The 56250-nt window shown below is 72.4% G+C and carries 55 protein-coding genes (1 of these 55 cut by a window edge); 38 read left to right on the top strand and 17 right to left on the bottom strand.

Translation table 11 applies throughout. The annotated features are described in order from the left end of the window. Positions 1–170: 170 nt before the first annotated feature. The gene (locus ACFVQ0_RS22030; RefSeq protein WP_390090439.1) at positions 171–350 is read right to left on the bottom strand and encodes a hypothetical protein; all 180 of its coding nucleotides are present in this window, start codon (positions 348–350) and stop codon (positions 171–173) included. Between the two features lie 229 nt (positions 351–579). Here ACFVQ0_RS22030 and ACFVQ0_RS22035 point away from each other — a divergent pair, with 229 nt between their 5' ends. The 4 genes from ACFVQ0_RS22035 to ACFVQ0_RS22050 all read left to right on the top strand — a co-directional run bounded on the left by ACFVQ0_RS22035 (position 580) and on the right by ACFVQ0_RS22050 (position 4773). Beyond that, entirely contained in the window at positions 580–1905 is a 1326-nt protein-coding gene (locus tag ACFVQ0_RS22035; protein ID WP_390090441.1) for an NYN domain-containing protein, read from the top strand. 154 nt (positions 1906–2059) lie between these two features. Continuing rightward, the gene (locus ACFVQ0_RS22040; RefSeq protein WP_390090763.1) at positions 2060–3034 is read left to right on the top strand and encodes an ABC transporter ATP-binding protein; all 975 of its coding nucleotides are present in this window, start codon (positions 2060–2062) and stop codon (positions 3032–3034) included. Positions 3035–3119: 85 nt separating this feature from the next. Beyond that, positions 3120–3989: an ABC transporter permease gene (locus tag ACFVQ0_RS22045; protein ID WP_390090443.1), complete on the top strand. Its 870-nt coding sequence runs from the start codon at positions 3120–3122 to the stop codon at positions 3987–3989. A gap of 34 nt (positions 3990–4023) precedes the next feature. Next, complete coding sequence (locus ACFVQ0_RS22050; RefSeq protein ID WP_390090445.1) at positions 4024–4773, top strand: ABC transporter permease; 750 nt, start codon at positions 4024–4026, stop codon at positions 4771–4773. A gap of 7 nt (positions 4774–4780) precedes the next feature. Here ACFVQ0_RS22050 and ybaK read toward each other — a convergent pair whose 3' ends face one another. The 4 genes from ybaK to ACFVQ0_RS22070 all read right to left on the bottom strand — a co-directional run bounded on the left by ybaK (position 4781) and on the right by ACFVQ0_RS22070 (position 8955). After that, a complete protein-coding gene (ybaK, locus tag ACFVQ0_RS22055; RefSeq protein WP_390090447.1) occupies positions 4781–5290 on the bottom strand; it encodes a Cys-tRNA(Pro) deacylase in 510 nt (169 codons plus the stop codon). A gap of 22 nt (positions 5291–5312) precedes the next feature. Beyond that, positions 5313–6056, bottom strand: coding sequence for an LON peptidase substrate-binding domain-containing protein (locus tag ACFVQ0_RS22060; protein WP_390090449.1), 744 nt, complete (start codon positions 6054–6056; stop codon positions 5313–5315). Between the two features lie 5 nt (positions 6057–6061). After that, positions 6062–7099, bottom strand: a complete 1038-nt coding sequence (locus ACFVQ0_RS22065; protein WP_390090451.1) for a hypothetical protein — start codon at positions 7097–7099, stop codon at positions 6062–6064. 254 nt (positions 7100–7353) lie between these two features. Next, the gene (locus tag ACFVQ0_RS22070; protein ID WP_390090453.1) at positions 7354–8955 is read right to left on the bottom strand and encodes an oxidoreductase; all 1602 of its coding nucleotides are present in this window, start codon (positions 8953–8955) and stop codon (positions 7354–7356) included. 177 nt (positions 8956–9132) lie between these two features. Between ACFVQ0_RS22070 and hisD the strand changes: the two genes are divergently transcribed. The 10 genes from hisD (at position 9133) to ACFVQ0_RS22120 (ending at position 16903) form a co-directional block, all read left to right on the top strand. Beyond that, a complete protein-coding gene (hisD, locus tag ACFVQ0_RS22075) occupies positions 9133–10455 on the top strand; it encodes a histidinol dehydrogenase (protein ID WP_390090455.1) in 1323 nt (440 codons plus the stop codon). Then, positions 10452–11579 (top strand): histidinol-phosphate transaminase, encoded by a 1128-nt coding sequence (locus ACFVQ0_RS22080; RefSeq protein WP_390090457.1) that lies wholly within the window; start codon positions 10452–10454, stop codon positions 11577–11579. The genes hisD and ACFVQ0_RS22080 overlap by 4 nt, the downstream gene beginning before the upstream one ends. Continuing rightward, the gene (hisB, locus tag ACFVQ0_RS22085; protein ID WP_311306228.1) at positions 11576–12178 is read left to right on the top strand and encodes an imidazoleglycerol-phosphate dehydratase HisB; all 603 of its coding nucleotides are present in this window, start codon (positions 11576–11578) and stop codon (positions 12176–12178) included. Before ACFVQ0_RS22080 ends, hisB begins: the two co-directional genes overlap by 4 nt. After that, the gene (locus tag ACFVQ0_RS22090; protein WP_199884395.1) at positions 12175–12342 is read left to right on the top strand and encodes a hypothetical protein; all 168 of its coding nucleotides are present in this window, start codon (positions 12175–12177) and stop codon (positions 12340–12342) included. Before hisB ends, ACFVQ0_RS22090 begins: the two co-directional genes overlap by 4 nt. A gap of 27 nt (positions 12343–12369) precedes the next feature. Continuing rightward, positions 12370–13011: an imidazole glycerol phosphate synthase subunit HisH gene (gene hisH / locus ACFVQ0_RS22095; protein ID WP_390090765.1), complete on the top strand. Its 642-nt coding sequence runs from the start codon at positions 12370–12372 to the stop codon at positions 13009–13011. Continuing rightward, entirely contained in the window at positions 13011–13736 is a 726-nt protein-coding gene (priA, locus tag ACFVQ0_RS22100) for a bifunctional 1-(5-phosphoribosyl)-5-((5-phosphoribosylamino)methylideneamino)imidazole-4-carboxamide isomerase/phosphoribosylanthranilate isomerase PriA (RefSeq protein WP_123526613.1), read from the top strand. The genes hisH and priA overlap by 1 nt, the downstream gene beginning before the upstream one ends. Further along, entirely contained in the window at positions 13733–14131 is a 399-nt protein-coding gene (locus tag ACFVQ0_RS22105) for a RidA family protein (protein WP_390090460.1), read from the top strand. Before priA ends, ACFVQ0_RS22105 begins: the two co-directional genes overlap by 4 nt. Continuing rightward, positions 14128–14883, top strand: coding sequence for an imidazole glycerol phosphate synthase subunit HisF (gene hisF / locus ACFVQ0_RS22110; protein WP_390090462.1), 756 nt, complete (start codon positions 14128–14130; stop codon positions 14881–14883). Before ACFVQ0_RS22105 ends, hisF begins: the two co-directional genes overlap by 4 nt. Before the next feature lie 154 nt (positions 14884–15037). Beyond that, a complete protein-coding gene (locus tag ACFVQ0_RS22115; protein ID WP_390090464.1) occupies positions 15038–15625 on the top strand; it encodes an ArsR/SmtB family transcription factor in 588 nt (195 codons plus the stop codon). A 27-nt stretch (positions 15626–15652) separates the two neighbouring features. Next, positions 15653–16903: an MFS transporter gene (locus tag ACFVQ0_RS22120; RefSeq protein ID WP_390090466.1), complete on the top strand. Its 1251-nt coding sequence runs from the start codon at positions 15653–15655 to the stop codon at positions 16901–16903. Positions 16904–16927: 24 nt separating this feature from the next. Here the strand turns inward: ACFVQ0_RS22120 and ACFVQ0_RS22125 are convergent, their stop codons facing one another. Beyond that, positions 16928–17560, bottom strand: coding sequence for a TIGR03085 family metal-binding protein (locus tag ACFVQ0_RS22125; RefSeq protein ID WP_390090468.1), 633 nt, complete (start codon positions 17558–17560; stop codon positions 16928–16930). Between the two features lie 84 nt (positions 17561–17644). Here ACFVQ0_RS22125 and hisI point away from each other — a divergent pair, with 84 nt between their 5' ends. The 11 genes from hisI to lgt all read left to right on the top strand — a co-directional run bounded on the left by hisI (position 17645) and on the right by lgt (position 26722). Then, positions 17645–18028, top strand: a complete 384-nt coding sequence (gene hisI, locus ACFVQ0_RS22130) for a phosphoribosyl-AMP cyclohydrolase (RefSeq protein WP_390090469.1) — start codon at positions 17645–17647, stop codon at positions 18026–18028. Between the two features lie 11 nt (positions 18029–18039). Further along, on the top strand, positions 18040–19527 hold the full coding sequence (locus ACFVQ0_RS22135) for an anthranilate synthase component I (RefSeq protein ID WP_390090471.1): 1488 nt from the start codon (positions 18040–18042) through the stop codon (positions 19525–19527). Positions 19528–19614: 87 nt separating this feature from the next. Beyond that, positions 19615–20274, top strand: coding sequence for a TIGR02234 family membrane protein (locus ACFVQ0_RS22140; protein ID WP_390090473.1), 660 nt, complete (start codon positions 19615–19617; stop codon positions 20272–20274). Between the two features lie 137 nt (positions 20275–20411). Beyond that, the gene (locus ACFVQ0_RS22145) at positions 20412–20660 is read left to right on the top strand and encodes an HGxxPAAW family protein (RefSeq protein WP_390090475.1); all 249 of its coding nucleotides are present in this window, start codon (positions 20412–20414) and stop codon (positions 20658–20660) included. A gap of 79 nt (positions 20661–20739) precedes the next feature. Then, positions 20740–21312, top strand: coding sequence for a DUF2752 domain-containing protein (locus ACFVQ0_RS22150; protein ID WP_390090477.1), 573 nt, complete (start codon positions 20740–20742; stop codon positions 21310–21312). A 139-nt stretch (positions 21313–21451) separates the two neighbouring features. Continuing rightward, entirely contained in the window at positions 21452–22261 is an 810-nt protein-coding gene (gene trpC, locus ACFVQ0_RS22155) for an indole-3-glycerol phosphate synthase TrpC (RefSeq protein ID WP_311306239.1), read from the top strand. Between the two features lie 8 nt (positions 22262–22269). Further along, positions 22270–22485: a tryptophan biosynthesis modulator TrpM gene (gene trpM / locus ACFVQ0_RS22160; protein ID WP_390090479.1), complete on the top strand. Its 216-nt coding sequence runs from the start codon at positions 22270–22272 to the stop codon at positions 22483–22485. A gap of 147 nt (positions 22486–22632) precedes the next feature. After that, positions 22633–23919, top strand: coding sequence for a tryptophan synthase subunit beta (gene trpB, locus ACFVQ0_RS22165; RefSeq protein ID WP_390090481.1), 1287 nt, complete (start codon positions 22633–22635; stop codon positions 23917–23919). Beyond that, positions 23916–24728 (top strand): tryptophan synthase subunit alpha, encoded by an 813-nt coding sequence (gene trpA, locus ACFVQ0_RS22170; RefSeq protein WP_390090483.1) that lies wholly within the window; start codon positions 23916–23918, stop codon positions 24726–24728. The genes trpB and trpA overlap by 4 nt, the downstream gene beginning before the upstream one ends. A 75-nt stretch (positions 24729–24803) precedes the next feature. Beyond that, on the top strand, positions 24804–25631 hold the full coding sequence (locus ACFVQ0_RS22175) for a thioredoxin domain-containing protein (RefSeq protein ID WP_390090485.1): 828 nt from the start codon (positions 24804–24806) through the stop codon (positions 25629–25631). Positions 25632–25729: 98 nt separating this feature from the next. After that, positions 25730–26722 (top strand): prolipoprotein diacylglyceryl transferase, encoded by a 993-nt coding sequence (gene lgt, locus ACFVQ0_RS22180; RefSeq protein WP_390090487.1) that lies wholly within the window; start codon positions 25730–25732, stop codon positions 26720–26722. A 108-nt stretch (positions 26723–26830) separates the two neighbouring features. On the opposite strand, the gene ACFVQ0_RS22185 is transcribed toward lgt, so the two are convergent. From ACFVQ0_RS22185 to ACFVQ0_RS22215, 7 genes are read right to left on the bottom strand one after another with little or no spacing between them, the layout of a single operon-like run. Continuing rightward, positions 26831–27658 carry an HpcH/HpaI aldolase/citrate lyase family protein gene (locus ACFVQ0_RS22185; protein ID WP_390090489.1) on the bottom strand — a complete coding sequence of 276 codons (828 nt, stop codon included), beginning with the start codon at positions 27656–27658 and terminating at the stop codon, positions 26831–26833. Further along, positions 27655–28854: a CaiB/BaiF CoA transferase family protein gene (locus ACFVQ0_RS22190; RefSeq protein WP_390090491.1), complete on the bottom strand. Its 1200-nt coding sequence runs from the start codon at positions 28852–28854 to the stop codon at positions 27655–27657. The genes ACFVQ0_RS22185 and ACFVQ0_RS22190 overlap by 4 nt, the downstream gene beginning before the upstream one ends. Beyond that, positions 28851–29735, bottom strand: coding sequence for a ribokinase (gene rbsK / locus ACFVQ0_RS22195; protein ID WP_390090493.1), 885 nt, complete (start codon positions 29733–29735; stop codon positions 28851–28853). Before rbsK ends, ACFVQ0_RS22190 begins: the two co-directional genes overlap by 4 nt. Continuing rightward, complete coding sequence (locus ACFVQ0_RS22200; RefSeq protein WP_390090495.1) at positions 29732–31114, bottom strand: ADP-ribosylglycohydrolase family protein; 1383 nt, start codon at positions 31112–31114, stop codon at positions 29732–29734. Before ACFVQ0_RS22200 ends, rbsK begins: the two co-directional genes overlap by 4 nt. Further along, entirely contained in the window at positions 31111–32313 is a 1203-nt protein-coding gene (locus ACFVQ0_RS22205) for an ADP-ribosylglycohydrolase family protein (protein WP_390090497.1), read from the bottom strand. The genes ACFVQ0_RS22200 and ACFVQ0_RS22205 overlap by 4 nt, the downstream gene beginning before the upstream one ends. Then, positions 32240–33460: an ADP-ribosylglycohydrolase family protein gene (locus tag ACFVQ0_RS22210; RefSeq protein ID WP_390090499.1), complete on the bottom strand. Its 1221-nt coding sequence runs from the start codon at positions 33458–33460 to the stop codon at positions 32240–32242. Before ACFVQ0_RS22210 ends, ACFVQ0_RS22205 begins: the two co-directional genes overlap by 74 nt. Further along, positions 33457–34671: an ADP-ribosylglycohydrolase family protein gene (locus ACFVQ0_RS22215; protein ID WP_390090767.1), complete on the bottom strand. Its 1215-nt coding sequence runs from the start codon at positions 34669–34671 to the stop codon at positions 33457–33459. The genes ACFVQ0_RS22210 and ACFVQ0_RS22215 overlap by 4 nt, the downstream gene beginning before the upstream one ends. A gap of 264 nt (positions 34672–34935) precedes the next feature. Between ACFVQ0_RS22215 and ACFVQ0_RS22220 the strand changes: the two genes are divergently transcribed. The 3 genes from ACFVQ0_RS22220 to ACFVQ0_RS22230 all read left to right on the top strand — a co-directional run bounded on the left by ACFVQ0_RS22220 (position 34936) and on the right by ACFVQ0_RS22230 (position 42097). After that, a complete protein-coding gene (locus tag ACFVQ0_RS22220; RefSeq protein WP_390090501.1) occupies positions 34936–35670 on the top strand; it encodes a VIT1/CCC1 transporter family protein in 735 nt (244 codons plus the stop codon). Between the two features lie 414 nt (positions 35671–36084). Next, entirely contained in the window at positions 36085–40644 is a 4560-nt protein-coding gene (gltB, locus tag ACFVQ0_RS22225) for a glutamate synthase large subunit (protein WP_390090503.1), read from the top strand. Further along, on the top strand, positions 40637–42097 hold the full coding sequence (locus ACFVQ0_RS22230; RefSeq protein ID WP_390090505.1) for a glutamate synthase subunit beta: 1461 nt from the start codon (positions 40637–40639) through the stop codon (positions 42095–42097). The genes gltB and ACFVQ0_RS22230 overlap by 8 nt, the downstream gene beginning before the upstream one ends. A 111-nt stretch (positions 42098–42208) precedes the next feature. Here ACFVQ0_RS22230 and ACFVQ0_RS22235 read toward each other — a convergent pair whose 3' ends face one another. After that, positions 42209–43132: a rhomboid family intramembrane serine protease gene (locus ACFVQ0_RS22235; protein ID WP_390090507.1), complete on the bottom strand. Its 924-nt coding sequence runs from the start codon at positions 43130–43132 to the stop codon at positions 42209–42211. Between the two features lie 159 nt (positions 43133–43291). On the opposite strand from ACFVQ0_RS22235, the gene ACFVQ0_RS22240 reads away from it, so the two are divergent. From ACFVQ0_RS22240 to ACFVQ0_RS22260, 5 genes are all read left to right on the top strand, one after another. After that, the gene (locus tag ACFVQ0_RS22240; RefSeq protein ID WP_390090509.1) at positions 43292–43882 is read left to right on the top strand and encodes a HutD family protein; all 591 of its coding nucleotides are present in this window, start codon (positions 43292–43294) and stop codon (positions 43880–43882) included. Between the two features lie 41 nt (positions 43883–43923). Next, positions 43924–44430 (top strand): pyridoxamine 5'-phosphate oxidase family protein, encoded by a 507-nt coding sequence (locus tag ACFVQ0_RS22245; protein WP_390090511.1) that lies wholly within the window; start codon positions 43924–43926, stop codon positions 44428–44430. 61 nt (positions 44431–44491) lie between these two features. Next, positions 44492–45103, top strand: coding sequence for a TetR/AcrR family transcriptional regulator (locus ACFVQ0_RS22250; protein ID WP_073735469.1), 612 nt, complete (start codon positions 44492–44494; stop codon positions 45101–45103). A 303-nt stretch (positions 45104–45406) separates the two neighbouring features. Beyond that, entirely contained in the window at positions 45407–45610 is a 204-nt protein-coding gene (locus ACFVQ0_RS22255) for a cold-shock protein (protein ID WP_015607926.1), read from the top strand. A gap of 243 nt (positions 45611–45853) precedes the next feature. After that, the gene (locus tag ACFVQ0_RS22260) at positions 45854–47431 is read left to right on the top strand and encodes a DEAD/DEAH box helicase (RefSeq protein ID WP_390090513.1); all 1578 of its coding nucleotides are present in this window, start codon (positions 45854–45856) and stop codon (positions 47429–47431) included. Between the two features lie 67 nt (positions 47432–47498). On the opposite strand, the gene ACFVQ0_RS22265 is transcribed toward ACFVQ0_RS22260, so the two are convergent. Genes ACFVQ0_RS22265 through ACFVQ0_RS22275 form a run of 3 tightly spaced genes read right to left on the bottom strand, consistent with a single transcriptional unit; the run spans position 47499 to position 51338 of the window. After that, positions 47499–48515 (bottom strand): ankyrin repeat domain-containing protein, encoded by a 1017-nt coding sequence (locus tag ACFVQ0_RS22265; RefSeq protein ID WP_390090515.1) that lies wholly within the window; start codon positions 48513–48515, stop codon positions 47499–47501. 51 nt (positions 48516–48566) lie between these two features. Beyond that, the gene (locus ACFVQ0_RS22270) at positions 48567–49475 is read right to left on the bottom strand and encodes a hypothetical protein (protein ID WP_390090517.1); all 909 of its coding nucleotides are present in this window, start codon (positions 49473–49475) and stop codon (positions 48567–48569) included. A 51-nt stretch (positions 49476–49526) separates the two neighbouring features. Beyond that, positions 49527–51338 (bottom strand): beta-galactosidase, encoded by a 1812-nt coding sequence (locus ACFVQ0_RS22275; protein WP_390090519.1) that lies wholly within the window; start codon positions 51336–51338, stop codon positions 49527–49529. Positions 51339–51529: 191 nt separating this feature from the next. Here ACFVQ0_RS22275 and ACFVQ0_RS22280 point away from each other — a divergent pair, with 191 nt between their 5' ends. From ACFVQ0_RS22280 to ACFVQ0_RS22300, 5 genes are all read left to right on the top strand, one after another. Next, entirely contained in the window at positions 51530–52408 is an 879-nt protein-coding gene (locus tag ACFVQ0_RS22280; protein WP_390090521.1) for a helix-turn-helix domain-containing protein, read from the top strand. A 35-nt stretch (positions 52409–52443) separates the two neighbouring features. Continuing rightward, the gene (locus tag ACFVQ0_RS22285; protein ID WP_390090523.1) at positions 52444–52821 is read left to right on the top strand and encodes a chorismate mutase; all 378 of its coding nucleotides are present in this window, start codon (positions 52444–52446) and stop codon (positions 52819–52821) included. 101 nt (positions 52822–52922) lie between these two features. Next, positions 52923–55427, top strand: a complete 2505-nt coding sequence (gene pepN, locus ACFVQ0_RS22290) for an aminopeptidase N (protein ID WP_390090525.1) — start codon at positions 52923–52925, stop codon at positions 55425–55427. Between the two features lie 165 nt (positions 55428–55592). After that, positions 55593–56249 carry an RNA polymerase sigma factor gene (locus tag ACFVQ0_RS22295; RefSeq protein ID WP_390090527.1) on the top strand — a complete coding sequence of 219 codons (657 nt, stop codon included), beginning with the start codon at positions 55593–55595 and terminating at the stop codon, positions 56247–56249. After that, positions 56246–56250 carry the 5' end (the start) of a CU044_5270 family protein gene (locus ACFVQ0_RS22300; RefSeq protein ID WP_390090529.1) on the top strand. It continues 1033 nt past the right edge of the window, so only the first 5 of its 1038 coding nucleotides appear in the window; the start codon lies at positions 56246–56248; its stop codon lies off the right edge, out of view. The genes ACFVQ0_RS22295 and ACFVQ0_RS22300 overlap by 4 nt, the downstream gene beginning before the upstream one ends.

Raw genomic sequence — 56250 nt, forward strand, 5'->3', positions numbered from 1 at the left:
CGTCGGGGGGGGGGGCGGCGCCCGGCCGCCGCGGGGGGGGGGGGGGGGGCGGCCGGGGGGGGGGGGGGGGGCCGCCCCCCCCCCCCCCCCCCGGGGGGGGGGCCCCCCCCCCCCCCCGCGGCCCCCCCCTCTCGGCTCTACCGGCCGGTGGCCGTACCGGAGGAGTCCGGTCAGTTGTGGCCGAAGCGCCGCTGATGCTTACGCGCAACATCGGCAGGGCTGCCCTGGGACTGGGTCTGAGACTGGTTCTGCGACTCGAAAGCCGTGGACCGTGCCTCCTGCGCACCGCGCTCCGACTCGGTAGCGCGGTCCTGCTGGCTGCCCTGCTTGCGGTTCTTGTTCTTGGCCATGGTGTTCCTCCTTGGGGGACTCTCGGGGCCAGGACCACAATCAAATTCACATAATCGGATAAACATCGCATGTTGGATCATTACCGTGCGTAGTGAGGGGGTATGATGCGCCGTTTTCCGGATCCGCCACGCCGATGATCGAGTTCCACCCGTTAACCCCCGCGTGGTCGGGCAGACTCGAAGAAAACCCCTGACCCGAGTGGACCCGTTCCCGAATTCCTGGAAGAGGGTGGAACGCGTGGACCGTTGCGTCGTCCTGGTGGACGCCGGTTACCTGCTGGGCGCGGCCGCCAGCCTGCTGGCCGGAGAGCCCGCCCGTTCCCGGATCACCGTCGACCACGCGGCGCTGATCCAGGGGCTCAGGGAGCGGGCGGAGGCCGACACGGAACAGCCGCTGCTGCGGATCTACTGGTTCGACGGCGCCCCCGACCGGGTACCGCAGCCCGAGCATCGCAGGCTGCGCGTCATGCCACGGGTGACGGTGCGACTGGGCGCCCTCACCCGCAGTGACGGACGCTGGGCACAGAAGGGCGTCGACGCGGCGATGCACGCCGAGCTCACCGAACTCGCGCGCAACCGCGCCTGCTCCGACGTGGTCCTGGTGACCGGCGACGGCGATCTGCTGCCCGGCCTGATGTCCGCCAAGGAACACGGCGTGGCCGTCCACCTCTGGGCGGTCCAGGCCGCCGACGGCGACTACAACCAGTCAGAGGACCTCGTCGCGGAGGCCGACGAGCGGCGCGTGCTCGACCGGACCTGGATCACCCGCGCCGTACGCGCCAAGGAGACCGGCGGCCCGTGCGCGCCGCCGCCCGCCGCGCGGAACTCCGAGATCGCCGCGATCCTCTCCGCCCCGCTGCCGGAGGCCGCCCTCGCGGCCTCGGCGGAGCGGGCCACGGAGGCCCAGGCGGAGGCCGCCCGAGCCGGTGCGCCGGAACCGTCGGAGGAGCCCGCTCCGCACACCCCGCACAGCCACCCGGGCCGGGGCGTCCCCACCCCGAAGGACCTCGCCGGCACCCTGCGCGGCCCCGGCGCCCAGCCCGCCCAGCAAGCCGCCCCGCCGCCCGCCAACGCCACCCTGCGCTGGTCCTCCGACCGGGGCTGGGTGGAGCGCGGCGGCCCCCTCGGTGAGCCCCCGGAGACCGCGTCCCTCCCGACGCTGGCCCAGATCACCAGCGCGGAGCAGCGCTGGGCGGACCGCGAGGAGGACATCACCACGGTCGGCGGCGACCCCTTCGAGGTGGGGCAGGTCTTCGCCCGGCGCTGGATGGAACGGCTGCCGGAGACGCTCCACCTCCAGAAGCTGTCCACCATGTACCCCCGCGTCCCGCACCGCATCGACGGCGAACTGCTCAGGTACGCCGCCCGGTTCGGGCTGCTCGCGCACAAGGACGACCAGATCGACGAGCACGACCGGTACGCGATCCGGGCCGGGTTCTGGCGCGAGATCGACGTACGGGCGGCCACGGAGCACGTGCCGCCGCCGCCCGAGAAGCACGCCCCGCCGGTGGCCCGCGCGGAGAAATCGGAGAAAGCGGCACCTGCCGGGGACTGAGACCGCATCGATGGCCGGGGCGCTCAACCCTTCCGCGGATCGCCGCGTTGATGGCCCGCCGTCGCGGCCCCGGGCGTCATCGGGGCGCCCGGACCCCGTACTCTCGTACCTCGTGAGTACGGGCACAGCACAGGCGCAGACGGCGAGCGGCACCGTGTGCGCGGTGCGTGATCTGGTCAAGACCTACCCGGCGGCCCGGGGCAGGCGCGGCAGGCCCGCCACCCCAGAGGTACGCGCCACCGACGGCATCAGCCTCGACGTCCGGCGCGGTGAGATCTTCGGACTGCTCGGGCCCAACGGCGCCGGCAAGTCCACCCTCGTACGGCAGCTCACCGGGCTGATGCGGCCCGACTCCGGCAGTGTCGACATGCTCGGCCACGACCTCGTGCGCCATCCCGAGCGGGCCGCCAGGCTGCTCGGCTACCTCGGCCAGGAGTCGACCGCGCTGGACGAGCTGACGGTGGCGCTCGCCGCGGAGACCACCGGACGGCTGCGCGGACTGCCGGTACGGGACGCCCGTGCCGAACGCGACGCCGTACTCGACGAACTCGGCCTCACCGAACTCGCAGGCCGGCCCCTGAAGAAGCTCTCCGGCGGGCAGCGGCGACTCGCGTGCGTCGCGGCCGCGCTGGTCGGGGAGCGGCCGGTGCTCATCCTCGACGAGCCGACGACCGGCATGGACCCGGTCGCCCGGCGTGCCGTCTGGGCGGCCGTCGACCGGCGGCGGGCCGAGCGCGGCGCGACGGTGCTGCTGGTCACCCACAACGTCATCGAGGCGGAGACCGTCCTGGACCGGGTCGCCGTCATCGACCGGGGCAGGGTCATCGCCTGCGACACCCCGGCCGGGCTCAAGGAGCAGGTCGCCGGTGAGGTCAGGGTGGAGCTGGTGTGGCGCGAACGGGCCCCGCTGGAGGTGCCGGAGGTCGCCGCGCTGCGGGCGTCCGCGCAGGAGTCCGGACGCCGCTGGGTGCTGCGGCTCGGGCCCGACGAGGCACGGGCGGCGGTCGCCGCGGTGACCGGCGGGGCGGCCTTCGCCGCGCTCGACGACTTCACCCTGGCCACGCCCAGCCTGGAGGATGTCTATCTGGCGCTCGGCGGTGGCGCGACCAAGGGACTGGTGAAGTCATGACCGCGACGCGTGCGACGAGCGGCGCGACCGGCAAGGACCGGTACGGGCGTACGGCCGGGCAGGGACCGAACAGGAGCAGCGCCAGGTGACGAGCATCGTTCGCGCGGAGGCGGTGCCCGGGCAGTCCGGGCAGCCGGCCCACTCCGGGCCGTCGGACAGGGCAGGCCGGGACGCTTCCGCCGACGGCCGGAGCACGCAGGCCGCCGAGCTCGCCCCGAGGGCCGGGCTCTTCCCCTCACTCGCGGCGGTCTACCGGGCCCAGCTCTCCCGGGCCAGGGTCGCCCGCATCCCGCTGCTCTTCGTGGCGACCTTCCAGTCCGTCGGGATCATGGTCCTGATGCGCGGGGTCGTCGACGGCGGCTCGGAGGCGCGGGCCGTCGTGGCCGGGTCCAGCGTCCTGGTCGTCGCCTTCGTCGCGCTCAACCTGCTCGCCCAGTACTTCGGGCAGCTCCGGGCCGGCGGAGGGCTCGACCACTACGCGACGCTGCCCGTGCCGCCCGCCGCCGTGGTGCTCGGGGCGGCCGGGGCGTACGCCTCCTTCACCGTGCCCGGCACCATCGTCACGGCGGTGGCCGGCAGCGTGCTCTTCGGGCTGCCGATGGCCCACCTGTGGGTGCTCGTCGCCGTCATCCCGCTCTCCGGCGCGGCCCTCTCCGGACTCGGCGCCGCGCTCGGGCTGCTCGCGCCCCGGCAGGAGCTGGCCACGCTGCTGGGGCAGCTGGGCATGTCCGCCGCCCTGCTGCTGGGCGTGCTCCCGGCGAACCGGCTGCCGGAGCCGATCGGCTGGGCCCGCGATCTGCTGCCCTCCACCTACGGGGTCGAGGCGCTCGCCCGCTCCTTCGACGCCCACCCCGACTGGGCCGTCGTCACCCTCGACCTGGCCGTCTGCGCCGTCGTGGGCGTCCTCTCGCTGGCCGTGGCGGCCTGGGCGTACCGCAGGGCGGCGGTCCGGTGAGGCGCGGCACAGGGACGCCTGGCACGATGGCACGGTGACAGCACCTCTGACGCCGCCGAGCCAGCCCTCGCCCCACGAGCCGTGGCAGACGCCGCAGAAGGGGGGCGGTCCCGGCGGTTCCCATCTCAGGAACCTGCTGGAGTCGCAGGAGGAACGGGATCTCCGTACGGATCTGCGCCGGGCCGGGATCGTCTGCGCGGCCGTGACGGTCGCCGGGGTCGCGCTCGGACTGCTGTGGCTGTGGCTGGCGCCCAGGGTGCCGCTGATCTCCGACAACACCGCCGTCTTCCTGAGCGACAGCGAGGGTGAGGAGGCGATCGGGGCCGACGGAACGTTCGCGCTGCTCGCGCTGGCGTTCGGCGCGGTCTCCGCGGGGCTGGCCTTCCTCTTCCACCGGCGGGGCGGGGTCGTACTCGTCGTGGGCCTCGCGGTGGGCGGCATGCTCGGCTCCGTGCTGGCGTGGCAGCTGGGGACCAGGCTCGGGCCGACCGATGACGTGGTCGCCCACGCACGCGAGGTCGGCAAGGGCGTGATCTTCGACGCGCCGCTGGAGCTGCACGCGAAGGGAGCGCTGCTGGCGTGGTCGCTGGCGGCGATGGCCGTGCACCTGGGGCTGACGGCGATGTTCGGGCCGCGGGACCCGGAACCGGATTGGGGGGTCTACCACGGGCCGGGCGGGGCGCCGGTGTACGGGGCCGCGCCGTCGTCGGGGGCCGGGCCCGAGACCGGGCCCAAGACCGGGCCGTCGAGGCCCGAGCCGCCTGTGCCGCCCACGGGCTCGTAGCGGAGGCTCAGGCCTGACCCCGGCCGATGGGCGCGAACACCGCGCCCGTCAGGGCCGCCAGATCTTCCGGGGACAGTTCGACCTCCAGGCCGCGCCGCCCCGCGGAGACGCAGACCGTGGAGTGGGCCCGTGCCGACGCGTCCAGCACCGTGGGCAGCCGCTTGCGCTGGCCCAGCGGGGAGATGCCGCCCAGGACGTAGCCCGTGGTCCGCTCCGCCGCCGCCGGGTCCGCCATGGCCGCCCGCTTCCCGCCGACGGCCGTGGCCAGGGCCTTCAGGTCCAGCGAACCGGCGACCGGGACGACCGCGACCGTCAGCCGGCCGTCCACATCGGCCACCAGGGTCTTGAACACCCGGTCGGGGGAGACGCCGAGTGCCTCTGCCGCCTCCTCGCCGTAGGAGGCGGCCGCCGGGTCGTGCTCGTAGGCGTGCACCGTGAAGGGTGTGCCGGCCGCGGTCAGCGCGACCGTGGCGGGCGTGGAGCCGGACTGGGGCTGCTTCTTCGGCTTCTTCGCCACGGGGGAGTGGCCCTCCGGTCGCTCAGTTGGGGTGGGTCGGGGCCCGGGTCAGCTCGACCGCGGGCAGCGACGGCAGGTGCCGGATGACGGCCGTCTCGGAACGCAGCAGCGTCAGCTCCTCGCGGAGCCGGGTCGCGGTGTCCGGGGCCTGGAGCAGGCGCTGCTTGGCGGGGATGTCCAGTACGGCCGCCGCGGCGACCAGGTACGAGATGACGGCCGGGTCGTCGGGCAGGTCCGCACCGGTGGTGAGGGAGCGTTCGCTCGCGCCCGCCAGCCGCTTCTGGTAGCTCCGGAAGGCCCGCAGGACGCCCTCGGCGAGCGCGCCCGCGTCCTCGCCCGGATCCTCGTCCAGCTCTTCGAGCTCGGCCGTCAGATACGGGCCGCCGGTGTCCACCGAGAGCAGCCGGACCCGGGTGGTGCCGGTCGCCAGGACCTCGAAGCTGCCGTCCGAGCGCTCCCGGATCTTCGCCGCGTCGGCGATACAGCCCACCCGGTGGAACGTCTGGACGGGATCGGGGCCGAAGCCGTCCGCCGGACCGCGCTCGGCCGGAACGCGGCCGGGGTCGGGCATTCCGGTGGCCGTCGGAGCGGTCTCGCGGCCGTCGCGGATGGCGACCACGGCGAAGCGGCGCGGTTCGTCCTCATCGGTCTTCAGCAGCTCGCGCATCATGGCGCGATAACGCTCCTCGAAGACGTTCAGCGGCAGCACGAGGCCGGGGAACAGCACCGCGTTCAGCGGGAACAGAGGCAGGCGAGCGGTGGTCACAACGGTCAAGCGTAATGGCCGCGGGCCCGTCCTCGGTCGGCCCGGTGTCGCAAGGGCGTCACAGACGCCACCTGGAGCCTGGTGCCGTCGCGTGCGTCGAGGAACCGGCCGAGCGGATCGTCGGACACGGAGGACCACGGGAACGACGCCGCGTGGGGTCCGATCTGCCGGAACTGTTCCAGCGCCTCGTCCCACCGCCCCCGTGCGACCAGCACGTACGCGAGCAGGTTGCGGACCTCGGCCGGCCACGGATCGCCCGGAGCGAACGCGGCGGAGAGCGTGATCGCCAGATCCGCGGCCCGGTCGATCCGCTCGATCTGCACCGAGGTGGTCCGCACGTCCGGTCCCTCGGTCAGCACGGCGAAGGCCGCCCGCAGCGGCAGCGCCTGCACCAGGGAGCTGGACAGCGAGTCCTCCGCTGCCCGCTCCGCGAAGTCGAAGCACTCGCGGTGCGAGCCGTACCAGGCGGCGGAGAGGTACTGGAGGGCGGCGACATGGCAGCCGTAGTGGTGCGTGGAGCGCTGTATGGCCTGCTCCCACAGTGCCTCGAACGTGGTGTGCGTGGCCCGGGTGCCGCGGGCGTGGTCGAGCGCGAGGCGCCAGGGCACCGGATCGCGCGGGTCGCACTCCGCGGCGGCCGTGATCATCGGACCCACCTGGCGCAGCTGTTCCGCGCGGGCGGGCGACTCCCAGCCGCGCAACAGGGCGAGCTGAGCCTTGACGAGCAGCGCGTCGGGGTCGTGCGGGGCGGCGGCCAGCCAGTCGCCCAGCCAGCCGTCCCGGTTGCGGGCGAACGCCACGAGCCGCTTCAGGTAGCGGTCCCGGCTCTCCCACTCGCCCGCGTCCCTGGTGGTGGCGAGCAGCTTCGCGGCCGGTTCGTACTCCCCGAGCGCGGCGGCGACCAGTGCGGGCGACAGTCTGTCGTCGGGGGCGTCGAGCATCACCGCATGGTCCGCGGGCAACCCGGTCGACAGTTCCGGGGTGTGCCGGACCATGCGCGCGGTACGGAGCAGAGCGCGGAGGAAAGGCATGGTGCAGACCATTGAAAAGCGCTGGTGGGAGCGGCGCCAGAGGGGTGCTGTGAAACTTTGGTGGCGAGTGAAAGGGTTGCCCGGCAGATGGCCAAGAAAGAGTAAAGGAAAATGCGGAATCTGGCCGATTATTGCCGTTCGGGGAGTAACCGGAAGACCGTCCGCCAGGCGTGGGCGCGGCTGCGGGGGCGCGTCCCGTTGCCCCTCCGTCCGCTCGTGGAGCGGGTGGAGGGGCAACGGCCGGGCGCGGCGGGGCCGCTCCCCGGTCAGCTGCGGCTCAGCAGCCGTGAGGCCCCTGCCGCGACGGTGGTGGCCAGTATCCAACCCAGCATGATGAGCGCGGCCGCCACCCACTGCCAGCCGCCCTCCATCAGCCAGTAGCCGTCCTGGCCGAGGTTGATCACCGGCACCAGCAGATCCAGCGCGTACAGGGCCGGGTTCCACTCCGGATGCTCGTTCCCCTTGATCGACGCCGGCTGGTAGCGCGAGAAGGCCACCGCTCCCGCCGCCCACAGCACCGCCATCCACACCGCGGCCCGCCCCGGCCGGTAGCCGTACGCCACCGTCCAGTCCTGGAGGTAGCCCCAGAGCTTCGCGGCGGGCGGCAGGGTCTCCCGGCGCCGCCGCTGCTTGGCGAGCAGCACCTCGCGGGCGTCCGCGTCCTCGCCGCTGTTGCGGAGCACCGTGGCCAGCCGCTCGTACGGCTCCGGCACGTACTCCGGGGTCGCCGCCGCCACCCACTCCAGCCGCCGGGAGAGCGGGAAGTGCCCGTACGGGACGAGGTTCTCGTACACGAACCCGCCCATCGCCAGACCGCCCGGACCCGGCCAGCTGGTCGACACGTCGATCAGCGTGACGATCTTCGCCCCGTTCAGCACCACCCGGCCCTGGGCCGGGCGCTCCGGGTTGAACCTCAGCTCCGGAGCGACTATCCGGCGCAGCGACAGCTCCTCGTGGCCGATCAGGACGAAGACGGCCTTGTGCAGATCGACGGCGTCCCCGAACCGCCCGTCGTCCAGCCGCACCCCGCCGCGGCACCGGAAGACCTGTGCACGGGTGCCGTGCGCGGGCGTCGGGGACAGGGTGATGCCGTACGGGGGAGTGTTGCCCTGGTTCCCGGTGTCCACGCTGACCCAGGCCTCGCTCATGTACAGCGTCCGCTCCACACTGAGCTGCGGGGCGTTCAGCGCGCGGAGCCCCTGGGTGGCCCGGAGCCGGCTGCCGCGCAGACTCAGCGAACCGCCCACCTTCGCCCCGCGCAGGCTCAGCTCGCCGAGCGTCTCGATCATCTCCGCCTGGAGGTCCTGGGCGACGGTGAGCCCGTCACCGATGAACGCCCGGCCCTGCCGGTCGGGCCCGATGCCGATCTGGTTGAGCAGCAGATCCGTGCCGATCTGCGCGTCCGTGAGCCGGATGCCGCGTTCCACCCGGCAGCGCGGCAGATGGAGATCGCCCTCGGTGCGCAGCCGGGCCGCGTCCAGCCGGGGCATCGCGCACCCGACCATCCGCAAGGTCGTGAAGTGGCACTCGGGGAGCACCACTTCCTGCTCGAATCGGCAGTCGGTCAGCTCCACGTACGGCTCCACCCGGCCGCCCGCGAGATCCAGCTTTCCGGTGATCCGTACGCCCCGGAGCTTCAGCGCGGCCACCCGGCCGGGCCTGGCCTTGGGGCCGCTCAGCAGCAGCCGGGCGACTACCCGGGCGTCCACACTGCGTTCCAGGCCCCAGGCGAGCGGGGCGAACGGATCGTTGAGGGCCGCGTCACGGGCGCGCAGATCGTAGGTGGTCCCGTTCCTGAACGACTGCCACATGCCCAGCTCGGCCGCGCTGAGGTCGTCCGGAAAATCCCCGTCGTGCGGTTCGGTCACCGACGCCCCTTTCACTCGGAGCCTTGGGCCGACCAGCACATCGGGGGTCGGTCCGTAGTCCCGTTATTCCCTCTGAGTGACCGAATGAACGCTAATAGTCAGCCGTGACAGCGAGGGCATGTATCAGCCAGTGATACGGGCGTCCGGGGCTCTGGAGCGGTCTGAGAGAATTGGGAGGTGATCTCTCGAATCGATCTGCGCGGCGATGCCCTCCCCGAGGGCGGCGCCCTGCGCGACCTGCTGCCCCGTGCCGAGTTCGACGTGGAAGCCGCCCTGGAAACGGTGCGGCCCATCTGCGAGGACGTACGCCATCGTGGCTCCGCGGCAGTGATCGACTGGGGGGCGAAATTCGACGGGGTGCGGATCGGCTCGATCCGGGTCCCGGCCGAGGCGATCGACGAGGCGCTGGAGCAGCTCGACCCCGCCGTGCGCGCCGCCCTGGAGGAGTCGATCCGCCGCGCCCGCCTCGTCCACCGCGAGCAGCGCCGCACCACGCACACCACCCAGGTCGTCCCTGGCGGCACCGTCACCGAGAAGTGGGTGCCGGTCGAGCGCGTCGGGCTGTACGTGCCGGGCGGGCGTTCGGTCTACCCGTCCTCCGTCGTGATGAACGTGGTCCCGGCCCAGGAGGCGGGCGTCGAGGGCATCGCCGTCGCGTCCCCGCCGCAGAAGGAGTTCGGCGGACTGCCGCACCCCACGATCCTGGCCGCCTGCGCCCTGCTCGGCGTGGACGAGGTCTACGCGGCCGGCGGCGCCCAGGCCGTCGCGATGTTCGCCTACGGCACCGAGGACTGCCTGCCCGTCGACCTCGTCACGGGCCCCGGCAACATCTACGTCGCCGCCGCCAAGCGCCTCCTCAAGGGCCGCATCGGCATCGACGCGGAGGCAGGCCCCACCGAGATCGCGATCCTCGCTGACTCCACCGCGGACCCGGTGCACGTCGCCGCCGACCTGATCAGCCAGGCCGAGCACGACCCGATGGCCGCCGCGGTGCTGGTGACCGACTCGGAGGAGCTCGCCGCCGCCACGGAGGCCGAGCTCAAGCCGCAGGTCGCCGCGACCAAGCACGTCACGGACCGGATCGAACCCGCGCTGGCCGGCCGCCAGTCCGCGATCGTCCTGGTCAACGACCTGGAGGACGGTCTCAAGGTCGTCGACGCGTACGCCGCGGAGCACCTGGAGATCCAGACCGCCGACGCCTCGGCCGTCGCGGACCGGGTCCGCAACGCCGGAGCGGTCTTCGTCGGCCCCTGGTCCCCGGTCTCCCTCGGCGACTACTGCGCCGGCTCCAACCACGTACTGCCCACCGGCGGCTGCGCCTGCCACTCCTCCGGGCTGTCCGTGCAGTCGTTCCTGCGCGGCATCCACATCGTCGACTACACCCGCGACGCGCTGGCCGAGGTCACCCACCACGTCGTGACCCTCGCGGAGGCGGAGGACCTCCCCGCCCACGGCGCCGCGCTGAAGGCCCGGTTCGGCTGGAAGGTTCCGCAGCAGTGACGAACAGCGATTCCCCCCGCAACGCCTGGGACGACCTCCCCATCCGGGACGAACTGCGCGGCCAGTCCCCGTACGGCGCGCCCCAGCTCGACGTACCGGTCCGGCTGAACACCAACGAGAATCCGTACCCGCTCCCGGAGGCGCTGGTCGACCGGATCGCGGAGCGGGTCCGCGAGGCCGCCCGTGACCTGAACCGCTACCCCGACCGGGAAGCCGTCGAGCTCCGCACCGAGCTGGCCCGCTACCTCAGCCGCACCGCCGGGCACCAGGTCGGCCGCGCCAACGTCTGGGCGGCCAACGGCTCCAACGAGGTGCTCCAGCAGCTGCTGCAGACCTTCGGCGGCCCCGGCCGTACCGCGATCGGCTTCGAGCCCTCGTACTCCATGCACGCCCTCATCGCCCGAGGCACCGGAACCGGCTGGATCTCGGGGCCGCGCAACGAGGACTTCACCATCGACGTGGACGCGGCCCGCGAGGTCATCGCCCGCGAGCGGCCCGACGTCGTCTTCATCACCTCGCCCAACAACCCCACCGGCACCGCGGTCGACGCCGAGACCGTCCTCGCGCTGTACGACGCCGCGCAGGCCGCGAAGCCGTCGATGGTCGTGGTCGACGAGGCGTACGGCGAGTTCAGCCACCACCCCTCGCTGCTCCCGCTGATCGAGGGCCGCCCCCGCATGGTGCTCTCGCGCACCATGTCGAAGGCGTTCGGCGCCGCCGGACTGCGGCTCGGCTACCTCGCCGCGGACCCCGCCGTCGTGGACGCTGTCCAGCTGGTCCGGCTCCCGTACCACCTGTCCTCCGTCACCCAGGCCACCGCGCTCGCCGCCCTGGAGCACACCGATACGCTCCTCGGGTACGTGGCCCAGCTCAAGAGCGAACGCGACCGGATCGTCACCGGGCTGCGCGCCCAGGGCTTCGACGTCACCGACTCGGACGCCAACTTCGTCCAGTTCGGCCGCTTCGCCGACAGCCACACCGCCTGGCAGCACATTCTCGACCGGGGCGTCCTGGTCCGGGACAACGGCGTACCGGGATGGCTGCGGGTCTCCGCAGGGACCCCGGCAGAGAACGACGCGTTCCTCGATGCGGTACGCGAACTGAAGAAGGAGCACGACGCATGACTCGCGAGGCCCGCGTAGGAAGAGTGGAGCGGACCACCAAGGAAACCTCCGTGCTCGTCGAGATCAACCTCGACGGCACCGGCAAGGTCGATGTCGCGACCGGGGTCGGCTTCTACGACCACATGCTCGACCAGCTCGGCCGCCACGGGCTGTTCGACCTCACGGTCAAGACCGACGGCGACCTGCACATCGACTCGCACCACACCATCGAGGACACCGCCCTCGCGCTCGGCGCCGCCTTCAAGCAGGCCCTCGGCGACAAGGTCGGCATCTACCGCTTCGGCAACTGCACCGTCCCGCTGGACGAGTCGCTCGCCCAGGTCACCGTCGACCTCTCCGGCCGCCCGTACCTGGTGCACACAGAGCCCGAGAACATGGCGCCGATGATCGGCGAGTACGACACGACGATGACCCGGCACATCCTGGAGTCGTTCGTCGCTCAGGCGCAGATCGCCCTGCACGTCCACGTCCCGTACGGGCGCAACGCCCACCACATCGTGGAGTGCCAGTTCAAGGCGCTGGCCCGTGCCCTGCGTTACGCCAGCGAGCACGACCCGCGTGCGGCCGGAATCCTCCCCTCCACGAAGGGCGCGCTGTGACCGGCCTCAACACCATCCTGATCCTGGTCGGCCTCTTCCTGGCCGGCGGGGTCTACTCCTTCTCGAAGCAGGGCATGCCCAAGGGCGTCATCGTGCTGCTCTCCATCGGATCCCTGATGTGCCTGGTCGCGGGCGTCATGCGGATCCAGGGACTCTGGGACTAGGGGCGCCGCGTGGACAGCGAGAAGAAGGTGCACAGCAAGAAGAAGGTCGTCGTCTTCGACTACGGCTTCGGCAACATCCGCTCCGCGGAGCGCGCCCTCGCCCGGGTCGGCGCGGAGGTCGAGATCACCCGCGACTTCGACACGGCGATGAACGCCGACGGGCTGCTGGTGCCCGGCGTCGGCGCGTTCTCCGCCTGCATGGAGGGGCTGAAGAAGGCCCGCGGCGAATGGATCATCGGCCGCAGGCTGGCCGGCGGGCGCCCCGTCATGGGCATCTGCGTCGGCATGCAGATCCTCTTCGAGCGCGGCATCGAGCACGGCGTGGAGACCGAGGGGCTCGACGAGTGGCCGGGCACCGTGGGCCCGCTCAAGGCCGACGTCGTCCCGCACATGGGCTGGAACACCGTCGAGTCCCCGGCGGACTCCCGGCTGTTCGCCGGACTCGACCCCGAGGCCCGGTACTACTTCGTGCACTCGTACGCCGCGCACGACTGGTCCCTCGAAGTCACCAACGCCAACATCCGTGCCCCCAGGGTCACCTGGGCCACGCACGGCGAACGGTTCGTGGCGGCCGTGGAGAACGGCGCGCTGTGGGCCACCCAGTTCCACCCCGAGAAGTCCGGCGACGCCGGCGCCCAGCTGCTGACCAACTGGATCGAGACGCTGTAATGCCGAAGCTTGAACTGCTCCCCGCCGTAGACGTACGCGACGGCCAGGCGGTCCGCCTGGTGCACGGCGAGTCCGGCTCGGAGACCTCGTACGGCTCCCCGCTGGAGGCCGCCCTCGCCTGGCAGCGCTCCGGCGCCGAGTGGCTGCACCTCGTCGACCTGGACGCCGCCTTCGGCACCGGCGACAACCGCGCCCTCATCGCGGAGGTGGCCGGTGCCATGGACATCAAGGTCGAGCTGTCCGGCGGCATCCGCGACGACGCCACGCTCGCCGCCGCCCTCGCCACCGGCTGCCGCCGCGTCAACCTCGGCACCGCCGCCCTGGAGACCCCGGAATGGGTCGCCAAGGTCATCGCGGAGCACGGCGACAAGATCGCGGTCGGCCTCGACGTACGCGGCACCACGCTGCGCGGCCGGGGCTGGACCCGCGACGGCGGCGACCTCTACGAGACCCTCGCCCGCCTCGACGCCGAGGGCTGCGCCCGCTACGTCGTCACCGACATCGCCAAGGACGGCACGCTTCAGGGCCCCAACCTGGGCCTGCTGAGGGACGTCTGCGCCGCCACGGACCGCCCCGTCGTCGCCTCGGGCGGAGTCTCCTCCCTGGACGACCTGCGCGCGATCTCCCTGCTCGTCCCCGAGGGCGTCGAGGGCGCGATCGTCGGCAAGGCGCTCTACGCGGAGGCGTTCACGCTGGAAGAGGCCCTGAAGGCGGTCGCCGCATGACCGACTCCGTCAAGCGCGTCTCCTCCGGCGGCCCCTGGGAGGAGAAGATCGGCTACTCCCGCGCCGTCGAGCTGTCCAACGGACTGGTCCTGGTGTCCGGGTGCACCTCCGTGGTCGGCGGCCAGATCTCCGCCGGCGGCCCCTACGAGCAGGCCGTCACCTCCTTCGGGGTCGCCTTCGAGGCGCTGAAGGAACTGGGGCTCGGCCGCGAGGACGTCGTCCGTACCCGGATGTACCTCACCCACGCCCGGGACGTGGAGGAGATCGGCCGTGCGCACAAGGAGCTGTTCGACGACGTGCGGCCCGCCGCCTCCATGATCATCGTGTCCGGCTTCATCGACCCCAGCCTGGTCGTCGAGGTCGAGGTCGAGGCCTACCGGGCAGGTGCGCGATGACGCTCGCCGTACGTGTCATCCCCTGCCTCGACGTGGACAAGGGCCGCGTCGTCAAGGGCGTCAACTTCCAGAACCTGCGCGACGCCGGTGACCCCGTGGAGATGGCCAAGCTGTACGACGCCGAGGGCGCCGACGAGCTGACCTTCCTCGACATCACCGCCTCCAGCGGCGACCGCGAGACGACCTACGACGTGGTGCGCCGCACCGCAGAGCAGGTGTTCATCCCGCTCACCGTCGGCGGCGGCGTCCGCACCACCGATGACGTGGACAAGCTGCTGCGGGCCGGCGCGGACAAGGTCGGCGTCAACACCGCGGCCATCGCCCGTCCCGAGCTGATCCGGGAGATCGCGGAGCGGTTCGGCCGGCAGGTCCTGGTGCTCTCCGTGGACGCCCGGCGCACCCCCGCGGGCACCTTCGAGGTCACCACGCACGGCGGCCGCAAGGGCACCGGCATCGACGCCGTCGAATGGGCGCACCGGGCCGCCGAGCTCGGCGCGGGCGAGATCCTGCTCAACTCGATGGACGCCGACGGCACCAAGGACGGCTACGACACCGAGATGATCGCGGCCGTACGCGAGCACGTGAGCGTCCCAGTCATCGCCTCCGGCGGCGCGGGCCGCCTCGCGGACTTCGCACCGGCCGTCGGCGCGGGAGCCGACGCCGTCCTCGCCGCGTCCGTCTTCCACTTCGGTGACCTGCGGATCTCCGAGGTCAAGGGCGCCCTCAGGGAGGCCGGCCACCCGGTCCGCTGAACCCCCTTCCAGATGACGCCACCTGCCGTGAAGGCCGGTGGCGTTTTCATGTCCGCCGCCGTGACGAACCTGCTGTCGTGACGGGTCCAGGTTCCGCAACATTTATTGCGCAACAGATATTGCGCAAGTTTTCTTTCCTATCTACCGTGGGGGCATGGCAAGCAACGAATCACGCAGGATCTCCGATCTCGGGACCCTCAAGGCGTTCGGGCACCCGCTGCGGATGAAGCTCTACCGGGCGCTCTACATCGCCCGGCAGGCCACCGCCTCCCAGCTCGCGGAGCAGGTCGACGAACAGGTCTCACTCGTCAGCTACCACCTGCGCAAGCTCGCCGACCACGGCCTGATCGAAGCGGCCGAGGGGCCGGGCAGGGACGGCCGCGAGCGCTGGTGGCAGCCCGCCTCGAAGGGGCTGAGCTTCCACGACGAGGACTTCAGCGACGCCCCCGAGAAGGTCGCCACCCGCGCCGCCGTCGGCCGGCTCTCGTTCGACCAGCACATCGAGATGTACCGCCGCTTCCTCGACGCGTACCGGAGCTGGACGCCCCCGTGGCGCAAAAGCTCCTTCGCCTCCGAGTACCTGGCCCGGCTGAACCCCGAGGAGCTCGCCTCGCTCGAACGGGAGCTGCACGAGGTCATCAACCGGTACGAGGAACAGGGCAGGGTCCGCGAGGAGGCGGGCGACACGGAAGGTCGCGAGAACGTCGCGATGCACCTGTACGGATTCCCGTTCCGGACCTGACCCGGCCACCCGAGAGGACACGCCCCCGTGACCGCCACGCTCACGCCCCCAGAGGCTCCGGAACGCCCCGCCCACCGAGACGGCAACGTGCTGCGCTGGCTCGGCGCCTACACCGCGTCCACGATCGGCGACAACGTCTACTACATGGCCCTCGCCTGGGCCGCCGCCCGCACCGGCACCGCCTCCGAGACCGGTCTCGTGCTGGCCGTCGGCTCCATACCCAGGGCCCTGCTGCTGCTCGGCGGGGGAGTGCTCGCGGACCGGTTCGGGCCGCGCCGCGTCGTCGTCGTGAGCGACACCGCCCGCTGCCTCGTCATCCTCGGGCTGGCCGGGGCGCTGCTCCTCACCTCGCCCACGGTGTGGATGCTGATCGCCGTAGCCCTGGTCTTCGGCGCGGCCGACGCCCTGTTCCTGCCCGCCGTCGGGGCCCTGCCGCCGAGGATCACCGCCGCCGGACAGCTCGCCCGGGTCCAGGGGATGCGCGGCCTCGCCACCCGGACCGCGACCGTGCTGGGCGCCCCGCTCGGCGGTGTCGCCGTCGCCCTGGGCGGCCCGGTCCTCGCCTTCGCGGTGGCCGGTGCGCTCTTCGCCGTCTCGCTGCCGCTGCTGCTCGCCGTCCGGATGCGCCCGCTGCCGGTGGCGGACGCGGCCGAACCCGTACCCGCCGGCACCGCATGGCGCGAACTCGTCGACGGGGTGCGCCACATCCGCCGTCACCCGCTGCTCGGCCCGTTGATGCTCGTCGTCGCCCTCAGCGAACTGGGCTTCGTGGGACCGCTCAACCTCGGCCTGATCCTGCTCAGCGAGGAGCGTGGCTGGGGGGCCTCCGGAATGGGCTGGGTCATCGCCGCGTTCGGCATCGGCGCGGGCGCGTCCGCCCTGCTGCTGGCCGTGCGCGGCCGGGTCCCCAGGGCGGGGCTCACCATGTGCCTCACCGTACTGACCGGCGCGGTCGCCATCGCCGCCCTTGCCTACTCGCCCTCCGTACCGCTCGCGGCCGGTGTCGCGGCGATCGTCGGGCTCTTCGCCGGACTCGGCGGCGCCCTGTGCGGAGCCCTCGTCCAGACCGCCGCCGACCCGGCCTACCTGGGCCGGGTCACCTCGGTCTCGACGCTCTTCACTCACGCGCTCGCGCCGCTCAGCTACCCGGTCACCGGCGCGGCCGTCGCCCTCTGGGGCACCGGCCCGGTCTTCGTCGCCAGCGCCGCGCTGTGCGCGGCGGGGGCGGTGACCGGACTGGCCCTCGCCCCGCTGCGCCGCGCGGAACTCCCGCGCTGACCGTCGCGCTACAGCACCACAGCGCTACATCCCGAGCTTGGCGGTCGTCACCCGGGAGATCGCGTCCTGGTCGCCCTCCAGCTCCACCCGCGCCGCGTCCTGCCGCCCGAACGCGAACAGCAGCAGCTCGCCCGGCTCACCGGTCACCGTCACCACCGGGGTGCCCTTGTGCGCGACGGCGGTCTGACCGTTGAGGCGGCGCAGCACTAGGCCCACCGGTGCCTTGCGCCCCAGCATCCGCGCCGCCTTCTCGGTGCGCGACCACAGGACGTCGGCGAAGACCGGGTCCAGCTCACGCGCCGTCCAGTCGGGCTGGGCCCGGCGCACGTCCTCCGTATGGACGTAGAACTCCACGGTGTTGGCGGCCTCGTCCACCTGCTTCACGCCGAACGGGGACATCCGGGGCGGCCCCGTACGGATGAGCTGGATCAGCTCCTCGTACGGCTTTGAGGTGAACTCGTCCCTGATCCGCTCGCTGCGGCTCTTCAAGGGGCCGATCACCAGCCCGGCCGCCGCGTCGGGCCTGCGCTCCCGCACCACCACATGGGCCGCCAGATCCCGGGCCGTCCAGCCGTGGCAGAGGGTCGGGGCCTCCGGGCCCGCCCCCTCCAACAGGTCGGCAAGCAGAAGTCGTTCGCGCTTCGCATGGGTCGACATGTCCGCCAGCGTACGACCGGTGTCCAGCGTCCGCCCAGTGGACGCACGCCCGGACGGCCCTCCTGACCACGGCACAATGGGGACATGACCAGCTCGCCCACGCCCGGCACCCCACCGCCCGCCAGCGGCCTCGACCCCGCCGTCGCCGCCCGACTCAAGCGCGGCGCCGACGGACTCGTCCCGGCCATCGCCCAGCAGTACGACACCGGCGAGGTGCTGATGCTCGGCTGGATGGACGACGAGGCACTGCACCGCACCCTGACCACCGGCCGCTGCACCTACTGGTCGCGCAGCCGCCAGGAGTACTGGGTCAAGGGCGACACCTCGGGCCACATCCAGCAGGTCAAGTCCGTCGCGCTGGACTGCGACGCCGACACCGTCCTCGTCCGGGTCGACCAGACGGGTGCCGCCTGCCACACCGGCGACCGCACCTGTTTCGACGCCGACGTCCTCCCGCTCGGACAGTAGGGTCAGCCGCCATGGACTTCGACACCTTCCGGAAGCTGGCCATCGACCGGCGCGTCATCCCCGTCACCCGCCGGCTCCTCGCGGACGGTGACACGCCGGTCGGCCTCTACCGCAAGCTCGCGGGCGAGCGCACCGGCACCTTCCTGCTGGAATCCGCGGAGAACGGCCGCACCTGGTCGCGCTACTCCTTCATCGGGGTACGCAGTGCCGCCACGCTCACCGCCCGCGACGGCCGGGCCCACTGGCTGGGCACCCCGCCGGTCGGCGTCCCGGTCGACGGCGACCCGCTCCAGGCCCTGCGCGCCACCATCGAGGCCCTGCACACCCCGCACGAGCAGGAGTCCGGACTGCCGCCCTTCACCGGCGGCATGGTCGGCTACCTCGGCTACGACATCGTGCGCCGCCTGGAGAAGATCGGCGAGAGCGGGGGCGACGACCTCAAGCTCCCCGAGCTGACCATGCTGCTCACCTCCGACCTCGCCGTCCTCGACCACTGGGACGGCAGCGTCCTGCTGATCGCCAACGCGATCAACCACAACGACCTGGCCACCGGCGTCGACGAGGCCTACACCGACGCGGTGGACCGGCTCGACGCCATGGAGCGGGACCTGCGCCGCCCCGTCGAGAACGCCCCCGCCGCCCTGCCGGCCTCCGAGCTCCCGCCGTACACCGCGCTGTGGGGCGGCAAGGCCTACCAGGACGCCGTCGAGGACGTGAAGGAGCGGATCAGGGCCGGCGAGGCCTTCCAGGTCGTCCCCTCCCAGCGCTTCGAGACGCCGTGCACGGCAAGCGCGTTGGACGTCTACCGGGTGCTGCGCGCCACCAACCCCTCGCCGTACATGTACCTCTTCCGGTTCGACGGCTTCGACGTCGCGGGCTCCAGCCCCGAGGCGCTCGTCAAGGTCGAGGACGGCCGCGCGATGGTCCACCCGATCGCCGGGACCCGGCACCGGGGCGCCACCCCGCAGGAGGACCAGGCCCTCGCGGAGGAGCTGCTGGCCGACCCGAAGGAGCGCGCCGAGCACCTGATGCTCGTCGACCTCGGCCGCAACGACCTGGGACGGGTCTGCGAGCCCGGCAGCGTCGAGGTCGTCGACTTCATGTCGGTCGAGCGGTACTCGCACGTCATGCACATCGTCTCCACCGTCACCGGCCGCGTCGCCGAGGGCCACACCGCCTTCGACGTCCTCACCTCCTGCTTCCCCGCGGGCACCCTCTCCGGAGCCCCGAAACCGCGCGCCATGCAGATCATCGAGGAGCTCGAACCCACCCGCAGAGGGCTGTACGGCGGCTGCGTCGGCTACCTCGACTTCGCCGGTGACTCCGACACGGCCATCGCCATCCGCACCGCCCTGCTGCGCGACGGAACGGCGTACGTCCAGGCCGGCGCGGGCGTCGTCGCGGACTCCGACCCGGTCGCGGAGGACACCGAGTGCCGCAACAAGGCCGCGGCGGTGCTGCGCGCCGTCCACACCGCCAACCGCCTCGGCGGCGCGTGAGGGCCTGACACCGCACCCGGGGGCCCGCGCGGGCGGGCTCCATCTCACACCCCCCGTGTGCCCGTAACTCCGGGGCGGTAGGGGATAGTGGGGTACGTGAGCGCTGTCCCCGTACCCCAGCCCCGTGCCGAAGCCGCCTCCGCGCCCAACAGCGCGGGCAGCCGCCGAAGCCTGGCCGCCGGCCTGCTCCTCGGGGCAGCCGGCGCCACCGTCGTCCTCCTCGCGTCCGGGCAGACCTGGGCCAGGGGCCGGGCCTCGGTCGGCGGCGGCGCCCTGCCGCTGAGCGCCGACGGACAGGACGTCACCGGTGTCCCGGCCGCCCTCGCCATCGTCGGCCTGGCCGCCCTCGTCGCCGTCTTCGCCGTCCGCAGCGGCGGCCGGCTCCTCGTCGCGGGACTGCTCGCCCTCAGCGGACTCGGCGCCGCCCTGAGCGCCTTCCTCGGCGCCTCCGACAGCTCCGCGCTCGACGAACGGGCCGCGCGGAGCACCGGCGACAGCGCCGCCACCATCGGCGCCCTCAGCCACACCGCCTGGCCCTATGTGACCTCGGCCGGCGGGCTGCTGATCCTGCTCGCCGGGCTGCTCGCCCTGCGGTACGGCAGGCGCTGGCCCACCATGTCCGGGCGGTACGAGCGCGACGGCACCCCGCGCCCCCGCAAGGCCCCCCGCAAGACGATGGATCCCGACCGGCCCGAGGACCTGTGGAAGGCCCTGGACCGGGGCGAGGACCCGACGCGCGAGGCATGACCCCCCAGCAAACGTCCGGTCCGCGCGTACGGGACAATGGGCCGAGCTCACAGCACAGCGGCACCCACAGCGGCACCGGCACTGCGCACAGCGACACCGAGCGATACCAACAGCGCAACACCAACGAGGAGCAACTCATGGCGGGCAGCAGCCACGGACACACCCCGGCCGCCTGGACCGGTGTCATCATCTCGTTCATCGGCTTCTGCATCGCAGGCGTCTTCATGGTCGCGGCCAACCCGCTCGGCTTCTGGGCCGGTATCGCCGTCACCGTCGTCGGCGGAATCGTCGGGCTCGCGATGAAGGCCGCCGGTCTCGGCATGCCGAAGGAGTCGGCGGAGCTGGCCCAGGCCAGGGCCCGCGCCGGGCAGGCGCAGACCTCCTGACCCCTCCGCGGGACGTACGCACGTGAGGCGCAGCCCGGATCGGGCTGCGCCTTTCCGCGTCAGCGGGGACAATCACCGGGTGGACGCTTCGCCCTCTCCAGCCGCCCCGCGGACGCCGGGCCACCGCCCCGCGCCCGGCGCCTCCGCGGCCCCCGGCCCTCTGCCCGCGCCGGACGGCCCCCAGCCGCCCCCCGGCCCGCCCGCGGGGCAGCCGGGACCGTTCCCACCGGTCTTCCGGCCGGCGCCCGTCCCCGCCTCACGGCTGCGGCGGATCGCCGCCCCGGCCGGTGCCATGGCGGGCGTCCTCGGGGCCTTCGTCCTCGTCGGCTCCGTCGACCCCAACGAACCGGGCCACTACCCGGTCTGCCCGCTGCTCCGCCTCACCGGCATCTACTGCCCCGGCTGCGGCGGGCTGCGCAGCGCCTACGCGGTCGCCCACGGCGACCTCGGGACGGCGTTCGGCTCCAACGCCCCCGCTGTCATCGGCTACGGGATCTTCGCCGTGGTCTGGGTCCTCTGGATGGTCCGCGCGGCCACCGGGAAGCCCGCGCGGTTCGCGCCGCGGCCCGTCCACTGGTGGGCGGTCGGAGCCGTCCTGCTGATCTTCACCGTTGTTCGGAATCTCCCGTTCGGATCGGCGCTGGCGCCGTGAATACCCCGGCAGCGGGCCGTGCGAATGCCCAGGTAGTGGGACATTCATCGGCCGGATGCGGGCCCACCGGCCTCCTGCGGATACCATCGGCATGGCTGATCCTGTTCTCTTGTCACCGTCCCGGAAGGGGGCCGATCGCGTGAGTGTGCTCGACGAGATCATCGACGGCGTACGCGCCGACCTCGCGGAGCGGCAGGCGCGCGTCAGCCTCGACGAGCTGAAGGAGCGCGCGGCGCGCGCTCCCCAGGCGAAGGACGGAGTCGCCGCCCTGCGCGGCGAGGGCGTGACCGTCATCTGCGAGGTAAAGCGCTCCAGCCCCTCCAAGGGGGCCCTTGCCGCCATCGCCGACCCGGCCGCACTGGCCGCGGACTACGAGGCGGGTGGCGCCTCCGTCATCTCGGTCCTCACCGAGGAGCGCCGCTTCGGCGGTTCGCTCGCCGACCTGGAGGCCGTCCGCGCCAAGGTCGACATCCCGGTCCTGCGCAAGGACTTCATCGTCACCTCCTACCAGCTCTGGGAGGCGCGGGCGTACGGTGCCGACCTCGCCCTGCTGATCGTCGCCGCCCTCGACCAGGAGGCGCTGGTCTCCCTGATCGAGCGCGCCGAGTCCATCGGCCTGACGCCGCTGGTCGAGGTGCACGACGAGGAGGAGGCGGAGCGTGCGGTCGACGCCGGCGCACGGATCATCGGCGTCAACGCGCGCAACCTGAAGGACCTCAAGGTCGACCGCTCCACCTTCGAGCGGGTCGCCCCGGAGATCCCCGACCGCATCGTCAAGGTCGCGGAGTCCGGTGTCCGGGGCCCGCACGACCTCATCGCCTACGCCAACGCCGGCGCGGACGCCGTACTGGTCGGCGAGTCCCTGGTCACCGGCCGCGACCCGCGGGTCGCCGTCGCCGACCTGGTCGCCGCCGGCGCCCACCCGGCACTCCGGCACGGACGGGGCTGACCTCACCCGTGTCCACCGACCGTTCCGCGCCCCGTGTCCGGCCGGGCCTGCGCCCCGCCGGGGCCACCGGCCGGGACCCGCACGCGCCGCTGGCGCGCGGCTGCCGCCCCCGCGGCTGCCGCGCCCCCGCGCGCCGCGTGCACGGCCGGCGGGTGCGGTACGTGATCGGTGACGAACCCGGCCAGGTCAACGGCATGCGATGGCGCACGGGGTCCGCGCAGTAGAGCGAACCCCGGCCGTCGCACCCACCGCCCTCCGGCGGTACCGCACGACCCGCACCGCCCGGCCCCCGGCCGAGGCGGCGCCTCGCTCACGGCGCAACACGGTGAATCCACGCATCCACCCCATGCCATGCCGAGGAGTACGTCGAGATGTCGTCCGACTTCTTCATTCCGGACCCGGAGGGTCTGATTCCCAGCGCCGAGGGGTACTTCGGCGCGTACGGCGGAAAGTTCATCCCGGAGGCGCTCGTCGCCGCCGTGGACGAGGTCGCCGTCGAGTACGACAAGGCGAAGGCCGACCCGGCCTTCGCCGCGGAGCTCAACGAGCTCATGGTCAACTACACCGGCCGCCCCAGCGCGCTGACCGAGGTGCCGCGCTTCGCGGAACACGCGGGCGGCGCCCGGATCTTCCTCAAGCGCGAGGACCTCAACCACACCGGCTCGCACAAGATCAACAACGTGCTGGGTCAGGCGCTCCTCACCCGGCGCATGGGCAAGACCCGGGTCATCGCGGAGACCGGGGCCGGCCAGCACGGCGTCGCCACCGCGACCGCCTGCGCGCTGTTCGGCCTCGAATGCACGATCTACATGGGCGAGGTCGACACCGAGCGCCAGGCGCTGAACGTGGCGCGGATGCGGATGCTCGGCGCCGAGGTCATCGCCGTGAAGTCAGGCTCCCGCACCCTCAAGGACGCCATCAACGAGGCGTTCCGCGACTGGGTCGCCAACGTGGACCGCACGCACTACCTCTTCGGTACGGTCGCGGGCCCGCACCCCTTCCCCGCCATGGTCCGCGACTTCCACCGCGTCATCGGCGTCGAGGCCAGGCGGCAGATCCTGGAGCGGACCGGCCGGCTGCCGGACGCCGCGGTCGCCTGCGTCGGCGGCGGCTCCAACGCCATCGGCCTCTTCCACGCCCTCATCCCGGACGCGGATGTCCGCCTCATCGGCTGCGAGCCGGCCGGGCACGGCGTGGAGACGGGCGAGCACGCGGCGACCCTGACCGAGGGCGAGCCCGGCATCCTGCACGGTTCGCGCAGCTACGTCCTCCAGGACGAGGAGGGCCAGATCACCGAGCCGTACTCCATCTCGGCCGGTCTGGACTACCCGGGCATCGGCCCGGAGCACGCCTACCTGAAGGACATCGGCCGGGGCGAGTACCGCGCCGTCACCGACGACGCGGCCATGCAGGCGCTCCGGCTGCTCTCCCGCACCGAGGGGATCATCCCGGCCATCGAGAGCGCGCACGCGCTGGCCGGTGCCCTGGAAGTCGGCAAGGAGCTCGGCAAGGACGGCCTGATCCTGGTCAACCTGTCCGGCCGGGGCGACAAGGACATGGACACGGCGGCCCGGTACTTCGGGCTGTACGAGACCGACGCGACCGTCGAGGCGGACGCGTCCGGCCGCGCCGCCGAGATCGAGGGGGACGCCAAGTGAGCGGCAACATCGAGCTGTTGAACACCACCCTCGCGGCGGCCAGGGCCGAGGACCGGGCGGCGCTGATCGCGTACCTGCCCGCCGGGTTCCCGACCGTCGACGGCGGTATCGCGGCCATCAAGGCGGTGGCCGAAGGCGGCGCCGACGTCATCGAGGTGGGCCTGCCGCACAGCGACCCGGTGCTCGACGGCCCGGTCATCCAGACCGCCGACGACATCGCGCTGCGCGGCGGCGTGAAGATCGCCGACGTGATGCGCACGGTCCGCGAGGCGCACGAGGCCACCGGGATCCCGATCCTGGTCATGACGTACTGGAACCCGATCGACCGGTACGGCGTCGAGCGCTTCACCGCCGAGCTGGCGGAGGCGGGCGGCGCCGGGTGCATCCTGCCCGACCTGCCGGTCCAGGAGTCCGCCCTGTGGCGCGAGCACGCCGAGAAGCACGGTCTCGCGACCGTCTTCGTCGTCGCGCCCAGCAGCAGGGACGAGCGCCTCGCCACCATCACGGCGGCCGGTTCCGGCTTCGTCTACGCCGCTTCGCTGATGGGGGTCACCGGCACCCGCGTCTCGGTCGGCGAACAGGCGGAGGGCCTGGTGCGGCGCACCCGCGCCACCACCTCGATCCCGGTCTGCGTCGGCCTCGGCGTCTCCAACGCGGACCAGGCGGCCGAGGTCGCCGGGTTCGCGGACGGGGTGATCGTCGGTACCGCCTTCGTCAAGTGCATGCTGGACGCGCCCGACGAGGCGGCCGGGCTGGCGGCCGTCCGCTCCCTGGCGGCCGATCTTGCCGAAGGTGTTCGAAAGCGCTGATACCGGGCGTCACCCGAATGGGTGGACCTGGGACCGGGGAGGCACGCGAGTGCCTCCCCGGTTCGTTGCTGCGGTGTGAGCGAGAAGAACCAAGAGGGAAAAAGGGCCGCGCGAGACCGGCTGAACCAACAGCGTGAGCAGCTGAAGGCGCGGGAGCGCCGCCGCCGCACGCTGATCGTCTCGACCGCCGTGGTGGGTGTCCTCGCCCTGGCCGCGGTCGTCGGCGTGATCGCCGCCAACAGCGGCGGAAAGGGCAGCAAGGACAAGGCGTCGGGTCCCGCCGTCGCACCGTCGGGCGCGACCGGCAAGGACAGCCTCGCCATCCAGGTGGGAGCGGACGACGCCCCGTCCACCCTCACGATCTGGGAGGATTTCCGCTGCCCCGTCTGCGCCCAGTTCGAGAACGCGTTCCGGGACACGATCCACCAGCTGGAGCAGAGCAAGCAGCTCAAGGTCGAGTACCACCTCGCCACGCTGATCGACGGCAATCTCGGCGGCAGCGGCTCCCTCAAGGCCGCCAACGCCGCGGCCTGCGCCCAGGACGTGGGCAAGTTCTCCGCGTACCACGACGTCCTGTACCGCAATCAGCCGCAGGAGACCGACGACGCCTTCGGTGACAACAGCAAGCTGATCGACCTGTCCAAGAAGGTCGACGGGCTCGACACGCCCGCCTTCCGCAGCTGTGTCGAGGACGGCACGCACGACAGCTGGGTCCAGAAGTCCGACAAGGCGTTCCGCGACGGAGGCTTCCAGGGCACGCCGACGGCGCTGCTCAACGGCCAGTCGATCTTCCCCAAGAAGGGGAACGAACCGATCACCGTCGCCAACCTGAAGAAGTGGGTCGCGGAGGCCAACAAGGGCAAGGGGAAGGGCACCGCCACCCCCGCCCCGTCGGGGTCCTGAACGGCGGATACCTGGGGAATCGATGACCGGCTCGTTACCCAGAAGTTGTCGGGCGGGTTGCCGTACCTCCCGCCCGGCAAGGTAGCGTCGACCCTGTCATGGACCTTGCCTACATTCCCAGCCCGTCGACCGGCGTGATCGATCTCGGCCCGATCCCGCTCCGCGGCTACGCGTTCTGCATCATCATCGGTGTGTTTGTCGCCGTCTGGCTCGGCAACAAGCGCTGGATCGCCCGGGGGGGCAGAGCCGGCACGGTTGCCGACATCGCCGTCTGGGCGGTGCCCTTCGGCCTGGTCGGCGGGAGGCTCTACCACGTCATCACCGACTACCAGCTGTACTTCAGCGACGGTGAGGACTGGGTCGACGCCTTCAAGATCTGGCAGGGCGGCCTCGGGATCTGGGGCGCTATCGCGCTCGGCGCGGTCGGTGCCTGGATCGGCTGCCGCCGCCGGGGGATCCCGCTGCCGGCCTGGGCCGACGCGCTCGCTCCCGGTATCGCCGTGGCCCAGGCCTGCGGCCGCTGGGGCAACTGGTTCAACCAGGAGCTGTACGGCCGGGAGACCGACGTCCCGTGGGCGCTGAAGATCAGCGAGGGCCCCAACCGGGTGGCGGGCACCTACCACCCGACGTTCCTGTACGAGTCGCTCTGGTGCATCGGGGTGGCCCTCCTGGTCGTCTGGGCGGACCGCCGGTTCAAGCTCGGGCACGGGCGGGCGTTCGCGCTGTACGTCGCGTCCTACTGCGCGGGCCGTGCGTGGATCGAGTACATGCGGGTCGACGAGGCCCACCACATCCTGGGCCTGCGCCTGAACGTGTGGACCGCGCTGATCGTGTTCGTGCTGGCGGTGGTCTACATGGTGATCTCGGCGAAGGTACGGCCGGGCCGCGAGGAGATCGTCGAGCCGGGCGAGCCGGATGCTCCGGAGGCGTCGGACGCGGTTGAGGCCGGCGACGCGAAGTCCGGCGACGCGAAGTCCGCTGACGCGCAGACCGGTGATGTGAAGTCCGAGGACGCGGTGGTCGAGTCCGATGCCTCGGTCGAGCCCGAGGCGTCCAAGACGCAGGACGCGGCGGAGACGGCCAAGGGCTGACGCCGACACAACGACAACGAGGGGCCGCCGGACGATCCGGCGGCCCCTCGCCACGTCGTACGCCCCCGCGCCCCCGGTCGCCGGGCGTCATCGAAGGGGGCCCCGGGGTCAGCGTGGGCCGGTGACCACCGTGCGCCCGGCCAGGGCAAGCGTGCGGTGGGCCGAGGCCACCACCGCCGCGTCCACGAAGCGCCCGTCCGGCAGGGCCAGCGCACCCGCCTCCACGCGGGCCGCTTCGACGATCTCCTGTGCCGCCTCGATCTCCTGCGGCGTCGGCCGGAACGCCCGCTCGATCACCGGAAGCTGCCGGGGATGGATCGCCGCCCGCCCCAGGAACCCCAGCGCCCGCCCGTGCGCGCAGGACGCCCACAGGCCGTCCAGGTCCCGGACGTCCGGGAACACCGACTGGGTCGGCGGGGCCAGCCCGGCGGCCCGGCACGCGACCACCGCCCGGCTGCGCGACCAGTCGAGCCCGGTGTCGTCCCGCACCCCCAGATCGGCCCGGAGATCCGCCTCGCCCAGCGCGATGGACCGGACCTGCGGATGGGCCGCCGCCACCGAGTACGCGTGCTCGATGCCGAGCGCCGACTCCAGCAGCGGGCAGAGCGCGACCCCGGGGGCCAGCGCCGCGATGTGATGGACGGAGGCCGCGTGGGTGATCTTCGGCAGCCGCAGCTCCGCGAGGCCCGGCAGCCCGGCCAGTGCCGTGACGTCGGCCTCGGTGTGGACCCGGACGTGGAGCGGTGTCGCACCGGTCGCCGCCGGTTCGGAGAGGAGCTCTGCGGTGGCCGCCCGCGCGTACTCCTTGCGGTCCGGAGCGACCGCGTCCTCCAGGTCCACGATCACCACGTCCGCCCCCGACGCACGGGCCTTGCGCACCACGTCCGGCCGGTCGCCGGGGACGTACAGCCAGCTGAGGGGGATCGTCGCGGTCACAGGACACGCTCCGCCCGCAGCGCCGAGATCTCCGCGCCGCTCAGCCCGAGACCGGTGAGGATCTCCTCGGTGTCCGCGCCGTGCGGCCGTCCCGCCCAGCGGATCGCCCCCGGGGTCGCGGAGAGCCGGAACAGGACGTTCTGCATCCGCAACGGGCCCAGCTCCGGATCGTCGACCTCGGTGACGGAGTCCAGCGCCCGGTACTGCGGGTCCTCCATCACGTCGCGGATGTCGTGGACGGGCGCGATGGCGGCCTCCGCCTTCTCGAACGCGGAGACCGCGTCGTCCCGGGTGTGCCGGGCGATCCAGTTGCCGACCGCCTCGTCGAGCTCCTCGCAGTGCTCGGCGCGGGTGGTGCCCGAGCCGAACCACGGCTCCTCGATCAGCTCCGCCCGTCCCACCAGGCGCATCACCCGTTCCGCGACGGACTGCGCGGAGGTGGAGACGGCCACCCACTGACCGTCGGAGGTGCGGTAGGTGTTGCGCGGGGCGTTGTTGCGCGAACGGTTGCCGGTGCGCGGCTGGACGTAGCCGAGCTGGTCGTACCAGAGGGGCTGCGGGCCGAGCACCGTCAGGATCGGTTCGATGATCGCCAGATCGACGACCTGCCCCTGCCCGGTGCGCTCCCGCGCGGCCAGCGCGGTCGTCACCGCGAACGCCGTGGCGATCGCCGCGATCGAGTCGGCCAGCCCGAACGGCGGCAGCGTCGGCGGACCGTCCGGCTCCCCGGTGATCGCAGCGAAACCGCTCATCGCCTCCGCGAGCGTCCCGAAACCGGGCCGATGCGCGTACGGGCCGAACTGCCCGAAGCCGGTGACCCGGGCCAGCACCAGCCGGGGATTCACGGCGTGCAGCTCCTCCCAGCCAAGGCCCCACCGCTCCAGCGTGCCCGGCCGGAAGTTCTCGATGATCACATCGGTCTCGGCGGCGAGCCGCAGCAGGATGTCGCGCCCACCGGCCCCGGACAGATCGAGGGTCATGGTGCGCTTGTTGCGGCCGAGCAGTTTCCACCACAGCCCGATGCCGTCCTTCGTGGGGCCGTGGCCCCGGGACGGGTCGGGGCGGCCCGGATGCTCGACCTTGATCACCTCGGCGCCGTAGTCACCGAGCATGGTGGCGCACAGCGGCCCGGCGAAGAGCGTGGCCAGGTCGATGACCCGCAGTCCGGTCAGCGGCGCCGCCGCGGGCCCGGTCATGCGGCGTCGATTTCGCTGCGGTACGGCATGGACGTCGAGGCGCCGGGCTTCTGCACGCAGAGCGCGGCCGCCGCGGAGGCCCAGGCGACGGCCTGCGGCACCGCCCGGCCCTCACCGATGGCCACCGCGAGCGCGCCGACGAAGGTGTCGCCGGCGCCCGTGGTGTCGACGGCGCCGACGTCGGGGGCGGGGAAGTGGACGGCGGTGCTGCCCCGGGCCGCGTACAGGCAGCCCTTGGAGCCGAGGGTGATGAGGACCGCCGGTACGTGGCCGAGCAGGACCTCCGCCGCCGCGTGCGGCTCGGTGTGGCCGGACAGCTCGGCGGCCTCGTGCTCATTGGGGATCAGCAGGTCGACGCAGTCCAGGAGTTCGTCGGGCAGCTCCCGTACGGGCGACGGGGTGAGGAGCACACGTACCCCCTGGGCGTGACCGGCCCGCGCTCCCTCGACCACGGCGGACAGCGGCAGCTCCAGCTGGAGCAGCAGCAGATCGGCCCCGGCGATCGCGGCGATCTCGCCGGGACCGAGCGCGGTGACCGCGCCGTTGGCCCCGGGGATGACCACGATCGCGTTGGAGCCCTTGGCGTCCACCACGATGTGCGCGGTACCGCTGGGCCCCTCGGCGGTGTGCAGCAGATCGGTGTCGACGCCCGAGTGCTCCAGGTTCTCCCGCAGCCGGGGACCGTATTCGTCGTTGCCGACGGCGCCGATCATCATCACGTCGCCCCCGGCGCGGGCGGCGGCGACCGCTTGGTTGGCCCCCTTGCCGCCGGGCACGGTGCGGAACTCCCGTCCGGTGACGGTCTGTCCGCGCTCCGGGGCCCGGTCCGTGTAGGCCACGAGGTCCATATTGGTGCTGCCGAGCACCGCGACTCTGGTCATGGGCACAGTGCCTCCTGGTGGGTGAGCCGGTGGGTCAGCTCTGCGAGGGTGTCGAAGCCGACCGAGTCGAAACCCGGTACGGACGTGGCGAGACGGTTCTTCAGCGGGGCGGTCCACCGGTCGGGCAGTGCTTCGGGCCGCCCGGCCAGCAGTCCGGCGAGCGAACCGGCGGTCGCCCCGTTGGAGTCGGTGTCCCAGCCGCCGGACACCGCACGGCAGACCGAGCCGGAGAAGTCGCCGTCGGCGTGCGTGAGCGCGGCGGCGAGCAGCGCCGCGTTGGGCAGCACGTGCACCCAGTGGTAGTGGCCGTACGCCGCGTGCAGCCGGTCGACGACCGCGTCGAAGTCGTCCTGCGCGCGGGCCGCTTCGACGCCGTCCCGTACCGCCCGTGCGAACCGCGAACGCGGTGGTACGACCCTGAGCCCGGCGGCCAGGCAGCCGTGCGCGTCGGCCTCGCCGCCGGCCGCCTCCGCCAGGGCGGCGGCGGTGAACATGGCGCCGTACACCCCGTTCCCGGTGTGGGTGAGGACCGCGTCCCGGTGTGCCTGCTCCGCCGCCGCGCCCGGATCGCCGGGGTGGGTCCAGCCGTGCACGTCGGCCCGGATCTGCGCACCGATCCACTCCCGGAACGGATTGCGGTACGAGGCGGTGTCGGGCGGCTCGATGCCGTCCAGCAGATTGCGGTACGCGATCCGCTCCGCGGTGAACGTCCGGCCGGCCGGAAGCTCGTCCAGCCAGAGCCGGGCGAGGTCCGCGGTGGTGAAGGAACGGCCGTGACGCCGGAGCAGCAGCAGGGTGAGGAGGGGGTGGTTGAGGTCGTCGTCCTCCGGCATCCCGTCGATGTTCTCCGCGAGCGAGGTGGCCGCGGAGCGCCGGTTCCAGGGGTAGGTGGCGGCCAGTTCAGGGGGCAGCCCCCTGGCGGTGAACCAGGTGGCCAGCGGCCAGTTCCCGGTGGCGCGGGCCAGTGCGCGGATGCCCTCCAGCGGCAGCTTCTCGACCGGTTTCCCGAGCAGGCAGCCCGCCGCCCGCCCGAGCCAGGCCGCGTGCAGCCGCTCGCGGTCGACGCCGGACGGGGCGGTGCGGGGGAGCGGCCAGCGCGGGCAGGCGGCCCGGATCGCGTCCAGGGCGGTTGGCTCGTTGTCGGCCAACGGTGATTCCAGCAGGGCGAGTTCGTCCAGCAGCCGGCCGGCGACCGCGCGCAGTCCTGGCGGTGCGGGGTGCTCGGAGGCGCCCGCGCGCTCCGGGGCGGGTGATCCGCCGGCCTCGTACCACCGGCGCTCGATGTCCCGGGCGTCCCGCCCGTCCTGCGCGGCCTGCCGCAGTTCGTGTCCGACCAGGTCCTCCGGCTGCACCCAGGTGGCCCGCACGGTCGTGGTCATGGCGTGTCCGCCAGCGCGGCGAAGGCGTTCTCGTGGGCGCGGCGGCGGGCCGTGTCGTGTGCGAACACCTCGCGGGCGACGTCCGCCAGGGTCCGGGCCGGGGCGTGCAGATCGAGGCGGCTGGCCCCGGCGACCGTGCTCACCCAGTCGGCGGGGATCGCGCCCTCGCCGTGCAGGGCGCCCGCGACGGCGCCGCTCATGGTGGCGATCGAGTCGCAGTCCCGCCCGTAGTTGACGGACCCCAGGACCGTTCGCCGGTAGTCGCCGTCCCCGACGAGCAGCATGCCGAGCGCGACGGGGAGTTCCTCGATGGCGTGCAGCCGGGAGGGGCGTCGGGCGCCGAGCGAGGGCGCGCGGTAGTCGGGGCCCACGGTGTCGAAGGGGGCGACCGCCTCCCGCAGCGGGGCCAGGGCGGACTCGAAGTCCCGGTACCCGACGGCCGTTTCGCAGACCGCGTCGATCGCCGCCCGGGTGCCGTCCTTGGCCAGCGACAGACACGTCTCGATGACGCTCGTGGGCGTCGCCCCCGGGACGCAGGCCGCGGCGACGGCGGCCGCGAACACCCCGGCCGCCTCCCTGCCGTACGACGACTGGTGGGCGCCCGCGACATCCAGCGCCTCGGCGTAGGCGGCCTGCGGATGGGCCGCGTTCACCAGTCCGACCGGCGCCATGTACATCGCCGCACCACAGTTGACGATGTTTCCGGCGCCCGCCTCGCGCGGGTCGACATGGCCGTAGTGCAGCCGGGCGACGATCCACTTCTCCGCCAGGAAGACCCGCTGGAGCGGCAGCGCCTCTGCCTCCAGCTCCGGAATCCAGCGGGGGTTCGAGATCAGCTCCGGTACCAGGTGCTCCGCGACCGAGTACGCGTCGAGATGGCCACGCACCTTGCCGTACACCCGGACCAGCGCATGGGTCATCAAGGTGTCGTCGGTGACGTGCCCGTCGCCCTTGTGGTACGGGGCGATGGGGCGGGCGGTCCGCCAGTCGTCGCCGTCCCAGGGGCCGACGACGCCGGTGATCCGCCCGCCGTGCCGGGCCACGATCTGCTCGGGGGGCCGTCCCTCGACCGGCCCGCCGAGCGCGTCACCGACGGCGGCGCCGACGAGCGCGCCCGCGATCCGTTCATCGAGCGTGAGCGCCGTGGGTGTCGTGGGCGGTACGGACCTCGTGGGCGCCGGGGGCGCGGTGGATGTCATGTCCGAATTGTCCACCCGGGGGTGCCGGTTCCGTGTCTGCCAGCAGCCCGGCGAGTTCCAGCAGATCCGTGCCCGCGAAACGGGGCAGCGCGCACCCCGCGAGGGTGCGGCAGGCCTCGCGCCAGCCGTCCGGCACGCTGGTGACGGAGCCGAGCGCGCCCGTCAGCGCACCGGCCAGGGCGGGCGCCGAATCGGCGACCCGGGACAGGCAGGCGGCGGACGGTACGGCCTGCGCGATCTCGCCCCGGGCGGCGGTGGCCAGGGCCAGGGCGACCGGGACGGTCTCGGCCGCGGCGATCCCGTAGCTGTAGACGTGGTCCACGATCTGGTGCTCCAGCACCGGTACGAGGGCGAAGGCACCGGCCGCCTCACCGGCGAAGTCGCGGGCGATCCGGACCGCGTGGGCGGCGTTGCGGGCGATCTCGGTGCCTTCCGGGAGCTGGGCCAGCGCGGCGTTCACCGCCGTGTCCACGTCCGCTCCGCCGAGCGCCTGCGCGATCGCGGCGGCCATCGCCCGCGCCCCGTGCACCCCGTCGCCGTCCTGGGTGTAGCGCGCGTCGAACTCCGCGAGATCGGCCGCAGCCACCGGATCGCCGGGGTGGACGACGGCCAGCACGGCGGCCCGCACACACGCCGCGTCGTCGAAGTAGTGCGGGTTGTCGTGGCCGGTGGCGGGCGGGCGCAGTCCGGCGGCGAGGTTGCCGAGCCCGGCCCGTACCGAGATCCGGGCCCGCAGCGGCAGGACCGCCGACTCGACCTCCGGCGCCCGTGCGGCGGCCGCGGCGACCTCCGCGGCCAGCGCGTTCCAGGCGACGTCCACCGCGGCCCGGATCCGGCGGCCGGGGGAGAGGCCGTGCAGCGGGCCCGCCGCGGAGGTGAGCACGGTCCCGGCCGCGAACGCCGCCCATTCGGCGTCGTCGGAGGGGCCGAGCCGCAGCGGTTCCGGCGGCTGGTTGAGGGCGATGGGGACCGGCAGTGTGGTGGTCGCGTTCTGCTCGGCGAAGGTGTCCAGCTCGCGGGTGAGGCGCCTGGTCCACTCCGGCATCCGGGCCGCCCGGTGCCGCGCGGCCGGCCATCCGGCGGCGTCCCCGGCGGCCAGCCCGAGGAGCAGCCCCTCGATCCGGGCGCGGCGGGCGGTGCCGGTCATGGGCGCACCGCCGGTGCGGCGTCGCGGAGGCCCCGGCCGGTGCTTTCCCCGGTGTCTTCTTGGGCGTCTTCTTCGGGAGGGGGTGCTCCGCCGCCGGGGCCGGGGGCCGGGGGCCGATGCCCGGACCGTTCGTCTGCCTCCGCCTCCGCCTCTGCCGGGGTGAGGAGTTCCGCGATGTCCAGGACGTGGTAGCCGCGCATCGAGGGCAGGCAGCTGCCCCGGACCGGGCCGATGGCCGCCGCCCAGTGCGCCGGAATGGCCGAGGCCCCGTGCAGCGCCCCGGCCAGCGCGCCCGCCACCGCGGCCGTGGTGTCGGCGTCGCGGCCCATGTTGACCGCGGTCAGCACCGCCGTGCGGAAGTCGCCGCGCGCCGCGGCGAACGCCCCGAAGGCCAGCCCGACCGCCTCCGGGGCCAGGTCCGTCCACGGGTAGCCGCCGACGACCACGGCCGAGCGCACCGCGCGCTCCATCGTGAGCCGGTCCGGGTACGGGCGCCGGGCGGCGGTCACCGCGCGGCGCAGCGAACGCGCCGTCCAGGAGTCCATCGGTACGACGGAGAGCGCGGCGGCGATCACGGAGGTGACCCCGGACCCCGTCATGGCGGCCGCCACCCCGGCCGCCACCGCCTGGCCGCCGTAGATGCCCTCGCCGTCGTGGCTGACCCGGCCGTCCACCGCGACCAGCCGGGCCGCCTCCGTGGGACGGCCCGCCGCGAAGACCCCGAACGGCGCCGCCCGCATCGCCAGACCGTCGCTCCAGGCGTGCCGGTGCTGGGCGGAGATCGGGGCGGTCAGTCCCCGGCGCAGGTTCTCCAGCGTGCCGCGCTCGCTGAAACCGGCACCTCGGAACGGCCCCTCGTCCAGGTCCGCGATCCACAGCCGCCAGGCCCGCTCGACATGGGTCACGGTCAGCGCGGAACCGTGCCGGGCCAGCAGCAGCCCGGAGAAGATCGCGTACTCCGTGTCGTCGGTGCCCGCCGGGTCGTCGCTCACGAAGCCCTCGATCCGGCCCCAGCGGCGGCGGATCTCGGAGGGCCGCATGTTCTCCGCGGGCGCGCCCAGCGCGTCGCCGACCGCGAGGCCCAGCAGCGAGCCCCTGGCCCGGTCGGCCGGACCGCCCCGGACTGTTTCGCCGGGGGCCGGGGCCCCTCGGACCGCCGCCCGCGTCCCGTCCGTCCGCGGCACTGCCGGATTTCCCGCCATCAGCTCCATCGCGTCGACCCTTCGCTCGTACCGAGCCAGTTCTCGTACCTGTGGGATCTGTGCCACGCGGAGCCGGGACAGAGGCCGGTAATCGCCACAAAAGGGCCACTCGGATGACGGCCTTCGGACAGCAAGGCAAGCCGTACCTACCTGGTCACAGACAGTGGTAAGTACGGCCTGCCTTGCTGGCGGGGGCCATTTTTCGTGCGTACTTTCGATGGTGTCGAACGGGGCCGGAGCCGGTGAACACCGCTCCGGGAGAAGGGGAGAGCTGTGTCCATCATCGAGACCGACGCCGTACTGCACGAGGCGCACCGGGACAACCACACCCACCGCGATGTGAACGGTGGCTGGCTGCGGCCGGCGGTCTTCGGCGCCATGGACGGTCTCGTCTCGAACCTCGCGCTGATGACCGGCGTCGCGGGCGGTGACGTCTCGCACCGCACGATCGTGATCACCGGACTGGCCGGTCTGGCCGCCGGGGCGTTCTCGATGGCGGCCGGCGAGTACACCTCCGTCGCCTCGCAGCGTGAGCTGGTGGAGGCCGAACTCGACGTCGAGCGGCGGGAGTTGCGCAAGCACCCGCTGGACGAGGAGCGGGAGCTGGCGCAGCTCTACGAGTCCCGGGGCGTCGACGCGGGCCTCGCCCGCGAGGTCGCCCGGCAGCTGTCGCGCGACCCGGAACAGGCCCTGGAGATCCACGCCCGCGAGGAGCTCGGCATCGACCCGGGCGATCTGCCCTCGCCGCTCGTCGCCGCCGTCTCCTCGTTCGGCGCCTTCGCGCTGGGCGCCCTGCTGCCCCTGCTGCCGTACCTGCTCGGCGCGGACGCGCTGTGGCCGGCCGTGCTGCTGGCCCTGGCCGGGCTCTTCGGCTGCGGCGCGGTGGTCGCCCGGGTCACGGCCCGCAGCTGGTGGTTCAGCGGGCTGCGTCAGCTGGTGCTCGGCGGCGCGGCGGCCGCGCTCACCTACGGCCTGGGCATGCTGTTCGGCGTCGCGGTCGGCGGCTGAAAGACTGTCGCCCCGTTACGGGCCGGGACCGGAACCACGGTCCCGGCCCGTAACGTGTGCGTCATCCGTGTGACGTACGTCCTGATCGGCGCCACTGGGCGGAACGTGTTCACGCGACGTAAAATGAGTCTCTATGCAGGGCTACACATAAGTAGTCGTTACCCGGCGGTTTCGTTTTCGCTTCCGCCGGGCATGAGCCGTAGACACCGCAGGCAACGACGCCTGCTCTCTGCGTTCTTCCGGGCGCCGATCCTCCGACTGCGACCCCCTCCACCGCCATCAGCGGTGTCCGTATGTTGGAACGAGCTATCCGCTTCTTGAGAAGCGTCCCATCATGTAATCTGCACGAAATTTCGCAGAGGGCCAGAGTCGTCCCTCGGCTGTTCATATGCCACGACGACGACGGGAGAGCCGATGCGCACCGACGCCTGGTCGCCCATGGACGGTCGCCCCGCCCAGCAGGGGATGTACGACCCCCGCAACGAGCACGACGCCTGTGGTGTCGGGTTCGTGGCCACTCTGACCGGTGTGGCCGGCCACGAGCTGGTAGAGCAGGCGCTGACCGTACTGCGCAATCTCGAACACCGCGGCGCCACCGGATCCGAGCCCGACTCCGGTGACGGAGCCGGAATCCTGCTCCAGGTACCGGACGCCTTCCTGCGCGCGGAGGTCCCCTTCGACCTCCCCGAGGCCGGTGCCTACGCCGTCGGCATCGCGTTCCTGCCCGCGGACGACTCCACAACGGCCGTCCGGGACCTTGAGAAGATCGCCGCGGAAGAGGGCCTCAAGGTCCTCGGCTGGCGCGACGTCCCGGTCACCCCCGACATCCTCGGCAAGGGCGCCCGCGCCACCATGCCCGAGTTCCGGCAGCTCTTCGTCGCGGACGGCGAGAGCACCGGCATCGTCCTGGACCGCAAGGCCTTCGTGCTGCGCAAGCGCGCCGAGCGTGAGACCGGGGTCTACTTCCCGTCGCTCTCCGCCCGCACGATCGTCTACAAGGGAATGCTCACCACCGGGCAGCTGGAGCCGTTCTTCCCGGACCTCTCCGACGCCCGCTTCGCCACCACGGTCGCGCTGGTCCACTCCCGCTTCTCCACCAACACCTTCCCGAGCTGGCCGCTCGCCCACCCGTACCGCTTCGTCGCGCACAACGGCGAGATCAACACGGTCAAGGGCAACCGCAACTGGATGAAGGCCCGCGAGTCCCAGCTCGCCTCCAGCCTCTTCGGTACGGAGCAGCTGGACCGGATCTTCCCCGTCTGCACCCCGGACGCCTCCGACTCCGCCTCCTTCGACGAGGTCCTGGAGCTGCTCCACCTCGGCGGCCGCTCGCTGCCGCACTCGGTGCTGATGATGGTCCCCGAGGCGTGGGAGAACCACGCCTCCATGGACCCGGCCCGGCGCGCCTTCTACCAGTACCACTCCACGATGATGGAGCCCTGGGACGGCCCGGCCTGCGTCACCTTCACCGACGGCGTCCAGGTCGGCGCGGTCCTCGACCGCAACGGTCTGCGCCCCGGCCGCTACTGGGTCACCGACGACGGACTCGTCGTGCTCTCCTCCGAGGTCGGTGTCCTGGACATCGACCCCGCCAAGGTCGTCCGCAAGGGCCGCCTGCAGCCCGGCAAGATGTTCCTCGTCGACACCGCCGAGCACCGCATCATCGAGGACGACGAGATCAAGGCGTCCCTCGCCGCGGAGCAGCCCTACCAGGACTGGCTGGAAACCGGCGAGATCGAGCTGGAGGACCTCCCCGAGCGGGAGCACATCGTGCACACGCACGCCTCCGTCACCCGCCGCCAGCAGACCTTCGGCTACACCGAGGAAGAGCTCCGCGTCATCCTCGCCCCGATGGCCCGCACCGCCGGCGAACCGCTCGGCTCCATGGGCACGGACTCCCCGATCGCCGCGCTGTCCGCCCGGCCCCGGCTGCTCTTCGACTACTTCACCCAGCTGTTCGCCCAGGTCACCAACCCGCCGCTGGACGCCATCCGCGAGGAGCTCGTCACCTCGCTGCGCTCCACGCTCGGCCCGGCCGGCAACATCCTGGAGCCGACCGCCGCGGCCTGCCGCAGCGTCACGCTGCCGTTCCCGGTGATCGACAACGACGAGCTGGCCAAGCTCATACACATCAACGCCGACGGCGACATGCCGGGCATGAAGGCCGCCACGCTCTCCGGTCTCTACCGGGTCGGCGGCGGCGGCGAGGCGCTGGCCGCACGGATCGAGGAGATCTGTACCGAGGTCGACGCCGCCATAGAGGACGGCGCCCGGCTGATCGTCCTGTCCGACCGGCACTCCGACGCGGAGCACGCGCCGATCCCGTCGCTGCTGCTCACCTCGGCCGTCCACCACCACCTCATCCGCACCAAGCAGCGCACCCAGGTGGGCCTGCTGGTCGAGGCCGGTGACGTCCGCGAGGTCCACCACGTCGCGCTGCTGATCGGCTTCGGCGCCGCCGCGGTCAACCCGTACCTGGCCATGGAGTCCGTCGAGGACCTGGTCCGGGCCGGCACCTTCATCGAGGGCATCGAGGCCGAGCAGGCCATCCGCAACCTGATCTACGCACTGGGCAAGGGCGTCCTGAAGGTGATGTCCAAGATGGGCATCTCCACCGTCGCCTCCTACCGGGGCGCCCAGGTCTTCGAGGCCGTCGGCCTCGACCAGTCCTTCGTCGACCGGTACTTCAACGGCACCGCCACCAAGATCGGCGGCGCCGGACTCGACGTCGTCGCCAAGGAGGTCGCCGCCCGGCACGCCAAGGGCTACCCGGCCACCGGTATCTCCGCCTCGCACCGCGCGCTGGAGATCGGCGGCGAGTACCAGTGGCGCCGCGAGGGCGAACCGCACCTGTTCGACCCGGACACGGTCTTCCGCCTCCAGCACGCCACCCGCAACCGGCGCTACGACATCTTCAAGCAGTACACGGACCGGGTGAACGAGCAGTCCGAGCGGCTGATGACGCTCCGCGGCCTGTTCGGCTTCACCTCGGACCGCGAGTCCATCGACATCGAAGAGGTCGAGTCCGTCTCGGACCTCGTCAAGCGCTTCTCCACCGGCGCCATGTCCTACGGCTCGATCTCCCGCGAGGCGCACGAGACCCTCGCCATCGCCATGAACCAGCTGGGCGGCAAGTCCAACACCGGCGAGGGCGGCGAGGACGCCGACCGGCTCTACGACCCGGCGCGCCGCTCCTCCATCAAGCAGGTCGCCTCCGGCCGCTTCGGCGTCACCAGCGAGTACCTGGTCAACGCGGACGACATCCAGATCAAGATGGCGCAGGGCGCCAAGCCCGGCGAGGGCGGCCAGCTGCCCGGCCACAAGGTCTACCCGTGGGTCGCCAAGACCCGGCACTCCACCCCCGGTGTCGGCCTGATCTCGCCGCCGCCGCACCACGACATCTACTCCATCGAGGACCTGGCTCAGCTGATCCACGACCTCAAGAACGCCAACCCGGCGGCCCGCATCCACGTGAAGCTGGTCTCCGAGGTCGGCGTCGGCACGGTCGCCGCCGGTGTCTCCAAGGCCCACGCGGACGTCGTCCTCATCTCGGGACACGACGGCGGAACGGGCGCCTCCCCGCTCACCTCGCTGAAGCACGCGGGCGGCCCCTGGGAGCTCGGCCTCGCCGAGACCCAGCAGACGCTGCTGCTCAACGGCCTGCGCGACCGCATCGTCGTCCAGACCGACGGCCAGCTCAAGACCGGCCGCGACGTCGTCATCGCCGCCCTGCTGGGCGCAGAGGAGTTCGGTTTCGCGACCGCGCCGCTCGTCGTCTCCGGCTGCGTCATGATGCGCGTCTGCCACCTGGACACCTGCCCCGTCGGCATCGCCACCCAGAACCCGGTCCTGCGGGACCGCTTCTCCGGCAAGGCCGAGTACATCGTCAACTTCTTCGAGTTCATCGCCCAGGAAGTCCGCGAGATCCTCGCAGAGCTCGGCTTCCGGACGATCGAGGAGGCCGTCGGCCACGCCGAGCTGCTCGACACCGACCGGGCGATCACGCACTGGAAGGCCCAGGGCCTCGACCTCGCCCCGCTGTTCCACGTCCCCGAGCTGGCCGACGGCGCCGTCCGCCACCAGATCGCGGAGCAGGACCACGGGCTGGACAAGGCGCTGGACAACGAGCTGATCAAGCTCGCCGCCGACGCCCTGCAGGCCGACAGCGCCGAGGCCGCCCAGCCGGTCCGCGCGCAGATCACGATCCGCAACATCAACCGGACCGTCGGCACCATGCTCGGCCACGAGGTCACGAAGAAGTTCGGCGGTGCGGGCCTGCCCGAGGACACCATCGACATCACCTTCACCGGCTCCGCGGGCCAGTCCTTCGGCGCCTTCCTCCCCGGCGGTGTGACCCTGCGCCTGGAGGGCGACGCCAACGACTACGTCGGCAAGGGCCTGTCCGGCGGCCGCGTCATCGTCCGTCCGGACCGGGGCGCCGACCACCTCGCGGAGTACTCCACCATCGCGGGCAACACCATCGCCTACGGCGCGACCGGCGGCGAACTGTTCCTGCGCGGCCGTACCGGCGAGCGCTTCTGCGTCCGCAACTCCGGTGCCACCGTCGTCTCGGAGGGCGTGGGCGACCACGGCTGCGAGTACATGACCGGCGGACACGCCGTCGTCCTCGGCGAGACCGGACGCAACTTCGCGGCCGGTATGTCGGGCGGCGTCGCCTACGTCATCGACCTCCAGCGCGACCACGTCAACGTTGGGAACCTCGGCGCCGTCGAGGAGCTCTCCGACACCGACAAGCAGTGGCTGCACGACGTCGTGCGCCGCCACCAGGAGGAGACCGGATCCACGGTCGCCGAGAAGCTCCTCGCCGAGTGGGACACCTCGGTGACCCGCTTCAGCAAGATCATCCCGTCCACCTACAAGGCAGTGCTCGCCGCCAAGGACGCCGCTGAGCTCGCCGGTCTCTCCGAGCAGGAGACCACCGAGAAGATGATGGAGGCGGCGACCAATGGCTGACCCCAAGGGCTTCCTGACCACCGGCCGCGAGGTCGCCAAGACCCGCCCCGTGGATGAGCGCGTCAAGGACTGGAACGAGGTCTACGTTCCGGGCTCGCTGCTCCCGATCATCAGCAAGCAGGCCGGCCGCTGCATGGACTGCGGCATCCCGTTCTGCCACCAGGGCTGCCCGCTCGGAAACCTCATCCCCGAGTGGAACGACTACGCCTACCGCGAGGACTGGACGGCCGCGTCCGAGCGCCTGCACGCCACGAACAACTTCCCGGAGTTCACCGGGCGGCTCTGCCCGGCCCCGTGCGAGTCGGCGTGCGTGCTCGGCATCAACCAGCCGGCCGTCACCATCAAGAACGTCGAGGTCTCGATCATCGACCAGGCGTGGGACCGGGGCGACGTCACCCCGCAGCCGCCCGAGCGCCTCTCCGGCAAGACCGTCGCCGTCATCGGCTCCGGACCGGCCGGACTCGCCGCCGCCCAGCAGCTGACCCGGGCCGGCCACACGGTCGCCGTCTACGAGCGCGCGGACCGCATCGGGGGCCTGCTGCGGTACGGCATCCCCGAGTTCAAGATGGAGAAGTCGCACATCAACCGCCGCATCGAGCAGATGCGCGCGGAGGGCACCAAGTTCCGCACCGAGGTCGAGGTCGGCAGGGACGTCGACGCCGCCAAGCTGCGCCGCCGCTACGACGCCGTCGTCATCGCCGCCGGTGCCACCGTCTCCCGCGACCTGCCCGTACCGGGCCGCGAGCTGAACGGCGTGCACTTCGCGATGGAGTACCTGCCGCTCGCCAACAAGGTGCAGGAGGGCGACCTCACGGTCTCCCCGATCACCGCCGAGGGCAAGCACGTCGTCGTCATCGGCGGCGGTGACACCGGCGCCGACTGCGTCGGCACCGCCCACCGGCAGGGCGCGCTCTCCGTCACACAGCTGGAGATCATGCCCCGGCCGGGCGAGGACCGGAACGCCAACCAGCCCTGGCCGACCTTCCCGATGCTCTACAAGGTCACCTCCGCGCACGAGGAGGGCGGCGAGCGGATCTACTCCGTCTCCACCACCCACTTCGAGGGCGACGAGGACGGCAACGTCCAGTCCCTCCACCTCATCGAGGTGGAGTTCAAGGACGGCAAGCTGGAGCAGAAGGCCGGCACCGAACGGGTCATCCCGGCGCAGCTGGTCACCCTCGCCATGGGCTTCACCGGCACCGACCAGGCCAACGGCCTCGTCCAGCAGTTCGGCCTGGAACTCGACACCCGTGGCAACGTCGCCCGCGACGACCAGTACGCTACGAACGTGGACGGTGTCTTCGTCGCCGGTGACGCCGGCCGAGGCCAGTCCCTCATCGTGTGGGCCATCGCCGAGGGCCGCTCCGCGGCACGAGGCGTGGACCGCTTCCTGACCGGGGCCAGCGCACTGCCGGCCCCGATCCGCCCGACGGACCGTTCCATGATGGTCTGATCACGGCACACAGACGTCCCGTACAACGGCGTACGGAACTGAACGCGGCGCCTGCCCGTCCCCGACCGGACGATTCGGCAGGCGCCGTGGCGCATCCCGGGCCGGGCGCGCTCAGCCCGTCAGCGCCGACGTCTTGAGGACCACCAGCAGCACCAGCACCGCGGACAGCACCACACACCCGGCGGCCTGGACCGAGGTACGCCGATCCGCCGGGGCGTACGCGTAGACCACCGTCACCAGCGCACCGGTCAGCAGCCCGCCCAGATGGCCCTGCCACGAGGTGAAACCGGCCGAGACCACCATCCACACCAGGAACCCGGCCAGGAACCTGTTCACCGCGCGCATGTCCCGGCCCAGCCGCCTGCTGATCACGTAGAAGGCCGCCGCGAGCCCGAACACCGCACCGGAGGCGCCCACCGAGGTGTCCAGCGGCGCGACCAGGTACACCAGCACCGAACCGCCCAGCGCGGAGAGCAGGTACAGCGCCAGGAAGCGGACCCGCCCCAGCTGTTCCTCGACGACCCGGCCCAGGTTCCACAGCGCGTACATGTTGAAGGCGATGTGCAGCACCCCGAACGGCACCGAACCGAGGGCCGACCCGTCGGGCGGCAGGTGCAGGAAGGTGCCCGTCAGCAGCCGGTACCACTCACCGCCCAGCACCCCGGTCACCTCGAAGCCCGGGATGCCGCCGCTCTCGTAGACGTACCTGACACCGTCCGGACCGGTCAGCTCCGCACCCGTCATGCCGAACCGGTCCACGATCCCCGGGCGCACCAGCTCGGCCAGGTACACCAGGATGTTCAGGCCCATCAGCACATAGGTGACGAGCGGAACCGCGCTCCCGGCCACCGCCCCGCCGAAGACCGTCCGCGGCTGCCGGACCGAACGCCGCCCCTCCTTCACGCACTCCACGCAGTGGTGGCCGACCGAGGCCGCACGCATGCAGTCGGGGCAGATGAAGCGCTCGCAACGGGTACAGCTCACATACGTCTCGTACGAGGGATGGCGGTAGCACGTGGTGATGGCGGCCTCCATGGCCGGCTCCTTCATCGGTGAACGGGGTGAGAGCGGCCGGTGGGGGGCGGCGGCGATCAAGATAGCGAACCCCGGGGGAGCCGGGACCATCAGGTGGCTAGGCTCGGTGTCCTGTCCTCGCCCCCCTCCCTGCCCCCGTCGAGACCGGAGCACCCCCCCATGACCTCAGAGGCGTTCCGGATCCTGCGCGCGGCGGGCCGGGCCCCGGCCCCCTGGAAGAACGGCGGGGGAGTCACCCGCGAGATCGCCGCGGCCACCGGCCCGGCGGGCGACGGCTTCGACTGGCGGGTCAGCCTCGCGGACGTCACCGAGGACGGGCCGTTCTCCGCGTTCCCCGGTGTGGACCGCACCCTGACCGTGGTGGAGGGCGCCGGAATGGACCTCATGGTGGACGGTGAGCACCACATCGTCGACGAGCCGTACTGGCCCCACGACTTCCCGGGCGACGTGGAGACCGGCGGACGGCTGCTGGCGGGCCCGGTCGTCAACCTCAACGTGATGTACCGGAGGAACCGCGTACGGGCCGAGGTGGCGGTCGTACGCGGCACCCTGCGCCTCGCACCGCCCGAGGGCGGGACGGTGCTGGCCGTGGCGCTGGAGGACGGCGCCGTCATCGACGGAACGGACACCGGACTCGGCCGCTACGACGCGGTGTCGGCGCACGGCCGCGCGTCGTGCGTGCTGCGGACGAACGGGTACGCGGCGCTGATCACGCTGTCGGGGCGCGGGCCCGGCGAAAACCGGCCGTAATCCAGTCAGCGGCTGTCGGGATTACGGAGTTCGATGGACTCATGACATCGAACTCCTGGGCAGACTTCCGGACCGCGGAACCCGACTTCGCCGACACCGTGCGCCGGCGCTTCGGGCTGTACAAGCACCATGTCCTGGCCACCCTCCGGAAGGACGGCTCGCCCCGCGTGACCGGGCTCGAAGTGGACTTCTGGCTCGACGAGCCGTTCCTCGGCATGATGCCGAACTCGCGCAAGGCGCTGGACCTGCGCCGCGACCCCCGCTTCGCGGTGCACGCCAATCCGGGCCCCGACGCCGAGATGGCCGACGGGGACGTACGGATCTCGGGACGCGCGGTCGAGGTGACCGACGCCGGGCTGCTGGCCCGCTTCATCAGCGAGCGGACACCACCGGAGCCCTTCCACCTCTTCCGGGTGGAGCCCACCGAGGTGGTCCGCGTGGGGATCGAGGGCGGCGACACCGTGGTCATCCAGTCCTGGCGCCCCGGCCGCCCGCTGCGCACGATCCGCAGGGGCAACGACGACGGCTCGACGACGGCAGCGCCCTGACCGGCCGGGGGAGGGGCGACGCGGTGGCCATGACACCGCGCCCCGGGCGGAGAATGGACGGGTGCCTACCAAGAAGAAGCCACAGGCGACGCCTTCCCCCGAGCGGCGCGGCGAGCTGCTCGCCACCGCCGCCGAGGTGTTCGCCGCGCAGGGATACAACGCCACGACCGTCCGCCGGATCGCGGACGCGGCCGGAATGCTCGCGGGCAGCCTCTACTACCACTTCGATTCCAAGGAATCGATGGTCGACGAGATCCTCTCCACCTTCCTGAACGAGCTGTGGGAGGGGTACGACGCGGTGCTCGCCGCCGGGCTCGGCCCCAGGGAGACCATCGAGGCGCTCGTCACCGAGTCCTTCCGCGAGATCGACCGGCACCGTGCCGCCGTCGCCATCTACCAGAAGGAGTCCCAGCACCTGGCGGCGCAGCCGAGGTTCCAGTACCTCGTCGACTCCCAGCAGAAGTTCGAGAAGGCCTGGCTCGGCACCCTGGAGCGCGGCGTCGCGGACCGGGTCTTCCGGGCCGATCTCGATATCCGCCTCACCTACCGGTTCGTCCGCGACACCGTCTGGGTCGCCGCCTCCTGGTACCGGCCCGGCGGACAGCACAGCCCGGAGGAGATCGCCCGCCAGTACCTGTCGATGGTCCTGGACGGGATCGCGCTGCGCGGCTGAGGCGGCACGGAGGCTTCCGCGGCCTCTCTTCGGCGATCTTCGAACGGCCCCGGCCCTTGCGCCCCATGGGTTCACCCGGAAAACAGCCGGCCGGCGGCGTGGCGTGTCCCACCGCTGGTCGGCAGATCGTGCTACGGTGGTCCGGTTGCAGTTTTGGTACCCATGAACTTTATGTGCGCCTGACGGGAATGCTTCCTCAGGCGCTTTATTGTTTTCCGGCTTTCTCCGGGTGGGGCTCAATGCGGCGACTTGGAATTCGTAAAGTGCGGATTTCCGGCACTGCACCTGTTTTAGGAGAATGACATGGCTACTGGAACCGTGAAGTGGTTCAACTCGGAAAAGGGCTTCGGCTTCATCGAGCAGGACGGCGGCGGCGCTGACGTCTTCGCCCACTACTCCAACATCGCCACCCAGGGCTTCCGTGAGCTCCAGGAGGGCCAGAAGGTCTCCTTCGACGTCACGCAGGGCCAGAAGGGCCCGCAGGCGGAGAACATCGTCCCGGCCTAATTGCCGGACGCGTACCTCGCAGCCGGGGCCCGCACCGTGAAGGTGCGGGTCCCGGCTTGTGCTGTCCCTGGGAATACGTACGTTCCGGGCGCCCACGGGCGCCCCGCACCGGGTGCGACGAAGCACCCCGGGTGTCCCGGGCCCCCGCGCACCGCGTGCGGCAGTCCGCATTCCGTGCGGGCCCAGGGAAAAGTCCCAGCAGTCCCACGTAGTTCCCAGGAATCCCCAGGAGGGCAATTCCGTATGACCCGCTCCGAACGTCAGGACCGTCCCGCCCGCAATCGCCCGTCGAGGGGGCGTGGCACGGCCCAGGCAAAGGCAACCGCACAGGGTTCCGGCAAGGGATCCGGCAAGGCGTCGCCGCGTCGCAAGGCCACGCCGCCGCAGGGTGAGTTCGCCCTGCCCGAAACCATGACCCCCGCACTGCCCGCCGTCGAGGCGTTCGCCGAGCTGGACATGCCCGCCGCCCTGCTGAAAACCCTTGCCGCGCAGGGCGTCACCGAACCCTTCCCGATCCAGGGCGCCACCCTGCCGAACTCGCTGGCCGGCCGGGACATCCTCGGCCGTGGCCGCACCGGCTCCGGCAAGACCCTCGCCTTCGGCCTCGCGCTGCTGGCCCGCACCGCCGGACGGCGCTCCGAGCCGAAGGCGCCGCTCGCCCTCGTCCTCGTCCCGACCCGCGAGCTCGCCCAGCAGGTCACCGACGCGCTGACGCCCTACGCCACCTCGGTCAACCTGCGGATGGCCACCGTCGTCGGCGGGATGTCGATCAGCAAGCAGTCCGGCACCCTGCGCCGGGGCGCCGAGGTGCTCGTCGCCACGCCGGGCCGGCTCAAGGACCTCATCGAGCGCGGCGACTGCCGCCTCGACCAGGTCGCCATCACCGTCCTCGACGAGGCCGACCAGATGGCCGACATGGGCTTCATGCCGCAGGTCGTCGCCCTGCTCAAGCAGGTCGAGCCGGACGGGCAGCGGATGCTCTTCTCCGCGACCCTGGACAAGAACATCGACCGGCTCGTCAAGATGTTCCTGACCGACCCCGTCGTGCACTCGGTCGACCCGTCCGCCGGTGCCGTCACCACCATGGAGCACCACGTGCTCCACGTGCTCGACGAGACCGACAAGAAGGCCGTCGCCACGAAGATCGCCGCCCGCGAGGGCCGGGTGATCATGTTCGTCGACACCAAGCGCGCCGCCGACCGCTTCGCCAAGCGGCTGCTCGCCAGCGGTGTCAGGGCCGCCGCCCTGCACGGCGGCCGCTCGCAGCCGCAGCGCAACCGCACCCTGGACCAGTTCAAGAACGGCCAGGTCACGGCGCTCGTCGCGACGAACGTGGCGGCGCGCGGCATCCACGTCGACGACCTCGACCTGGTCGTCAACGTGGACCCGCCCACCGACCACAAGGACTACCTCCACCGCGGCGGGCGCACGGCGCGCGCCGGGGAGTCCGGCAGCGTCGTCACGCTGGTGCTGCCCGAGGAGAAGCGGGAGATGACCCGGCTGATGCAGGACGCGGGCATCGCGCCGCGCACCACCCGGATCAAGTCCACCGACGAGGAGCTGACCCGGATCACCGGTGCGCGTGAGCCCTCCGGCATCGCCATCGTGGTCGAGATCCCGCAGCCGACCCAGCCGAAGCCGCGTACCCGGTCCGGTTCCACCGGGTCCGGTACCGGCGGCGGCTTCCGCTCCGGCACGCGTGGGCGTGGCCGGCGCGGATCCGGGGCCGGGAGCGCCGGAAGTGCCGGTACCGGTGGTGCGGGTCGCGCCGGTGGTACCGGCCGCAGCGGTGCGCCCGCGCGGGGCCGTCGCGCGGCGTAGCGGAATTCAGCCCGTCCGGCGTTGAGGACGGAAGCGGGCCCGGGAGCACCCGGGTGGCGCTTCGTCCTCAATCGCCGGACGGGCTTGTTTGTGCCCGGCGGGCCTGTCCGTGCCCCAGCCGTGCCAGCACGTCCGCGCCGAACGCCCTGCGCGACGGGTCGTCCGCCGCGCACCACGCGAGCGCCGCCTGCCGGGTCTCCTCGTCGCCGCGCTCGCGCAGCGCCTCCGCGCAGACGTGCCAGTTGTCCAGCTCCGGGCCACCCGAGCGCAGCGCCCGCCGGGCCAGTTCCTCGAACGGGGCCGACAGCCCGAGCTCGTCCTCCAGGAGCGTGGCGATCGCGCCGTGCCCCGTCTGCTGGTCCTGGCCCGCGAACGGCTCCCCGTTCCCGCGCACCAGTTCGACCGTCAGTGTCTCCCCGCCGTCGACGACGGCACGGCGCACCGATACGTGGTGCGCGTCCGTGTCCCCGTAAGCCTCCAGCAGTCCGCCGCGCATCTCCTGCTCCAGGTCCACGTCCAGCATCCGGCGTGCCTCGACCAGCGCCTCCTCCAACGCCCCCTCCGGTGCTCCCGCACCGTGGTGCAGCAGCGCCCGTACCGTTTCCAGGGAGCCTCTGCGGGCGGCCAGGAAGAGCGGAGCCTCGCCCTCCGGGCCCGGCAGACACGGGTCGGCGCCGTGGGCCAGCAGGGTGCGCGCGGTCCCCGCGTGGCCGAGCCCCACCGCCCAGCGCAGCGCCGTGAACCCGAACTGTTCACGCAGATCCGGCCGGGCACCCGCGGACAGCAGCGCCTCGACCACCTCGGTATGGCCGCCGCACGCCGCCCCGCAGATCGGCAGGTCGCCCGATTCCGGACCGCAGGCCCGGTCCGGATCTGCGCCCGCGGCGAGGAGCAGCCGCACCACGCCCGGCCGGTCGGAGACCGAGGCCAGGTACAGCGGGCTCGCGCCGTCCTCGTCGGACGACTCCACGGGCACCCCGGCGCGGAGCAGCCGTACGACGGCGTCCTCGCCCTCGTACACGGCGTCGAACAGGCTCTGCCCGTCCACCGCCGGATACGCCCGCGTCATCGGATCTTCTGTCACATTTCGACTGTAATACCTTTCGCGCCGGGGCCCGTTGCGGGCGGCGGCGGCTCAGGTCGTGCAGTCGAGCACCGTGCGGCACAGCGCGCACCTGGCCCGCACCCGGCCGCGCACCGGCACCCGGTTGCGCTGGTGGCAGGTCGGACACGCGAAGGCGACCCGCAGCCCGTCCCGGCCGCTCTCGAAGGAGTACGGGGGCTCGGGACCCGGTGCGCAGGCCGCACCGGGATGGTCCTGGGCGTACCGACGGTCCCTGGCGTAGCGGCGCCGGCCCGCCCAGCCGGCCGCCGTCAGCGGCGGTTGCAGGCCCTCGCGCAGGGCCCGCGCCCGGCCCTTCGTGTACGCGGTGTACGCCTGCGGGCTGGTGAACCAGGGCGAGGGGTCCTCGTCGAAGGCGAGGGCCCGCTTGGCCAGTACGTACCCGAACTCCTCCGGGGTGAGGTAGCCGAGCTTCTGGCTGGACGTGGCGTCCTCCCGGAACGCGTCCAGCAGCAGCCAGCCCGCCCCCAGATAGGCGGCCGCGGTGTCGGTGAGGATCTCGTTGTCACGGGTCCCGGGGAACTCAAGGCCGAGCCGGTGCAGCAGCACATGCGTGACCTCGTGCGACAGCGCGGCCCCGATGTCCCTGCGGTGGGTGCGGAACCGGTCGTTGAGCTCGATGAAGTACTCGGGACCGGCGGCGAGTTCGACACTTCCCGCATGCTCCATCGCACGGAACGCCACGACCATCCTGGCGTCCGGCAGCCGCAGGTGCCGCACCATCGCCCGCGCCACGCGCTGCGCGCCGAGATGCAGATCGTCCGCGTCCGCGAAGGCGGCGTCCACCGGCAGCAGGCTCGGCGCGAAACGGCGCACACCGTCGTACGACAGCCGCCGGTACAGCGCGGTGATCGCGGAGCGGACGGTGTCCAGGTGCGGGAAGCCGTGCACCACAGGGCTGCCGTGGGGGCTGTCGCCCACACCCTCACCCCCGTCCACGCCACTCGGCTCCCGCCCACAGTAGCGGGACTTTCAGGAAACACCCCGGGGCGTGTCCGCCGCACTCCGGGACGGCAGCCCCGGGCCCAGCTCCGCGTACGGCGCGCCCGCGTCCTCCAGCTCCAGCACCCACACCTCGTTCTCTCCTTCCCGGAGCACCGGACCCGGTACGTACAGCGTGCGCTGCGGGCCCGCCGACCAGTACCGCCCGAGGCAGAACCCGTTCACCCAGACGAACCCGCGCGTCCAGCCCGGCAGTTCGAGCCCGGCGTGCCCGGTGCCGTCGGCGTCCGCGAGCTCGAACGAGCCCCGGTACAGGCCGCCGCGCCCCGATCCGTCGAGCGGGACGAACGGGACACCGGCCACCGCCGCCGCGTCCTCGAACGCGTCCAGCCGCAGTGCCCGCGCCCGTACGCCGTGCAGGAACTGCCGTTCGTGCAGCACGCCCCCGGTGATCCCCTTGGCCTCGCCGAGGCGCGGACCGTAGTTGACCCGGCCCAGCGACTCGACCCACAGTTCGACGTCGGCGGGACCGGCCACCGGCTCCTTGAGCGTGCCGTCCTCCTCGCTCAGAACGCCCCTGCGGACACCGTCCACGTACACCACCGCCCGGTCCCGGAGACCCGACACCCCCAGGGCGTAGGGCCGTCGGGGACCCGGCACGCCGACCCGGTAGCGCACCAGGCCGCGGTCCACCCCCAGCTCCTCGAACGTGGGCGGGACGCCGGACTCCGGCCGCTCCTCGTCCCCGAGCGCCTCCATCACGTCCCGTAGCGGCGCCCAGCCGGTCAGCGCCGCCCGGACCGGTCCGGCAAGCCCGGCGGGTTCCGGCGGCAGCTCCGGGAGCGGCCCGTCCGCGTACCGGGCGAGGACCTTCCGGAACAGCCAGAACTTCTCCGTGGGCCGCCCGTACTCGTCGACCGGCGCGTCGTAGTCGTACGACGTCACCGTCGGCTGGAGCTCCTGGTCCTGGAGCGGGCCGCCTCGGTTGGCGCCCGCCCAGCCGCCGAAGTTCGTCCCGCCGTGCGCCATGTAGATGTTGACCGACGCCCCGCACTCCAGGATCTCCCGCAGCGCCTGCGCGGCCCGCGCCGGATCGCGGACGACGGAGGGGGCGCCCCAGTGCTCGAACCAGCCGCACCAGAACTCCATGCACATCAGCGGGCCCCCGTTCCGGTGACGCCGGAGCACCCGGAACGCCTCGCGCGCCCCGGAGCCGAAGTTCGCCGTGGCCAGCAGACCGGGCACGGAGCCGCCCGTGAGCATGTGGTCCTCCGGTCCGTCCGAGGTGAACAGCGGCACGCTCACGCCGTACTCGACGAGCATCGCGGCCAGCTGCCGCAGATAGTCCTGATCGCTGCCGTAACTGCCGTACTCGTTCTCCGCCTGGACCATGATCACCGGGCCGCCCCGGTCGATCTGCCGCTCCACGACCTGGGGCAGCAGTTCGGCGAACCACCGCCGTACCGCGTCCAGATAATCCGCGTCGCGGGTCCGTACCCGGCGGCCGTACCGCCCGGTCACCCACACCGGCAGCCCGCCGTTCTCCCACTCCGCGCAGATGTACGGTCCCGGGCGGACGATCGCCCACAGCCCGGCCCGCCGGGCCGCGTCCAGGAACCGGCCCAGCGCCGCCACGTCCCGGAACCGGCCGGGCGCCGGCTCGTGGAGGTTCCACGGCACGTACGTCTCGACGCAGTTCAGGCCCATCGCCCGCAGCATCGACAGCCGGTGGTCCCACTGCGCCTCGTGCACCCGGAAGTAGTGCAGGGCACCCGACAGCAGCCGTACGGGCCGCCCGTCGAGCCGGAAGTGGTCGTCGTCGCCCACCGTGAAGTCAGCCATCGTGCTCGTTCTCTCCTGTGCGGGCGGTCCCGGAGTGTTGTGTTCCGCGAGGAATGTCGCGACCCAGCCTCACCCCCTGGCGTGCGGCCGGTCCATGGACAAAGATCATTGCTGTTTGGACGCAGCAGCGGCAGATCGCCGGCGCCGCGGCACGCGAGCGAGAGAACGCGCGAGAACGGGAGCGAAGGCCGATGTACCACACCTGGATGCGCTTCTTCACCCCGAGCCCGCTCCACCACCGCCTCGGCCTGGTCTGCCTCGGGGTGGGCCTCCAGCACGGCGCGCTGCCCACCGTCGGCCCCCGCACCCTGGACCACCACGTCGCCGTCGTCATCAACTCGGGCAGCGGATGGTTCGCCGGGCCCGACGGGCGGCGGACACCGGTCACCGGACCCAGCCTGATCTGGCTCACCCCCGGCACCCCGCACCACTACGGCGCCGACCCCGCCACCGGCTGGGACGAGAGCTTCGTCGACTTCACCGGCCCCGCCACCACCACGTACACCGAGCTCGGCTACATCGAGCCGGACCGCCCCCTCGTCCCGCTCTCCGACACGGCGGCACCCCGCGCCGCCATCGGCCGGATGGTCCGGGCGGCCCGGCGCGGCAACCCGCTGCTCGAAGTGGAGACGGGCGCCGCCGTCCACGAGCTGCTCGTCGCCCTGCGCCGGGCCCGCGCCGATGTCAGCCCCGACGGCGACCCGGTGCTCCAGGCCATGGCCCGCGACGCCTTCCAGCCGCTCTCCGTCGCCGAGCACGCCGCACGGCACGGGATGACCGCCGCCGAACTGCGCACGGCCGTCCGGCGCGGCGCGGGGTGCAGCCCGAAGGACTACCTCCTCGGCATCCGGCTCGGCCGCGCCAAGGAGCTCCTCGCCACCAGCGACCTGCCCGTCGCGTCGGTCGCCCGCCGCGTCGGGTACGACGATCCGGCGTACTTCTCCCGGCTGTTCGCCCGCCGCGTCGGCACCGCGCCGGTCCGCTTCCGCGAGCAGCAGGGCCGCAGTGTGCCGGGCGGCTGGAGCGACCGGGTGCCGGACCCCGACCACCCGCCGACGATCACTCCGTAGCACGCCCCGCCGGACAGGCTCTAAGCTCGACGACCATGACCACGAGCAACATCGACGATTCCGTAGGCGCCGAGCTGAACCGGCTGCGAGAGAGCATCGACAACATCGACGCTGCTGTCGTCCACATGCTGGCCGAGCGCTTCAAGTGCACCCAGCAGGTTGGTCACCTCAAGGCCGCCCACCAGCTTCCGCCCGCCGATCCGGCCAGAGAGTCCCGTCAGATCGCCCGGCTGCGGCAGCTGGCGGAGAGCGCGCACCTGGATCCGGCGTTCGCCGAGAAGCTGCTGAACTTCATCGTGGCCGAGGTCATCCGCCACCACGAGCGCATCGCGGAGGAATCGGCGCACGGCGCGAACAGCGACGCCGTGAACACCGGCGCGGCCGACGCCGACGCCGCGAACGCCGCGACCTGAATGTGCCGCCGGGGCCCGTCGGCCCCGGCGCCCGCCCCCGACCCGCTCAGCCCGCCGCGAACTCCCTGCGACCCGCACACCGCATACGGCAGCATGGGGCCATGTCCGTACTGATGCGCGACGAAGCGCAGACCCGAGCCCAGTTCCTCGACGTACAGCGGTACACGATCGACCTCGATCTGACCGCGGGGGAGGAGACCTTCGACTCCCGCACCCTCATCCGGTTCACCGCCCGGGCGGACGGTGACACCTTCGTCGAGATCAAGCCCGCCACCCTGCGCTCGATCAGCCTCGACGGGCAGCCGCTCGACCCCGCGCGGCTCGACGGCAACCGCTTCCCGCTCACCGCCCTGACCAGCGGCGAACACGAACTCCGCGTCGACGCCGCCATGCGCTACTCCCGGACCGGCGAAGGCATGCACCGCTTCACCGACCCCACCGACAACGAGACCTACGTCTACACCCAGCTCTTCATGGAGGACGTCCAGCGCGTCTTCGCCGCGTTCGACCAGCCCGACCTGAAGTCCGTCTTCGCGCTCACCGTCACCGCCCCCGAAGGCTGGACCGTCCTCGGCAACGGCATCACAGAACACACCGGGGACGGCCGCTGGACCATCGCCCCCACGCCGCCGATCTCCACCTACCTCGTCGCCGTCGCCGCGGGCCCCTGGCACTCCGTGACCACCGAACACGCCGGACTGCCCTTCGGCATCCACTGCCGCGCCTCCCTCGCCCCCCACCTCGACGCCGACGCCGACGAGATCCTCGACATCACCCGGGCCTGCTTCGACCGGTTCCAGGAGAAGTTCGACGAGCCCTACCCGTTCGACTCCTACGACCAGGCATTCGTCCCCGAGTTCAACGCGGGCGCCATGGAGAACCCCGGCCTCGTCACCTTCCGCGACGAATTCGTCTACCGCTCCGCCGTCACCGACACCGAGCGCCAGACCCGAGGCATGGTCATCGCCCACGAGATGGCCCACATGTGGTTCGGCGACCTCGTCACCCTCGCCTGGTGGGACGACATCTGGCTCAACGAGTCCTTCGCCGAGTACATGGGCTACCAGACCCTCGCCGAAGCCACCCGCTTCACCGACACCTGGGTCGACTTCGGCGTCGCCCGCAAGAGCTGGGGCTACGACGCCGACCAGCGCCCCTCCACCCACCCCGTCGCCCCCGACCCCGCCGCCGTCCCCGACACCGCCTCCGCGATGCTCAACTTCGACGGCATCTCCTACGCCAAGGGCGCCTCCGCCCTCCGCCAACTCGTCGCCTGGCTCGGCGAGAAGGACTTCCTGGCCGGCATCAACACCCACTTCGCCCGCCACAGGTTCGGCAACGCCACCCTCGCCGACTTCATCGACAACCTGGCCTCCGCCACAGACCGCGACGTCCACACCTGGGCGGACCAGTGGCTGCGCACCACCGGAGTCGACACCCTCACCCCGCGGATCACCGAGGCCGACACCACCTGGTCCCTCACCGTCGACCACCAGGGCTCCCGCCCCCACCGCGTCACCGTCGGCACCTACGACCACGCCATCGACACCCAGTCGGGGTCCGACCGGCTCGTCCCGCGCGACCGCTTCGACATCGGCATCCCGCAGGACGACGCCCCCACCGCCCGGCCCGGCCGCCGCCCCGCCCTCGTCGTCCTCAACGACGGCGATCTCACCTACGCCAAGGTCCGCCTCGACCCGGACTCCTGGGACACCGCGCTGCGCAGCCTCTCCGGCATCCCCGACCCCCTCACCCGGGCCGTCATCTGGAACACCGCCCGCGACATGGTCCGCGACGGCGAACTTGCCCCCACCACCTACATCGAGGCCGCCCGCACCCACCTCCCGCACGAGACCGACCTCGCACTCCACCAGGGCGTCCTCGCCTTCGCCACCACCCAGATCGCCGGACGCTACCTCAGCCCCGAGGACCGCCCCGCCGCCCTCACCACCCTCACCGCCCTGTGCCGCGACCTCATCCGCCGCACGGAGGACGGCAGCAACCCCGGCCTCCGCCTCATCGCCGTCCGCCACCTCATCGACGCCGCCACCCAGCCCGACGCCATCCAGGGCTGGCTCACCGAAGGCACCGTCCCCGGCGGACCCGAACTCGACGCCGAACTGCGCTGGCGCGCCCTCACCCGCCTCGCCGTCCTCGGCGCCGCCGACGAGACCGCCATCGCCGCCGAACTCGAACAGGACCCCAGCGCCACCGGCCAGGAAGGCGCCGCCCGCTGCCGCGCCGCCCTGCCCACAGAAGAGGCCAAGGCCGCCGCCTGGCAGGCCATGTTCACCGACGACAGCCTCTCCAACTACCTCTTCACCGCCGTCGCCCAGGGCTTCTGGCAGCCCGAACAGGCCGACCTCCTCAGCCCGTACGTACCCCGCTACTACCCCGAGGCGACCCAGCTCGCCGTCCGCCGCGGACCCGCCATCGCGGAGGCCGCCGGACGCTACGCCTTCCCGGCGTACGCCGTCGACGCCCACAGCCTCCACCTCGGCGAACAGGCACTCACCGACCAGGCCCTGATCCCCGCGCTGCGCCGCAAGCTCATCGACCAGATCGACGATCTGCGCCGCGCCCTCGCCGTCCGCGACGCCCACTGACCGGACCGGGGAACCCGCACCATCCGTGCCCGGCCCGCCCTCACCCCGAGGGCGGGCCGGGCACAGCGCGTGGTGCGCCGGGCAGGCGGCCGGACCGTGCCCGCGAAACCCAGTCCGGTGACACACGTCACAGGAACCCACCGGACCGGTCGGACATTAATCCACGTGACTCATTCAACCCCCGCCCGTCTCCGCGAAGGTGACCCGGCCGCGCTGGCCGAGGCGTTCCGGGAACACGCGGACGCCGTGTACCGCCATGCCCTGTGGTCCACCGGCAACTGGTCCACGGCCGAGGACGTCGTCTCCCTCACCTACCTGGAGGCGTGGCGCTCACGCGAGCGGCTGCGCCCCGAGGAGACCGACAGTCTGCGCCCGTGGCTGCTGGGCATCGCCACCAACGTGCTGCGCAACACGGCACGTTCGGCCCGGCGGCACCGCAGGGCCATGGCCCGGATGGAGCGCTCCGACACCGTCCCGGACTTCGCCGAAGAGGTGGCCGGGCAGCTCGCGGACGCCGAACAGCTGGCGGCGGCCAAGGCGGCGCTGGAGGGGCTGCGGCGCACCGAGCGCGAGGTGTTCACCCTGTGCGTCTGGGGCGGACTGGACTACGCGTCCGCCGCCGAGGCCCTGGGCATACCCATCGGCACCGTGCGCTCCCGGCTGTCCCGCGCCCGCGCCAGGCTGCGCGACTCGGTGAACCATCCGGCCGCCCGGCACGACGGCACCCGGGGCGCACCCGGCCGGGAACTCTCCGGCGGCGGCGGACAAGTACGGCACGTAGACAGCATTCCGGCCCGAACCACTCAGGAGAACCCCGCATGAA

The sequence above is a fragment of the Streptomyces sp. NPDC057900 genome (assembly GCF_042887885.1).
In the GTDB taxonomy this organism is placed as follows: domain Bacteria; phylum Actinomycetota; class Actinomycetes; order Streptomycetales; family Streptomycetaceae; genus Streptomyces.

What these genes read in the sequence shown, in the direction of transcription:
- pepN (WP_390090525.1), top strand. Translation starts at nt 52,923, where the DNA reads ATGTCCGTACTGATGCGCGACGAAGCGCAGACCCGAGCCCAGTTCCTC.
- ACFVQ0_RS22280 (WP_390090521.1), top strand. Translation starts at nt 51,530, where the DNA reads ATGTACCACACCTGGATGCGCTTCTTCACCCCGAGCCCGCTCCACCAC.
- priA (WP_123526613.1), top strand. Translation starts at nt 13,011, where the DNA reads ATGCCGAAGCTTGAACTGCTCCCCGCCGTAGACGTACGCGACGGCCAG.
- lgt (WP_390090487.1), top strand. Translation starts at nt 25,730, where the DNA reads ATGGACCTTGCCTACATTCCCAGCCCGTCGACCGGCGTGATCGATCTC.
- rbsK (WP_390090493.1), bottom strand. Translation starts at nt 29,735, where the DNA reads ATGACCAGAGTCGCGGTGCTCGGCAGCACCAATATGGACCTCGTGGCC.
- ACFVQ0_RS22210 (WP_390090499.1), bottom strand. Translation starts at nt 33,460, where the DNA reads ATGACCGGCACCGCCCGCCGCGCCCGGATCGAGGGGCTGCTCCTCGGG.
- hisB (WP_311306228.1), top strand. Translation starts at nt 11,576, where the DNA reads ATGACTCGCGAGGCCCGCGTAGGAAGAGTGGAGCGGACCACCAAGGAA.
- ACFVQ0_RS22215 (WP_390090767.1), bottom strand. Translation starts at nt 34,671, where the DNA reads ATGGAGCTGATGGCGGGAAATCCGGCAGTGCCGCGGACGGACGGGACG.
- ACFVQ0_RS22145 (WP_390090475.1), top strand. Translation starts at nt 20,412, where the DNA reads ATGGCGGGCAGCAGCCACGGACACACCCCGGCCGCCTGGACCGGTGTC.
- ACFVQ0_RS22135 (WP_390090471.1), top strand. Translation starts at nt 18,040, where the DNA reads ATGGACTTCGACACCTTCCGGAAGCTGGCCATCGACCGGCGCGTCATC.
- ACFVQ0_RS22260 (WP_390090513.1), top strand. Translation starts at nt 45,854, where the DNA reads ATGACCCGCTCCGAACGTCAGGACCGTCCCGCCCGCAATCGCCCGTCG.
- ACFVQ0_RS22105 (WP_390090460.1), top strand. Translation starts at nt 13,733, where the DNA reads ATGACCGACTCCGTCAAGCGCGTCTCCTCCGGCGGCCCCTGGGAGGAG.
- ACFVQ0_RS22125 (WP_390090468.1), bottom strand. Translation starts at nt 17,560, where the DNA reads ATGTCGACCCATGCGAAGCGCGAACGACTTCTGCTTGCCGACCTGTTG.
- ACFVQ0_RS22190 (WP_390090491.1), bottom strand. Translation starts at nt 28,854, where the DNA reads ATGACCGGGCCCGCGGCGGCGCCGCTGACCGGACTGCGGGTCATCGAC.
- ACFVQ0_RS22275 (WP_390090519.1), bottom strand. Translation starts at nt 51,338, where the DNA reads ATGGCTGACTTCACGGTGGGCGACGACGACCACTTCCGGCTCGACGGG.
- ACFVQ0_RS22230 (WP_390090505.1), top strand. Translation starts at nt 40,637, where the DNA reads ATGGCTGACCCCAAGGGCTTCCTGACCACCGGCCGCGAGGTCGCCAAG.
- hisF (WP_390090462.1), top strand. Translation starts at nt 14,128, where the DNA reads ATGACGCTCGCCGTACGTGTCATCCCCTGCCTCGACGTGGACAAGGGC.
- ACFVQ0_RS22030 (WP_390090439.1), bottom strand. Translation starts at nt 350, where the DNA reads ATGGCCAAGAACAAGAACCGCAAGCAGGGCAGCCAGCAGGACCGCGCT.
- ACFVQ0_RS22240 (WP_390090509.1), top strand. Translation starts at nt 43,292, where the DNA reads ATGACCTCAGAGGCGTTCCGGATCCTGCGCGCGGCGGGCCGGGCCCCG.
- ACFVQ0_RS22115 (WP_390090464.1), top strand. Translation starts at nt 15,038, where the DNA reads ATGGCAAGCAACGAATCACGCAGGATCTCCGATCTCGGGACCCTCAAG.
- ACFVQ0_RS22285 (WP_390090523.1), top strand. Translation starts at nt 52,444, where the DNA reads ATGACCACGAGCAACATCGACGATTCCGTAGGCGCCGAGCTGAACCGG.
- hisI (WP_390090469.1), top strand. Translation starts at nt 17,645, where the DNA reads ATGACCAGCTCGCCCACGCCCGGCACCCCACCGCCCGCCAGCGGCCTC.
- trpB (WP_390090481.1), top strand. Translation starts at nt 22,633, where the DNA reads ATGTCGTCCGACTTCTTCATTCCGGACCCGGAGGGTCTGATTCCCAGC.
- ACFVQ0_RS22235 (WP_390090507.1), bottom strand. Translation starts at nt 43,132, where the DNA reads ATGGAGGCCGCCATCACCACGTGCTACCGCCATCCCTCGTACGAGACG.
- ACFVQ0_RS22200 (WP_390090495.1), bottom strand. Translation starts at nt 31,114, where the DNA reads ATGACCACGACCGTGCGGGCCACCTGGGTGCAGCCGGAGGACCTGGTC.
- ACFVQ0_RS22245 (WP_390090511.1), top strand. Translation starts at nt 43,924, where the DNA reads ATGACATCGAACTCCTGGGCAGACTTCCGGACCGCGGAACCCGACTTC.
- ACFVQ0_RS22255 (WP_015607926.1), top strand. Translation starts at nt 45,407, where the DNA reads ATGGCTACTGGAACCGTGAAGTGGTTCAACTCGGAAAAGGGCTTCGGC.
- gltB (WP_390090503.1), top strand. Translation starts at nt 36,085, where the DNA reads ATGCGCACCGACGCCTGGTCGCCCATGGACGGTCGCCCCGCCCAGCAG.
- ACFVQ0_RS22205 (WP_390090497.1), bottom strand. Translation starts at nt 32,313, where the DNA reads ATGACATCCACCGCGCCCCCGGCGCCCACGAGGTCCGTACCGCCCACG.
- ACFVQ0_RS22065 (WP_390090451.1), bottom strand. Translation starts at nt 7,099, where the DNA reads ATGGTCTGCACCATGCCTTTCCTCCGCGCTCTGCTCCGTACCGCGCGC.